The 40777-nt window shown below is 35.1% G+C and carries 26 protein-coding genes; 16 read left to right on the plus strand and 10 right to left on the minus strand.

Annotated features, from left to right (window positions below):
* The 3 genes from F6K06_RS26935 to F6K06_RS26945 form a co-directional block, all read right to left on the minus strand.
* Nucleotides 1-1988: type I polyketide synthase (locus F6K06_RS26935; RefSeq protein ID WP_287323317.1), on the minus strand; the 1988-nt coding region annotated here is incomplete at its 3' end.
* Nucleotides 1989-1998: 10 nt separating this feature from the next.
* Nucleotides 1999-10734, minus strand: a complete 8736-nt coding sequence (locus F6K06_RS26940) for a type I polyketide synthase (RefSeq protein WP_287243718.1) — start codon at nucleotides 10732-10734, stop codon at nucleotides 1999-2001.
* Between the two features lie 334 nt (nucleotides 10735-11068).
* Nucleotides 11069-11395 (minus strand): hypothetical protein, encoded by a 327-nt coding sequence (locus tag F6K06_RS26945; RefSeq protein ID WP_287309068.1) that lies wholly within the window; start codon nucleotides 11393-11395, stop codon nucleotides 11069-11071.
* A gap of 22 nt (nucleotides 11396-11417) precedes the next feature.
* Here F6K06_RS26945 and F6K06_RS26950 point away from each other — a divergent pair, with 22 nt between their 5' ends.
* The 6 genes from F6K06_RS26950 (at nucleotide 11418) to F6K06_RS26975 (ending at nucleotide 18800) form a co-directional block, all read left to right on the plus strand.
* A complete protein-coding gene (locus F6K06_RS26950; protein WP_124142768.1) occupies nucleotides 11418-11642 on the plus strand; it encodes a hypothetical protein in 225 nt (74 codons plus the stop codon).
* Nucleotides 11643-12446: 804 nt separating this feature from the next.
* Nucleotides 12447-13565 carry a hypothetical protein gene (locus F6K06_RS26955; RefSeq protein ID WP_287243723.1) on the plus strand — a complete coding sequence of 373 codons (1119 nt, stop codon included), beginning with the start codon at nucleotides 12447-12449 and terminating at the stop codon, nucleotides 13563-13565.
* On the plus strand, nucleotides 13528-14883 hold the full coding sequence (locus F6K06_RS26960; protein WP_287243724.1) for a vWA domain-containing protein: 1356 nt from the start codon (nucleotides 13528-13530) through the stop codon (nucleotides 14881-14883). The genes F6K06_RS26955 and F6K06_RS26960 overlap by 38 nt, the downstream gene beginning before the upstream one ends.
* A 226-nt stretch (nucleotides 14884-15109) precedes the next feature.
* Nucleotides 15110-17095: a tetratricopeptide repeat protein gene (locus F6K06_RS26965; protein WP_287243726.1), complete on the plus strand. Its 1986-nt coding sequence runs from the start codon at nucleotides 15110-15112 to the stop codon at nucleotides 17093-17095.
* Nucleotides 17096-17234: 139 nt separating this feature from the next.
* A complete protein-coding gene (locus F6K06_RS26970; protein WP_124154472.1) occupies nucleotides 17235-17471 on the plus strand; it encodes a hypothetical protein in 237 nt (78 codons plus the stop codon).
* Between the two features lie 195 nt (nucleotides 17472-17666).
* Nucleotides 17667-18800, plus strand: coding sequence for an agmatine/peptidylarginine deiminase (locus F6K06_RS26975; RefSeq protein WP_124142763.1), 1134 nt, complete (start codon nucleotides 17667-17669; stop codon nucleotides 18798-18800).
* Nucleotides 18801-19443: 643 nt separating this feature from the next.
* Here F6K06_RS26975 and F6K06_RS26980 read toward each other — a convergent pair.
* The 4 genes from F6K06_RS26980 to F6K06_RS26995 all read right to left on the minus strand — a co-directional run bounded on the left by F6K06_RS26980 (nucleotide 19444) and on the right by F6K06_RS26995 (nucleotide 22233).
* Nucleotides 19444-19938: a hypothetical protein gene (locus F6K06_RS26980; protein WP_124142762.1), complete on the minus strand. Its 495-nt coding sequence runs from the start codon at nucleotides 19936-19938 to the stop codon at nucleotides 19444-19446.
* A 70-nt stretch (nucleotides 19939-20008) separates the two neighbouring features.
* On the minus strand, nucleotides 20009-21379 hold the full coding sequence (locus F6K06_RS26985) for an AAA-like domain-containing protein (RefSeq protein ID WP_124142761.1): 1371 nt from the start codon (nucleotides 21377-21379) through the stop codon (nucleotides 20009-20011).
* Nucleotides 21380-21598: 219 nt separating this feature from the next.
* A complete protein-coding gene (locus F6K06_RS26990) occupies nucleotides 21599-21766 on the minus strand; it encodes a hypothetical protein (protein WP_161564291.1) in 168 nt (55 codons plus the stop codon).
* A 215-nt stretch (nucleotides 21767-21981) separates the two neighbouring features.
* Nucleotides 21982-22233 (minus strand): hypothetical protein, encoded by a 252-nt coding sequence (locus F6K06_RS26995; RefSeq protein ID WP_124154475.1) that lies wholly within the window; start codon nucleotides 22231-22233, stop codon nucleotides 21982-21984.
* 1240 nt (nucleotides 22234-23473) lie between these two features.
* Here F6K06_RS26995 and F6K06_RS27000 point away from each other — a divergent pair.
* The 7 genes from F6K06_RS27000 to F6K06_RS27030 all read left to right on the plus strand — a co-directional run bounded on the left by F6K06_RS27000 (nucleotide 23474) and on the right by F6K06_RS27030 (nucleotide 33030).
* Nucleotides 23474-24361, plus strand: a complete 888-nt coding sequence (locus tag F6K06_RS27000) for an ABC transporter permease (RefSeq protein ID WP_124142759.1) — start codon at nucleotides 23474-23476, stop codon at nucleotides 24359-24361.
* Nucleotides 24362-24369: 8 nt separating this feature from the next.
* A complete protein-coding gene (locus tag F6K06_RS27005; RefSeq protein WP_124142758.1) occupies nucleotides 24370-25233 on the plus strand; it encodes an ABC transporter permease in 864 nt (287 codons plus the stop codon).
* An 866-nt stretch (nucleotides 25234-26099) separates the two neighbouring features.
* Complete coding sequence (locus F6K06_RS27010) at nucleotides 26100-27176, plus strand: PotD/PotF family extracellular solute-binding protein (protein ID WP_287243731.1); 1077 nt, start codon at nucleotides 26100-26102, stop codon at nucleotides 27174-27176.
* A gap of 1235 nt (nucleotides 27177-28411) precedes the next feature.
* Nucleotides 28412-29506: a patatin-like phospholipase family protein gene (locus F6K06_RS27015; RefSeq protein WP_124142756.1), complete on the plus strand. Its 1095-nt coding sequence runs from the start codon at nucleotides 28412-28414 to the stop codon at nucleotides 29504-29506.
* 366 nt (nucleotides 29507-29872) lie between these two features.
* On the plus strand, nucleotides 29873-31012 hold the full coding sequence (locus tag F6K06_RS27020) for an ABC transporter ATP-binding protein (protein WP_287243734.1): 1140 nt from the start codon (nucleotides 29873-29875) through the stop codon (nucleotides 31010-31012).
* Nucleotides 31013-31315: 303 nt separating this feature from the next.
* Nucleotides 31316-31882, plus strand: coding sequence for a phycobiliprotein lyase (locus F6K06_RS27025; RefSeq protein WP_124142754.1), 567 nt, complete (start codon nucleotides 31316-31318; stop codon nucleotides 31880-31882).
* A complete protein-coding gene (locus tag F6K06_RS27030) occupies nucleotides 31879-33030 on the plus strand; it encodes an extracellular solute-binding protein (protein ID WP_287243736.1) in 1152 nt (383 codons plus the stop codon). Before F6K06_RS27025 ends, F6K06_RS27030 begins: the two co-directional genes overlap by 4 nt.
* Before the next feature lie 714 nt (nucleotides 33031-33744).
* Here F6K06_RS27030 and F6K06_RS27035 read toward each other — a convergent pair.
* A complete protein-coding gene (locus F6K06_RS27035; RefSeq protein ID WP_161564762.1) occupies nucleotides 33745-34269 on the minus strand; it encodes a hypothetical protein in 525 nt (174 codons plus the stop codon).
* Nucleotides 34270-34741: 472 nt separating this feature from the next.
* Nucleotides 34742-35887, minus strand: a complete 1146-nt coding sequence (gene dprA, locus F6K06_RS27040; protein WP_124147802.1) for a DNA-processing protein DprA — start codon at nucleotides 35885-35887, stop codon at nucleotides 34742-34744.
* A gap of 554 nt (nucleotides 35888-36441) precedes the next feature.
* On the opposite strand from dprA, the gene F6K06_RS27045 reads away from it, so the two are divergent.
* Complete coding sequence (locus tag F6K06_RS27045) at nucleotides 36442-37503, plus strand: vWA domain-containing protein (RefSeq protein WP_287243739.1); 1062 nt, start codon at nucleotides 36442-36444, stop codon at nucleotides 37501-37503.
* A gap of 141 nt (nucleotides 37504-37644) precedes the next feature.
* Here F6K06_RS27045 and F6K06_RS27050 read toward each other — a convergent pair whose 3' ends face one another.
* Nucleotides 37645-37842 (minus strand): hypothetical protein, encoded by a 198-nt coding sequence (locus F6K06_RS27050; protein WP_124147803.1) that lies wholly within the window; start codon nucleotides 37840-37842, stop codon nucleotides 37645-37647.
* Between the two features lie 115 nt (nucleotides 37843-37957).
* Between F6K06_RS27050 and F6K06_RS27055 the strand changes: the two genes are divergently transcribed.
* Both F6K06_RS27055 and F6K06_RS27060 read left to right on the plus strand, forming a co-directional pair.
* Nucleotides 37958-39829: an alpha-amylase family glycosyl hydrolase gene (locus F6K06_RS27055; RefSeq protein ID WP_287243740.1), complete on the plus strand. Its 1872-nt coding sequence runs from the start codon at nucleotides 37958-37960 to the stop codon at nucleotides 39827-39829.
* A 361-nt stretch (nucleotides 39830-40190) separates the two neighbouring features.
* On the plus strand, nucleotides 40191-40673 hold the full coding sequence (locus F6K06_RS27060; RefSeq protein ID WP_287243742.1) for a cytochrome P450: 483 nt from the start codon (nucleotides 40191-40193) through the stop codon (nucleotides 40671-40673).
* The last annotated feature ends 104 nt before the right edge of the window (nucleotides 40674-40777 follow it).

Consider the following 40777-nt stretch of genomic DNA (forward strand, 5'->3'; position numbering starts at 1 on the left):
CATAGTTGACACAGAGCGTATTCTATGGCAAATAAGGCTGGTTGAGTGTAGGCTGTTTGGTTGATTAAATCTGAGTTTTGTGTTGTTTGTGTATCTGGATAAATTACGGAAAGTAAGGAATGTTCTAGATAGGGTTGCAAGAGCTGGGAACATTGGTCAACTGTGTGGCGAAATAGTGGCTGAGTTTGGTATAACTCTTTTCCCATATTCAGATATTGGGAACCCTGTCCTGTAAATAGGAACGCTTTTTTGGGTTGACTATTGTTGTCAGAAACTTTATTAGTGTATAATCCTGCTACTTTTGCTGCTTTTTGGTGATGAGCTAGTTTTGAGACTAACTCCTCTAAGTTGGAAGCAAGAATAGCAAGTCGATGGTGAAAATGGAATCGTCCACTATTTGCTGTGTAACATATATCTTCTAGTTTTAATTCTGAATGAATTTGCAGATGATTTTGATAACAACTGACTAATTCTGCTAAAGCTTTTTCTGTTTTTGCCGAGAGGGTTAACAAATGTTTTGGTCTCTCACTCTTAATTCTTAATTGTTGTTCTAATCCTCCTTGATTAAGGATAGGGGGGTGCATCTCGTCTTGAACAGGGGCTTCTTCTAAGATTAAATGAGCATTAGTTCCACTTGCACCAAAGGAGTTAATTCCCGCAATTCTTGTACCATCTTTAACTTGCCAAGAAGTTAATTCAGTGGGTACAACTAGAGGAAAATCTTTCCAGTTAAACTTAGGAGTTGGATTTTTAAAATGTAGATGAGGAGCTATTTGTTGATGTTGCAATTGAAGTATTGCTTTGATTACTCCTGCTATTCCAGCGGCTGAACTCAAATGACCGATATTAGTTTTTACCGACCCAATCATTAATGGTTTTTTCTTAGTTCTTTCTGCTCCAAATACCTCTGCCAAAGAATTTAGTTCAATAGGATCTCCCAAAGCTGTTCCTGTGCCATGGGTCTCTATATAACTTACTTGAGAAGGTTCTATTTTTGCTGCTTTTAGAGCTTGATGTATTAACTGTTTCTGAGAATTCCCATTAGGAACTGTAAAACCACTACTTGGTCCATCTTGATTCACAACTGAACCTCGGATCAGTGCCAAGATACGATCTCCTGATTCTAAAGCATCTGATAGACGTTTGAGAACTAATACACCACAGCCTTCACCCCAGGTAGTGCCATTAGCTGCTGCATCAAAAGTTTTACAGTAACCATCTGGTGAAAGCATTTTCGCTTTGGAAGCAACTATCATACTATCTGGCAATAACATTAGATTGACACCCCCTGCTAAAGCCATCTGACATTCTTGTTGTCGTAGGCTTTGGCAAGCTTGATGAATAGTTACTAAAGAAGAGGAGCAGGCTGAATCTATAGTCATAGAAGGACCAGTAAATCCTAAAATATAAGAAATACGGCCTGCAGCAAGATTTAAGAAAGATCCCCCTAACAGATAAGGTTCTATACTACTATCATATTTTGCGCGATGGGTAATAAGCGCATAATCATAAGCGGTGATACCAACAAAAACCCCTGTAGGACTTCCCTCCGATCGTTGAGGAATTTGTCCAGCATTTTCGAGAGCTTGCCAACAAACTTCTAAAAATAAACGATGTTGGGGATCTATGGCGATCGCTTCGCGAGGTGAAATCCCAAAAAAACCTGGATCGAATTGACTTACATCGAAATCATCTAAAAAACCACCTCGATGAGTATACATTTTTCCTGGGATTTCTGGATTAGGATCGTAGTAAGCATCGACGTCCCACCTCTGAGGAGGAATTTCTGTGATTGCATCCACTCCTTTAGACAAAAGTTGCCAAAATTTTTCAGGGTCATTAGCACCACCTGGAAAACGACATGCCATCCCAACTATAGCAATCGGTTCTGTTTTGGCTCGCTCAATTGCTTCTAGTTTTGTTACTGCTTTATTAAGAGCTATAAATACTCGCTTAGAATCAGCTAGGTGATTTTCTTTTTCTTCCATGTTTTCTATTTTAATTGTCTTCCAACAAAGTTTCTAACTTGGTAAGTTTTGTTGCGATTGAGAGTTGGATACTTTCTTCAGATAACTCTTCTACCTCTGACAATTCTTGAATTTTATTTGATTCAGCCTTGGAAAATTCAGAGCGTTCAATGTTTTCTAATTCCCATCCCAGTATACTTGAGGCAATGTGATCGGCTAGACTAATAACGTTAGAAAAATTAAAAATCAAAGTCGTAGGTAAAGAGCAATTCAGGCTATCTTCTAGTCGATTTTTGAGTTCAACTGCCATTAGAGAGTCCATACCCATTTCAAAAAAACCTTGCTCTAAACTTGGCAATTGATCTATTTTTAATCCTAATATTTTTCCTATTTCTTTTTGAAGATATGTGATTAATAGATTTCTGCGTTCAGTTTTAGGAGCAGTCTCCATTTTTTTAATAATTTCGAGCTTTTGCTTGGAAGTTGAACGTTTTGTTTCAACTTGTTTGACATTAATTTCTTCTAGAAGTAATCGCTGTCTTCCTGTACTATAAAGTTGTTTGAATAAATCCCAATTAACATTAACTACAGTTGTTTGGACACTATGACTGTTCCATAGTAATTCTAAAGCAGCTATTCCTTGTTGTTGAGGGGATAAAGACTCTATACCTTTTTCTTTTAATTCTCTCAAAAATTCTTCTGATGCCATACCACCTCCAGACCATGGTCCCCAATTAACAGTAAAACTTGGTAATCCCTGAGCTTGTCGATAAGAAGATAACACATCTAAAAAATGATTGCCTGCACTATAGTGAGCTTGACCAACTGCTCCCCAAACAGAGGCAATGGAAGAAAAGCTGACAAAAAAATCTAACTCTCGATCTTTAGTAATTTGATGAAGTATCCATCCACCAATAATTTTGGGACTCATTACTGCTAATAACTGTTCTACTTGCATCCGTTCGATCCGTTCACTTCTTTGTTTTCCTGCTGCATGAATAATTCCTTTTAAGGGAAACATATAACTATCTATTTTGTCAAGTACTTTCAACATTTCTTCCGGATTGCATACATCAGCTTGAACTGTAACAACTTCAGCTCCTAGCTGTTTCAAATCACTTAGATATTTTTGTTTGTCCTCCGAGAGAGACGATCTACTTATCAAAACCAAATATTTTGCTCCTTTGGATACCATCCACTTAGCTACATGTAATCCTAAAGCACCAAGTCCTCCAGTAATAAGATAGGTAGCATTAGAAGAAAATGATATTGGAGCAGATAATTTAGGACATTGCTTGAATAAACGAGCTACATAAATCTGTTTTTCTCGTAAAGCTAGATGATCTTCTATTTGATTACTCGTCAAAATTTCTACAAGTGTTTCTATTTCATTTTGCGAACCTTGCAAATCTAAATCTATTAATCCTCCCCATAATTGTGGATGTTCGAGAGATATTACTCGACCTAAACCCCACAAAGGTGATGTTGCAACTGTTAGTTCTTCAATTTTAGATAATACAGGCTGAGATCCCCTTGTAACTATCCACAATTGAGGGGAACTGGATATGGAAATTTTAACCAAACTCTGTAACAGGTACAGTAAGCTACCACATCCCCATATTTGTACTTGCTCTAACTGAGAAATGCTTAAATTTTCCGAAGTAGGAGCATCTAAACTCCACAAATGAATGACTCTCTGGCAAGATAATTGCTTTGAGGTTATTATTTCCTGACAAAGTTTTTCAAACTCATCAAAATTACATGGATTTAGTAGATAGGTTCCACTTTCAGGATTTTGAAAACTTTTTCCACGATAAACTAAAGTACATTTATGTCCTTGTTCTTTCAGTTTTGTTGCTAGTTTTTTCCCGACTCCTGTAGAATCAGCAAAAATTAACCAATGGCTAAGTTGAATGGCAGAATTTTCTTCGTTATGTATTAAGGGCTGCCAAAGTAATTGATAAAAATAATCTTTAACTTGATTTTCGATAATTTCTTTTTGATGCGTTTTTGCTATCAAGTCTAACAACTTTGGGATAAATTTTGACTCAATTTCTGATAGTTCATTATTTTGTTTTAAATGTTGCGTTAAATACTCCAAATTTCCATCGATAAGCATTTGATTTATACCGGTTTCAATGGAAGTAATAAAACTTGAATCTTTACTGGCATTTGCTTGTTTTTCCTTCTCTAATAATTCAGTTTCTTCCGGTAAAAATATGATTGGTAATTTTACTTGATACTGTGGATAGTTTTGATAAAATTCATACCAATTTATCGGCATTCCTAGAACATATAATTGAGATAAACTTTGCAACATTATTTGCCAGTTTGAATATTGTTCTCGAAGGCTAGAAAGCCAAATTCCTGCTTCTTCTCCCAGATGAGATCTCCCCATTGACAAAGTAACTGCTTTTGGACCAATTTCAATAAAGATTTTACAACCCTGTTTATATGCAGTTTCTATAGCAGTAGAAAATTTTACAGGTTCTCCCCATACCTTCCTCCAGTATGTAGAATCTACCTCTTCATTCAGTAATTCACCTGAGATAGCTGAAACAAAAGGAATTTTTGAACTAGAGTAATTTACACCTTGGTGAATTTGATCGACAAGTCCTAGTATCGGTTTAATTCTGTCAGTATGATATCCTTCGGCAAAAGGGAGTTCTTTTACTAATACACCCTCTTTTCTAAGCTTTTCAGCTACTAATTGAATTGTTTGAGTATCGCCGACTACAGTATTGCGATAACCACCATAAGAAATAATTTTAATTTCTTGAATGTAGGGTTCAATTATTTCCTCGACATATTTTTCACTGGCTATAATGCCAATAGCTTGACAATTTCTTTCTAATTTACTATCCCAAAGCTTTCCAATAGAAACTAATAATTTTAAGCCTTCTTCTAAATTAAATATTTCTGCAATTAATGCTGCCGAGTACTCTCCAAAACTATGACCCATTACTAAGCTTGGCTCTACTCCCCAAGACTTCCACAATTCGCTTAAAGCATATTGAATTGCAAACAACATTGGTAATCTGTAAATATGTTTTATTTCTGACAAATTATCAACTTTGTTTGAGTACAATAATTCCAGTAAAGACTGACCTGTATAATCACTAATAATTTTATGGCATTGGTCAATTGATTGACGGAATTTTGGTTGAGTTTCATATAGTTCTTTGCCCATATTTGGGTAAAAAGTACTGTAGGGGCTAAAAATAAAACCTACCTTCAAAAAATCACTATTTTTAATCCTGTCATTCCAAAGATTTTCTACATCTTTTCCAGCTACAAAATCTGTGAGTTTTGCAAGTACTTCTAAAGTAGATTGTGCTATAACTGCCAAACGATATTCTGACAATGATTGCTTAGTATTCACTAAGAAACAAAGCTCTGATAATTTAACTTCTGGATGTTGTTCTATACTAAGTATAGTATTTTTAGCTAAATGTAATAATTCCTGTTGACTAGAAGCAGACAAGCAAAAAATTTGAAGAGGAAAATCTATTTTTGGTACTGAATAAACATTACACGATGACTCAAATTGATGATTTTTGGTTTGTGCTGTTTCTATCCAGTAACGTTCTCGTTGGAATGGATAAGTAGGCAATTCTACTTTCTGACAAGCATAATCTTGGTCAAACCCTAACCAATCTATTTTCGCACCCCGTACATACAACTGCCCTAAACTTAATAGTATTTGTTGCCACTCATCCACTCCCGGTCGTAATGATGGTAACCATTCTCCTTCACTCTCTGGCAAACATTGCCTTCCCATGCCGAATAAGATTGGTTTCGGTCCGATTTCTAGAAATATTTTATATCCTTGCTGATGAAGAGTTTTCATACTTTGGGCAAATCTTACTGGTTCTCGTACATGACGAGTCCAATATTCAGGAATAGTTATTTCCGCACCTACTTTTTCACCAGTCACATTTGATATTAGTGGTATTTTAGGTTGACTATAGGTTACTTCTTTAGCTACTGCTGCAAATTCTGCCAACATTGGTTCCATCAATGGTGAATGAAAAGCATGAGAAACTTGTAACTGCTTGGTTTTAACCCCCACTGCTTCTAACTTACTACAAATGGTAGCGATCGCTCCACTCTCACCTGAAATTACTATACTTTTTGGTCCATTTATCGCTGCTATTGTCACTTGGGAACTATATTCGCCTACGGCCTCTGTCACTTGAGATTCTGATGCCATAACAGATACCATCTCACCACCGGAGGGTAACTTTTGCATTAACCTGCCCCGCATAGCGATTAGTTTGAGACCATCTTCTAAACTGAAAACTCCTGCAACGCAAGCTGCTACATATTCTCCTACGCTGTGGCCCATTACCACATTTGGTTTTATTCCCCAAGATTCCCATAACTTGAACAAAGAGTATTCAATAGCAAACAGAGCTGGTTGAGTATAAGCAGTTTGATCTATTAAAGATGAACTTGAATTTTCAGCATCTTGATGATATAGAATTTCTAAGAGCGGATGTTCTAGATACGAACTTAGGATTTGGTTACATTCCTCTAAAGCTTGACGGAAAGTTGGCTGAGTTTCATATAGTTTTCTTCCCATATTCACATACTGGGAACCTTGACCTGTAAATAGGAAGGCTAATTTTGGATAACTACTATCACTTGATAGTTTTCCTGAAAATACTCCGACGACTTCCTCCCCTGCTTTGTGTTGCAAAAGTTTTTTCGTTAATTCTTGTGGGTTACTAGCAATGACTCCTAGTCGATGATTAAACTGAGCTCGCCCAGTGTTAGCTGTATAACATACATCTGCCAGTTCTAATTCTCTATTAGTTTCCAGATAATTTTGATAATGACTCACTAACTCATCCAAAGCTTTTTCTGTTTTTGCTGAGAGAGTTAACAAATGAGGTTGCTCCTCTAACTGTTGCGTTTTAACTTGAGTTGGTACTTCCTCAAGAATAACGTGAGCATTTGTTCCACTGAAACCAAAAGAACTTACCGCTCCTACACAACTTTCATCTCCATCATATTTTTCCCATAGCTTACCCTCCATCGGAATTACACCAGGAATCCCTGTCAAACTCATATAAGGATTCAGCTCTTTCAAATGTAAATGAGGTGGTATATATTTATTTTGCAGTGACAACACCACCTTGATTAACCCGGCAATACCCGCTGCCGCTTCAGTATGACCAATATTTGTCTTTACTGAACCGATCGTTAAAGGGCGTTCCGAACCACGATTGTTTCCATACACCACTTCCAGAGCCTTAATTTCTACTGGATCTCCCAAAGAAGTACCCGTACCATGGGCTTCTACATAAGATACTTGATTAGCTGATATTCCTGCTATAGACAACGCTTTCTGAATCACCGCTTCTTGAGCTGATTGATTTGGTGCAGTCATTCCATTACTAGCACCATCCTGATTAATTGCTGTGCCCCGCACCACTGCTAAAATTGGGTCTCTATCTTCTATGGCCTGTTTCAAAGACTTGAGAACTACAACTCCACAACCTTCACTTCTTACATAACCGTTTGCAGAGGCATCAAAAGTCTTACAACGTCCATCTGGCGATAACATCCCTGCTTGAGAGAAACTAATACTCAACTCTGGAGACAACAATAAATTCACCCCTGATGCCAAAGCTAATTCACATTCACCATTCCGTATACTTTGACAAGCTAAATGAACAGCACTTAGAGATGATGAACAGGCCGTATCTACTGTTATGGCTGGACCATTCAATTTCAAAAAGTAAGATAATCTTCCTGCACCGATAGCATTAGAACTACCTGTGGCAAAATATAGGTTTAAATCTTGCTCCTGATTATGTTTGTTCTGTAGCTGTTCATAATCATGAAAAGCAATACCTACAAATACTCCTGTTTCTGTTCCTGAAAGAGATTCTGGATTAATGCCAGCATTTTCTAGTGCCTTCCAGTTTTCTTCTAGTAATATACGTTGTTGTGGATCTATATATTTTGCTTCACGGGGGGAAATATGGAAAAAATCTGCATCAAATTTGTCAACTTCAGAAATAAAACCACCATAACGACTAGATATTTTTCCTGGTTGATTTTTATCGGGATTGTAATATTTTTCAATATCCCAACGATTCAGAGGTACTTCCGTAATTGCATCAATGCCATTACACAGCAGTGACCAATACTTTTGGGGGCTATCAGCATCTCCAGGAAACCGACAAGCCGTTCCTATAATTGCTATCCCATTTTCTAATTGAGCTGCCGAAAAACCTGAATCAGTTTTTTCGGCTTTTGGCTCTGGTTGTGCGATTTTTGGCAACAACTCAGAAATATTCTTGTGTTTAGCCTGTGTTTCTCCCTTAAAATAACTAGCGATCGCCTTTGGAGTTCCATATTTAAAGAAGAAGTTCGGCTCGATTTTTACTTCCAGTTTTTTCTCCAATAAATATTTCAGTTCTAACAGTTCCAAAGATTCGATTCCCATTTCCATCAGTGGGCGATCTGAATCAAAAGAGCATTTCTTATTCATTACTGTCCGAACACAACCAGCCACAACTTCATCTACATCTTCTTCTATTTCTACTTTTTCCTGCTGATTTTTTTCAACTCCTACACCATCAAAACGTTGACGATTATGGATATCGTATTCTATCAGAACACCATAACCTTGATTTTCTATATCCTTGGGCCTATAACCAGGAAGAACTTTTTGAATTTTTGCCCCATGTATTTGATGAAAGCGCAAAATCTGGTCTACCAGTAGTCCTGATTCATTTTTTTTGTGGATATATTCTGCCATTGGTATTGGGGAATAGTCTGGATAATTACGACAACGAGTTACTCCCACAACCCTTTCCACACCACCCATCACAGCACAATACTGAAGCATCCATTCCAGTAATTGATCCCCTAACCCTTGGTTTTGCAACTCTGGCAAAATATTCGTAGCTAGTAATTGTATCACTACTCCTGATTCAGTATGTAATGATGGCACTTCTACAAAGGTTCTATTCTCCAAAACTTCTGTCCGTTCGATCCTTTGGGAATAGATAGCTCCAACAATCTTATCCTCAAGCTCCAAAACAAACTGCCCTTGTGGAAAATTCAAAATCCGCCTCTGAATTTCTTCACTGTCAACCCGGAGATTTTCTGACCAACACAATTCCTCTAGTACTATTAGCTCTGGTAAATCCTTAATTGTAGGATGGCGCAACTTGTAAGGCTTTTTCTCAAAACAATTTAAGGTGATACGACTAAATGGAAAATTCTGAGGATATCGTTTCGAGAACTCCCACTTGGGGAATAAACCTACTTCAGCAGCACAACTGAGAAACACATCAGCTTCCACCAGATGTTGACTTGAGAAAGCTTGTAAAGCATCAAAATGCAGGTTATTACTACTGTCTAAAAATTTGTTTACTACTTCTGGTTCTAAACAATGAACTTCCAGAATCATCATCCCATTTTTAGTAACCACAGAAGACCATCTTTCCAGATGTTCTACCAAGCTTTGTATCATAATCTGGGCCGGAATCAAACCGCCGTCTGAATCTACATAAACCCCTGAGTAAGAAAGTTGACTCCGCTTTTTTGCTGCTTCTAAGTTTTGGGGAGGGATAAATGGGCGATCGTGGTCCAAAAAGGAGCGAATGTGGAGAATTTTTTCTGGCTCGTCAATTCCATGAGTTCTTAAGTCAGATATCATTTGTTGTGGGTTTCCAATATCCCCCTTCATTAGCAAGTTAGGAATACCTGCTAAAGTTAATGCAGATTCTTGCAACGATGCTTGGTTATAATCTACTCCTATCATCTGCACTGGATATTTGTCTAGCACTTTTCCCCTAGCAGATTTTGTACTGATTACTTGATAAACCCGTTTGAGTAGTGTACCATCACCACAACCCATGTCTACAATATAGTTTGGTTGTTCGTAATAGGGTAATTGATTAAAAATACTCAGAATTAATTCGTCTACATCAGCAAAAAACTTCTGGTGTTGAAAACCACTGCTCATTACGTTCAATTTTCGATCGATGTGACTTTCACTTCCTTGTTCGTCTCTACAAAATACTGTTTGACTTTTTCCAAATAATACGTCTGAAATCTGCAACAACATAGGAGTATAGGAAGCAGTCACTCCAGTAATTAGTATTCTCTCTACTATAAATTTACCCAGAGCGGTCAGGCATAAATTATTTTCATAATCATTCGATTTTTGGCTATGTTTTTGGACTGTTATCGAACTTTTCTCAGCCCATCCTTTAGCTATAAATAATGTTGATAATTCTTCTCGTATATGAGGACTTACACCAGAGAATAAAGGTTTTTCTTCCTGGTCTACTGCTAATAAATTATGCTTGTGAAGCGCTAGCATAATTGGTATTATTAGAACTCCATCTAAGAAATCTGCTATTGTTATATCATTAATATGCCACTGCTGTTGAGAAAGCTCTATCCAACTTTTGAGAATACTAGGCTTTTCTTTTCCTAGTAAGTAGGATTCTATAGGTAGGTTGTATAAGTCTAATATTTTTTCAGGAATGGACAAGTAAGCTTGAGAATTTTCTGTGAGGGAGTATTCACCAACTTCATTTTTTGATAGCCAACCTAGGGATTGCATCATTCTTAAGGCTACTTGCAGATGACCTGTGTTTGCTCCTAGGACTTTAGCTATTTGCTGGTGGGTTATTTTTTTTTGTTTGATTAATTCAAATAATCCCTTTTCTCTACAGGCTAAAATTACAGGAATAGAAACAAAGCCGTGTTCGTAACGATTAATTAACTCTAACATTTTATCTTAATTGATTCTCATCCTTTCTTCTTAATTTGGTAGATTTTTGATAATCTTCTTTTATTTAAGTTTATAACTATAACTTGTAATCAGGAATTTGGCAAGATAATTTTTGTTTGAAGTTTAGACTAAATAGTTAAATATATAGAACCCATTTGGTGCCTATTGGGAAATAAAAGTATTCTCAGGATTTAGACAAAGACACTACATACTCAAAACCATAGTTACTTTTTTTTATTTATTTTTCCGATAGCAAATACTATCGGAAAATGTGGTATCCAACCTTGAAACTGGAGCAATTGCTCTGTTCCATCACAGTCTTGTACTGCCTGTCTCAACAGCTTCCAAAACTTGTCCGAGCCAGCAAGGCTGACCACAAAACTGAATCTGCTTGAAATTGGAATGAAACTGCATACGCTTCAAGATCGAAAAACCACCGCCAAGCTTGATATTCATATTCCACCAGCTTCTCACCACTAGCAACCCTAGCTGTTCTATAATCTAATTCTTCAACATCATTTAAATCATAGGCATTACCTTGAAGAAACATTTCTGGTGGCTGGCCTTGAGCATTCAAAGCTGTAGGATTGGCATAAAGTTTTTTCTGAGTTGTGATCGCATTGATATATGTGGGTAAATCGGAATCTTCAAGTAATTGCAAGGTTATCAAGGGTTCAGGAACATTGATTAGCAATTCTGAACTTTCTGATGGTTCTTGTGGTGGTAGTGGTTCACTACTACGGCCACTTAAACTAAGTGAATTTTGGCTTGGTATATATGGTTATCTTTGGGGAATTGCCTGGGACTATTTAGTTGATATTGTTCAACAGATAATTAACCTTAATCCTCACAAAAAGTCTCATTATCAAAGGGGATTAAAAGCTCTGTCAATGTTAGATAATATTTAATTATTTGCCCGAAACGTTTTACCATTCATCTGATTATTAACAAATTTTAACAGGACTTACATAAATTTTCTAGGATTCATCTAATTGAACAATGAATCAACGTAATTGGTAATGTGGGTTCGCGTTGGCGGAGCAAGTGCGGCAGCTATATCGCGAACCCACATCACTACTAAGAATAATTATTATTCTCATAAAAACCGTCAAATTTAGGCAGAGTGGATATCCTTTAAATCCTGATCATACAATAGTTTTGAAGGGCTTGTCACCCCGTGAGCGATGCGATACTTATTTCTGAAATTTGTTGGTAGTTAAATTTTCTTGGCTGAGGGTAAAGCTGATTTTTCTGGATTTTTTTCTACTATATATGAGCGCACCTTTTCCATTATGTTTATCATATCTTGTCAAGTATTGTATGTCAAGGTAGAGCTTCCGTTTTTTAAGATTTTTTTGATAAGGCTTTTAAGCAATGTGCCCATTAAAAAATAAACTTAGTTGCTGAGAAGTGGTAATTATTTTCGACTAGCTAATAGAAGGCAATAAAATTGGTTGGCCTCCTCATATTTATTAGTTAAAACTAGGGCAAAAAGATTCAAGATAACCAGAGGATAAAAAAACAGTCTTATTCTTTTTTTCTTCATTCCGTCTAATATGTATTCAAAATCCCTGCCGTGGCTTCCTTCTTTCTGCCAATATACTATTGACATTCTGGAAGATAATATTTAAAATGCAAAAGATTCAAAACTTGTATATTTGCTAATTATCTGCTAATTCTGACTCTATCTAAATTAAAATTAATTATAAATTATGAGAATATATCTATATATTCTATCAGGAATTACATCAGCATTAATCGGCTGGAGTATAGGGCAATTTCTCCTCAGCGATTTAGGCTGGTTACAAAAGTTTCCTGAATTAACATTATTTCCTTGCGTGGCAATTTCTCTAGCAGTTGGCATAGTTGCAACAGATATATTTTTAAGTAATCCAACTCGATTTAAACGCAACTTCAACAGAGGTATAATACCACTGAGTATTGCTGCAGGATTAGGATTATTAATCGGTCTTACTTCTGGAGGATTAGTACAAATATTACTCAATCCACAACTACGAGATAAAGTTATAACTGTACCCGATAAATTTGTCAGAATAGTCGGGTGGATTTTAATTGGTGGAGCAGTGGGTTTAGCTGAAGGATTGACTTGGCGCTGGCGTAGTATAGAAGCAGGAGATAAACGGCGTTTTTTGCAGCGACTTACCATTAGTTTAACTACCAGTATTTTGACTGCTTTAGTTGCAGCAATTATCTTTGAATGGATACGACAAAAAATGGATGGAATGCCCACAGCATTACAAGCTTGGGAAGACACAATAGGTTTTTCTTTATTAGGGAGTTTATTAGGTTTCGTCTTGAGTTTTTCTACCTCTCCTAGTCATCTAGTTGCCCTCAGAGCTGGAGCTGGTTTTGAATATATTGAAAATGTCAATTTTCATCAGTCTGAAACACCAGGGAATTATCCCCATATTCAGAAAGAATTATCACCCAGAATTAAATTTGTGAGTAATGATTTGACCGATAAAATTGAGGAAGGATTATCAATTCAATTACCTGCAAGAGGTAAAATTAAAATTGGTTCAGCTCAGTTGAAAATTATGGGCAGTCAACAATTTGGTGTAGATATTTGTATCCCTGGTTTGCCACTGCATATTGCTGACTTAGACTTAGCATCTAGCCAAACAATTTTAGTACCTAATCTTAAGTTTTTTAATAGAATAGAATATCAAGGCGATCGCTTGAAGGAAAGTACGCCAATCAAACTAAAACATAACGATTTAATTGCATTTTATGCCGAAAATGAGGGCTATAATGGTAAAAAATTATTCAGATTTGTCTACTATAATCGCTTCTTGGACCCACAAGGTTAGTTTTTCTTTGTTAATAGTAATTTCCTGCATTAATCCTAGCTTTGCTCAAGTAAAAAATGTAGAAATTATCGAAGCTATTCCTGAACGTAATGAAAGTAAAATTACCCTGCGAATCAAAGCCTATGACCAAAACAATAAACCAGTAAGAGGTCTGGAAAAAGAGAACTTTAATTTAACAGTTTGTCCGCCTAAAACAGAGCCAAAAACTGGAGAATGTCAAACTTTAAATCCAATAGATATTAATTGGAAAATTCCCCTACCCGAAGAATTACCTCCTGCTTGGGTAATTGTTTTATTAGATTTTAGTGGCAGTATGAAGCAATTAGATAGTAGTGGGGAAAAAACCAAATTAGAAGGGGCGATCGCTGCAATTAGAAAATTTAATCAAGATTTAGCTGACAAGGGAGAAAATACCAAAATTTCTATTGTACCTTTTGGCAAAGGAGGTAAAAATTGTCCGGGAAATCAAGTGACGAAAAAAGAACTAGATAATTTTGTTTTAGCAGGCAATAAAAAGGTTGAACAATCTCTCAAAAAAATAGAAAGTCAACTGGATAATCTTTGTGCAGCTACAGATATTTATGAACCTTTGCGTCAGGCAGTACAATTTTTTGGTAATTCCGAAGATACTCGTTTTAACCCACGCCCAAATTCTAATTTATCTCAACCAAGACGTTCGATAATTTTACTTTCTGATGGCTATCATAGTATTTATGGAAATAGAGAAAATGAACCAGAGTTAGAAGCACAAGACTTTGAAAAACTTGTGTTTATGTTGAAAAGTTATCCTAATATTACTGTGCATACTTTGGGTTATGGTTTGACTCCCCAACAGTTGCAGCAAAAATATGATTTAGAGGAACTTCCTACTATTAGAGATATTAGTGTAAGAGGAGGAAAAAAAAGTAATAATTATTCAGAATTAACGGAACTTGCTGCTGAAGAATTTGTTGACCAAAAACGACTACAACAAATAGCGGGAGTAACTAATGGTATTGCTGAATTTTCTGGTAATGCTGAGGATATTTCTAGTAGTTTAACTGAATTTTTAGAGGCTTTATTTGATGAGTATCAAATCAACTATATTCAGCCAATAAATGCCGACCGTGGTTCGTTACATAATGTGCAAGTTAGTCTCAATTTACCCAATATTTCAGTAGACTCAGAACAACAACCTTATGTATTTCCTTGGGTGTCGCGCTCCCTACCTTTTTTGACCAGATTTATCATTTTCTTATTTACTTTAGCAGTATTATTAGGGGGTGGTGTAATACCATTTTTATTGTGGGCAAAATCAATTAAGCGAGAGTATCAATAAAAGGTAAGCATTTCCTGCGGAATGCTGCGCAAACAGCTATTAGCGGTCAGCTATCAGCTTTTAGAGCTAGGGTTTAATCTGGCTGACTGGTGACTCTTAACCGCTTCTTTAAGTGATAATTTGAAGCACAGCAACGACAAGTTTAAGTTTTGAACTCATAGAATTCAAGCTAATAGCTGAGAGCTGACAGCTAAATGCTTATAATAAAAGTATAAGTTGAGTAATTATGAATATACAAATTAAATTGAAAGAGAAGCTAGAAATTGGGGAACAACTTATAAATCTAGGGAAGATATCGGAAGCAATAGAGCAATATTCTTTAGCTCTAGAATTACAACCAAACTGTACCGATGCTCTTATAGCATTAGCAAATATTTACGAGAAAAATCAAGAACTAGATAAAGCTATTAACTACCAAGAGCAGGTGGTAAAATTAATGCCAAAAAATAGTGATGCCAAAGTCAAATTAGGATCATTAATGTTAGCTGTGGGAAAAGCGGAAGAAGCCATATATTATTATCAGCAAGTCATAGCCATCAACCCAGAGCAACCAGCAGAAATATATTCTCAATTAGGGTCTGCTTTAAACAAAATTGGGAAAGCAAAAGAGTCAATAGTAGCTTACCAAAAAGCTTTAAATATCTCTGAAAAAAAACTTTCATATTTCCGAAAACAGCTAAGGAAAAAAGAAGAGCAAAAAGTTGTAGGAAATGTTGAAACAACAGGAAAACTAGCTCAGAAGTTAATGCAGGAAGGAAATATTACTGAGGCGATAGAAACATATCAACAAGCTTTAATTATTCCTGGAGAAAAACCTGCATGGATTTATCGGGAACTTGCAGATGCTTACCAGAAAAATGCGCAGGGAGAAAAAATAGAAACACTATACCGGGAAGCTATTTCAGTAAATATCCAAGAACCTTATTTTTACTTAAAATTAGCACAAATATATTCTCAACAAAATCGGTTAGAGGAAGCAACTTATGAATATGAACAGGTACTTTTTTTGAATCCCAATCATCTTGCAGCACTTAATCAATTAGGGGGGATAAAAAAGAAAATGCAAAAATATCAGGAGGCAGAAACTTACTATCAACGACTAGCTAAACTTAATCCCAAAAATCCTGGAGTTAGACTAGAATTAGGAGATGTTTTAACTAAGCAAAAAAAATGGGAAGAGGCAACAAAAGCTTATCATCAGGTAATAGATTTGAAACATAAACTTTCAGAAGCTTATCTAGGTTTAGCAAATGTTCTTATGCTCAAGGGAGACTCTTTACAACAACAGGAAAAATCTTCAGAGGCGATCGCTTCATATAACCAAGCATTGGATATTCCTACCAATATTCACATAGAAAAACAAATACATTCTAAGTTGATGTCAATTTATCTCAAGCAAGGAAAACTAGAAGAAGCAGAATTAAGTTACCAGAAATCAATTATTAATAGATACTTAATTAATCACAAGTTAAAAATTATCTATTGCCCCATTCCCAAAAATGCTTGTACTATGTTCAATACTATAATGGTTGAACACAGTGATTATGCTCAACAATACAAAGAGTCTTCTCAAGATATTCATGAATATATTGGCAGACTAGAGGTAGAAATGAGACTTACTGATCCATCCTATATGCAAAATCCAGACTACTTTAAATTCGTTATTTTGAGAAACCCTTTTAAAAGATTAGTGAGTGCTTATTTAAACTTAATTGTTAAAAGAGCAAAACCAATAAGTTTTGCCTATAAGCTAGTTATGGATGTATATAGAGATTTAGGGATGGAGCCTGATATTTATAAGTCTATTACTTTTAGTCAGTTTATTAATTATCTAGCCAACACAGATAATGATCGTTTAAATGCACACTGGCGTCCACAATACACATTTTTGTGCTTAGGGCGATTTCAGTTTGACTATATTGGACAGTTTGAAAATCTCAATCGAGTAAAAAAAGACTTAAATCAAAAATCTCAACTGAAAATCCCGGAAAATATCTTTGAATATAAAAGAACTAATTATAGTAATTATAAATTTGAAAATAAGTTACATAAAAAACATCCCGATGAGTTAATAAAACTGATTAAAAAGGTAGGTGGATTTCCTAAGTATGAGGTTTTCTATACACCGGAACTAGAAGTAATGGTAAGGGAAAAATATGCGGAAGATATAAAAATATATGAGCGTGAATTTAACCAGGTAGTGGAATTTTAGTCAGGGTAAAACTAGCTCATTAATAGATATCTCCGAGGGGGAAAGTATTCATAGTCATAAAAAAAGTTCCCAGAGAATTTTTCGGAGTGATATAGGTGATAGTAGTTTTCAAAATTGTAATTTTTCAGATTATTTAAAGTTGAATTATTACCCGGAAGATATATTAAATTATTTTGGTTATCAATTAATAGATGAAAACCTAGAAAGAGGCTTTAAGCAATTGGCGGTTGAGTTAATTGCTCTCGATAAAGGAATAGGAATAGAAGCAGAAGAAGCAGAACAAAATTTATTATATGGAGCTGTTTATATCGGAAATATTTTGCAATTTGCGCTGTTGAAACCACAAGAAAAGCAAGTTAAGCAAGACCTAAGCTGATATCGAGTACCTAATGATTTAGAAGACTTAATAACAATTTCAGTAGCAATTATCACTGGAGTTAAAGAAGAGAATGAAGAGTAGATAAATAGAAAAACAATCACATTACTCTGTGTGATATAATTTATCAGGAAAGGCAAAAGAAAATTCTCATTGTTCCTTCTGCCTTCTGCCCTCTGCCTTCTGCCTTCGTTTATGAATAGACGATTTTTTCTCCAGTTAATATCGACAACATCAAGCTATATTTTTCTCAATAATTTAGCCAGCTTTGCCACAACTAATCCTCAATTATTAAATCAAACATCATCTTCTATGTCATCAAATTCCTCGTTTTATATGCCAGATGAAACCGAACCTCATTTGTGTACTTGGATGGCATTTAGCGCAAGTAAAGATATTTGGGGACGTAAATACTATTCTGGAGTACAAGATAATCTAGCAAACATCGCTAGAGCGATCGCCAAATATGAACCCGTAAAAATGTTAGTTCGTGAGGCAGACTATGATGTGGCAGCAGCTAAATGTAGCTCTAGTGTAGAGTTGATTGTTTGCCCTATAGATGACCTTTGGATTAGGGATACAGGACCAGTTTTTGTGGTGAATGAAGCAGGTCAGAAAGCAGCCATTGATTTTAATTTTAATGGTTGGGGAAACAAGCAATATCACAACCGCGATGCTGAGGTAGCTCGCTTTGTGGCACAAAAATCTGGAGTACCGTTAGTTAATACAAAACTTGTATTTGAAGGAGGTGGTATTGAAGTTGATGGTCGCGGCACAGCGATCGTGACTGAAAGTTGTATTATCAATAATAATCGCAATCCTGGTTGGAGCAAAATTGATTGCGAAACAGAATTGAAGTCTTTATTGGGGTTGCGTAAAATCATCTGGTTACCAGGTATCAGAGGTTATGATATTACCGATGGACATACAGATTTTTATGCCCGTTTTGTTCGTCCCAGTGTTGTTGTTGCTGGATACGATCCAGACCCTGAATCTTTTGACCATGCTGTTACCAAAAAACATTTAGAAATTTTGCGGTCCTCAACAGATGCGGATGGGAAAAAACTAGAAGTTGTTGTGCTGGAAGCACCGAAAAGAATACGACCGGGATACGAAAGTGATGACTTTGCAGCAGGATATATTAATTTTTATGTGATTAACGGTGCTGTTATTGCCCCAGAATTTGGCGATCGTCAGACTGACCGTCGTGCCAAAGAAACTCTAGCAGAACTTTTTCCCAGTCGAGATATTGTACAAATTAATATTGATGAAATTGCGGCAGGAGGGGGAGGAATACATTGCACAACTCAGCAAGAACCATTAGTTTAGTTAGGTATCGGTTAAATACTTAGGGTCTGCTGAAAAAATTGGTTGGTGGGGGTAGGACACGGGGACACGGGGACGCACCAGACGCGGGGACGGGTCGATTTGTGGGGGAACAGACAACGGTTTCGGCCATTTTATGTGAAGGAATTTTCTTGAATTTCAGCAGAAAATTTCAGTAAATTGATGCAAATAAGAGCCATAAACTTGGAGATCAACTGAATATAAAAAGCTCCATTACTGTAAGCTTTCCTGACTTTTAGCTTTATTCAGTAAGTCCTACTTATAGAACCCCTAAGCGTATCTTCATAAATATGCGCGTTTTTTTAGCTAGGAGACAGGAGACAGGAGACAGGAGGTAAGAGGGAAGAAGGAAGAGGGAAGATGTGGGGAGAAATAATACAAAAAATTCAACACTCCTTCAGATGATTTTTCTTCAAAATTGATGCGCGAAAAGACTTGACTAGCATAATTATATAGATATCAAATGGGTTCTATAAATAAATGACTCAGGAGTCATGACTCAGGAGTCAGGAGGAAATAAAGAAGAAGAAATGAAGGAAGAAGGAAAAAACAAGAGCAGAAAAAGGAGAAAGTTTTTTATCACTAATTATCCGGACGTAATATAAGTATTCAACCGGACATAATGTCACTCTTCTGTTACTACTTCAGGACGACCCCACAAAGTTGACTCGCAATTCAGTTCGGGGGGAAAATCTCCTGTTTCTACCTGTCCTCGCACATCCTCTACGTTTTTCCAAGCTAATAACTCAATATATCGTCGCGCCGCACCCAGGAGATTTCCATCCAAATCATAAGCTTCCAACCAACCATCATCACCGTCGGTAACGACATCAATAATCTCGATCGCCTCTTCTTCTACTTCCATCCTGTAAGCTCTTACAGATCCCCAATCTCCCATTTCCACTGTTTCTTCATAAAATTGATAGGCAGCATAAGCGTTTTCAGACAACTCTTCGGGGTCAAGTTCGCGATCGTCCCAAATTTGTTCATCAGTATCTCGATCTTCAATATATTCTGTATAGCGTTTTTGCCAATAATTTAATAATTCAGTTGCTATTGCCTGTCGAATTTTAGTCTCCCGATCTTCAAGGGGCAACCCAGAAGAATTATCAAATGTCATAATTACCCTCCTTATTCTAGTTAAAAAATTAACTAATATTTTCTACTACCTAAACCCCTAAACTTCCCAACTATACACCAACAAATACATCATAAAAGTATCGCCTGTATAAGTCACAACTAGGCATAACTAAATTATCTTCTAATTGTACAACCAAGCCCATACTTTTTAACTTAAATGCCAGTACCTGTTTTAACTCTACAGGAGTTATAGCTCGCAATACCTGTTCAAAAGCTGTTTTAAGTTCTGGATATTGTTGCAGATTTTGTAAATGTTGATGCAAATGGTTACTATAAATACCTGTGTCTGTAGCTGCTGTTTTGATTAAGCTTTCTAAACTGGCATGATGACATTTAATATGATAAAAAGTAGTATTAATTAGATAGGGATGACCACCCACTAATCGCATTAATTGATTTTGTTCTTGTGGTAATAGCTCTATTTGATAACGATGTGCTAATTCCTGGATTTGTTCGAGAGTAAATGGGGATAAATCTATAGCTATTCCCATATTAAAAGGTGATTTATTAATATTCATTGCAATATAAACTTCTGTGGATTTTACTAAAACTATCCGCAGTTTTTGCCAGAGTTTAACTTCCTTTGTTTCTCCATACCAAGAATGCAGCATTGACAGAAAATCATTAGCTATTTCTGGAGACTGAAAAATATAATCTACTTCATCTATTGCTAAAACTATAGGATCATCTATGATAGAAAGCAAATAATCTTGAAAATATAAAGTGCAGCTTTCTATACTACCAATATCTTCGTCCCAATATTCATTCAATTTAGATTCTAGCTGTAATTTTCTTGTTACACTAGCACAAAACCATCTTAAAAACTTATTGATATCTTTGATAACTGTACTATCAACTCTTCGTAAACTTAATCGTACTGTCTGATATTGTTGTTTGATAGCATAACCAATAGTTCTCATTAATAGAGAAGTTTTTCCCATTTGTCTGGGTGCTTTTATACGCAGAAATGATCCTGGTTTATTAATTTCTGAATAACAGATTAATTGTTCAGCACGTTCTATATAATATGGAGAACCTATAGGGACTCTACCATCTAGTAATTTACAATCATTAATTTCGGAAATTTCTGAATATTGGATTATATTTGTATTAATTAAGCTGGTTTGTGCAGCTTGCTTTCTATTTGCTTGATAAATCAATAGTTGTCTTTCTAATACAGAAAGGCAGTTAGTTTTGCTAATTCTTTCTTTGAGAATATTACTTAGTAACTTCCATAATTTAGGAGCCACATTTTGGCTAATATAATCTCGAGAGTAATCTGATTTGGAGGCTATTTGACTATAGGTTTTTCCAGACAAAGATAGTCGTAGAACTTCTCTTTCAATGTCTGACAGAGATTTACCTGTTTTAGCTGTTACTAACTGTTCAGTAAATAATGATATTGATTCGATGGCTGTCATGCTGACTCTGACCCTCCACTTGATGAGGGTATAGAGTGATTTTCCTAAAAATAATCAGAATTCATTTATGATCATAATTATAACATACTATTTCTTCTCTCACGCTTTTTAATTTACACTTTTACACACAAAAATATAATTATAGCAGTCATAAATAAGTTATGATACCATTTCTCTGTAATAATGCGCTTAATAATTCTTACCCAAACCTGAATTTTACTAATAGCTTTTACCTTTTATTAAGGGCAACTTCATGGAGAAATGGTATGAGATAGATATTGTCTCCTCTACTCGGTTATCATCTTCATCAGTGTCATCAATTATTCGGTGATTGGTATGGATATTTTGAAAATAGTTTTGATTTTTTGTATATACAGCAATTGCCATTACTACTCTTGACTTATGGAATATCTCATACCAAATTCACGCATTTGATGATATTTTGTTAATACTAATCAAGTTCTAGTTCCTTAAAAAACTAATTGAATAAAAAAAGTTTCCAAATTTTTAATTTTTGGAAACCCTTATACTTATTAATATTTGATTAATATTTGTACCATTGCCAGTTTTTTCAAACAAGCGGATCGATACAGATATTATGTTTACAAAGAGCTAGAAACTACCCAAACCTTTGATGTAAATGATTTTGATCTTGATGGTTCAAGACCCATGTTTGCTACTTTAGCTACAACTTTTACTTCCTGTATATTTCGGAAATATCCTTTTCTCTTGGTTTTAACTATATGTTTTTTCCAAATACTTTCTTGATTAATTTGAGCTAAATTTTTCATATTTTTTATTGAAGATAGAGTATCTTTTATTTCTAGAGAAAGCATTGATTTTTTCTTATTCAATTATGCCAATTACTGCTCAAGATGAAAATATATAAAAGTTGATATCTTCGATTTTTTAAGATACTTTATACCTTCATTAAATCTTTAAAAAAATCTCTATAATTTTACAGACTCTTTACATAGCATGGTTGCTTTGATTCGTAAAATTACTGATTATTTTTATTTCACAAAAATGTTAATTTGTCAATATATAAAAGTTGATAATATTTAATACTTTTAGCTCTACAATATTTAGATTGCAGTATAAAATCATAAAAATGTTAATTTGTCAATATATAAAAGTTGATTTATATTGATAATCGTCACTATCCGATAGTATTGTTCAGGTATAACAAAGAAAGAGTTGGTCAGGAAATAGACTGTAATGAAATTTACAGCGGTTTTCATTTGGGTAGACCACAGTAGGAACTTTCCATGGAAGGTCCCTACAAAGTTTTGTTTGTGAAGATGTGGTTCATCAATTTGAAAAGCGCTGTAAAAAGGGAGATTTTTTCCCACTGTTGCCTTCTGGAGATGTTTTCTGCTATGGAAGATATTTTGACGATCGCGTAGAATACTGATAGTGGTATCTCAGTTCTACCTATCAATTAAGAATTATAGTAGTTTTTACTTAAGTAGACTACGGTAGGAAGGTTCCATGGAAGGTCTATACAAAGGTTTTTATTCTTTAGGAGTGCGTTCCATCTTTCTGAAAACTGCTGTAAATGCAAAGCAAAAAAACTCTAACATTTACATTTGAGCTGTAAATATACTTTTAAGGGAAAGGAAATAGCTAATCTGGCAACAGTGGTAATAGTTTCAGGTTTTTGATCTATAGAAATTTTTTGTACTCGAAAATACTAATTTTTACAGGAATTACGGATATCCACCATATATAGTAGGGGTTAACGGCAGTTAACCCCTACAAGTGGCGTATATTTTCATATTTTGCGTAAGTCCTGTTTTATATAAAGGCTATATACAGCAGATTCCATCAGGGGTGAGATACATCCAATAGCGGGCAAGATACCCGCACTGGGAACATTTAATCGTTAATATCTGTACTTCATATACTTGGAATATGCTGTATTTAACTGATACTAATTTGTCCTGGTTAAGTGGAAAGATTATTAGTATACATATTAACCTTCTTGTTCAACCTAGAATTAACTTAGTAATAACCGCCATAATTTTAATTTTACTAATTGACAAGCAAGCATAAATCTGATAGCTATAATCTCCTGGTCATCAACTAATTAATATGTGGCAACCTCATAAAAAACAATCAAAATCAACCATTGAAACTCGGAAATTAACCAATTTACTCATTCTGTTATCTCCAGCAACTATATGGATCTTAATTTTCTTCATCATCCCTTTAATAATTGTACTTATTTATAGCTTTTTAGAAAGAGGTACTTACGGTGGCGTTGTTTGGCAATTCACCCTAGATAATTATCAACAACTAGCTCAAGGAATATACTGGGGAATATTTGGGCGGTCTTTCTTTTTAGCTTTAATTACAACTATTATTTGCTTACTAATTGGCTATCCTTTAGCATATTTTATTGCTACCCGTAGACCACCTTGGCGTAATGTCTTACTAATGCTAATAATCATCCCTTTTTGGACGAATTTTTTAGTTCGTACTTATGCTTGGATTGTATTACTTCGTACCGAAGGAGTATTTAATATTGCTCTACAAAGTTTACAGCTAATAAATGAACCTTTGACTCTTCTTTTCACCCCATTTGCTGTAATTATTGGCTTAGTTTATGGTTATTTACCATTTATGATTTTACCCTTGTATGTCACAATTGAACGTTTTAATTTTTCTTTGTTAGAAGCTGCTCAAGATTTGGGAGCAAATGATTTACGAACTTTTTTTCGTGTAGTTTTACCATTGACAATCAAAGGAATAGTTGCTGGTTCGTTACTCGTTTTTATTCCAGCATTTGGTGCTTTTATTACTCCTGATATTTTAGGCGGTGCCAAAACTATGATGGTGGGAAATCTCATTCAAAATCAGTTTATAAAAGCGAGAAATTGGCCGTTTGGTTCAGCCTTATCAATTTTATTAATGGTAATTGTATTAATCCCAGTTATTATATATTTCCGGATTTCAGAAGACAAAAAAAATTCACTTTAAAAGCTAGAATGAAACAATTAGATTTACTCATTCGTTCTCTTGGTAAGTTTGGGTTATGGCTAAATGCTGCTCTGGGTTTTGCCTTTCTATATTTACCGATTTTTATATTAGTAATTTATTCTTTCAATAATTCTCGTTTTAATGCTATTTGGCGAGGCTTCACTTTAGATTGGTATCAGAATTTATTACAAGGAGCAACTAATGACACTATTACAGATGTGATGATTTGGGAAGCTTTAAAAAACAGTCTTTTCGTAGCAGTAATTTCGACAATCATCGCCACAATTTTTGGTACTATGATTGCCTTAGCATTAGAACGTTTTCGTTTTCCCGGACGGACTGTATTGGAGGCAATACTTTTTCTACCAATCATTATTCCAGAAATTACTATAGGACTTTCTTTATTAGTTTTCTTTTCTCTAAGTTTTCAACTAATAGAAAATTTTTTAGGCATTCGTCTAGTGCTAGGTTTACCGACAGTAATTATTGGTCATATAGCATTTTGTATCTCTTTTGTTGTGGTAACTGTGAGAGCGCGGGTAGCTGAACTTGACCCAGCTTTAGAGGAAGCAGCTTTAGACTTAGGTGCTAATGAATGGCGAACTTTTTTTCGTATTACTTTACCTTTGATTTGGCCGGGAATTTTTAGTGCTGCTTTATTAGCTTTTACTTTGTCACTAGATGATTTTGTGATAACTTTTTTTACTGCGGGAGTAGGTTCGACGACATTACCATTATTCGTTTATGGTATGATTAAATTTTCCGTAACACCAGCAATTAATGCTATATCTACTTTGATGTTAATAGCTTCTTTGATGTTGGTAATATCTGCCCTTTTTCTTGAGGAATTAGGGAATCAAAAAAACACCTAATATTCAATCCAGTTAAATACTTATTATATGAGATGGGGAGGTAGAGAGATGGGGAGATGAGGGGATGGGGAAATTTAATAATGGGATATCTACTTTGATGTTAATAGCTTCTTTGATGTTGGTAATATCTGCCCTTTTTCTTGAGGAATTAGGGAATCAAAAAAACACCTAATATTCAATCCAGTTAAATACTTATTATATGAGATGGGGAGGTAGAGAGATGGGGAGATTTAATAATGCTATATCTACTTTGATGTTAATAGCTTCTTTGATGTTGGTAATATCTGTCCTTTTTCTTGAGGAATTAGGGAATCAAAAAAACACCTAATATTCAATCCAGTTAAATACTTATTATATGAGATGGGGAGGTAGGAAGATGGGGAGATTAGGGGATGGAGAAATTTAATAATGAAGTGTGGATAGAATTATAAACATATACTGTATAATACCAATTTAGAAAAAGAATGTTACAAATAATTTGGGGGATTAAAAGACAAGTGCAGGAAAAGCCCTTTTGACTAAAAAGATAAATTCAGACCTAATAAATGATATAAAAGCTATTCGTTATGACTCCTGACACCTGACTCCTGACTCCTAAGAAATAACCTAACTATTTGTGGCAAAAATTTATCAAATTGGTATAATACCAATTCCCAAAAATAATGCTATACTTCCGATGCAACTTCAGTTATTAAGTAATAATAGTGGTTCAATAATTTTTGTAAGGATTATTGGCATTAAGCCAAAATATATTATGTTTTTGAACCCTACTCCCTACTCCCTACTCTCAAGGAGATGTAGCAAGAATGCCTGAGATTTGGTCTAACCGGATTCTATATAAAATGATTAAATAAATATCTGTAAATATGAAAAAACTGATGACTTTTCTGCTGCTATTTACTATGGCTGTAATTTTACCAATTGGTTGTAGCAATAATAGCCCTAATACTTCAGAAATTAGCAATAATAACATCCTGAGTATTTATAATTGGTCAACATATATTGCTCCTGAAGTAATTACTGAATTTGAAAATAAATTTAATGTCAAAATTCAATACGATACCTACGAAAGTAATGAAGACCTCTATGCCAAAATCAAGCCAGGAAATCCTGGTTATGATGTAGCTTTTCCGGCTGATTATATGGTAAAAATTCTGGTAGCTGAAGGATTGCTAGAAGAACTGAATCAGGAAAATATTCCTAATATTAAAAATCTCAATGAAAAATTTATTAATCCTCCTTACGACCCTGGAAATAAATATAGTATGGCTTACCAATGGGGCACAATGGGAATAGGCTATAACATCAAAGCTACTGAAGGTGAAATTAATAGTTGGTCAACTATGTTTGACCCTAAATTTAAAGGCAGAGTTGCTCTATTAGATGATATGCGAAGTAGCTTTTCAATTGCCTTAATTTCCCTTGGTTATGACCCCAATACAACTAACCCTAAAGAAATTAATGAAGCTAGAGATTTTCTGATTAAAAATAAAGAAGCGATCGCTGCTTTTGCACCCGATACAGGTCAAAACTTATTAGACCAAGGAGAAGTAGATTTAACCTGTGAATGGAGTGGGGATATTTTCCAGATTATGAAAGAAAATCCCAACCTTCGTTACGCTATTCCCAAAGAAGGAAGTATTCTCTTAACTGATAATATGGTTATTCTTAAAGGAAGTAATAATAAAGAGCTTGCAGAAAAATTTATTAACTTCATTCTCGAACCAGAAATAGGGGCAAAAATTTCAAATTTCATTAAGTACGCGACCCCAAACCAAACTGCAAAAGATTTAGGTTTAATCGAAGCTGCCGATTTGAATAATCCTGCAATTTATCCCCCACCAGAATTATTTGCAAAACTTGATTATATTCAAGATGTTGGTCAAGCCACAATTCTATATGATGAAGCTTGGACAGAAGTTAAATTAGGAGTTGGTACTTAGTAATTTTTAGCTCAACTTTAGAGAGATATTTATATTAAAAATAGTAGGGAATAGGGAACAGGGAACAGGGAACAGGGAACAGTAGGAAAAACATTTCCCTGTCTAAAAATTATGTAAGCATTTCCTCCGGAATGCTGCGCAAACAGCAGTCAGCTATCAGCTATCAGCTTTATTACCTTTAAAGAAGAAAAAAGCAATTTTATCAAAGCTTCAGAGTACGAATCTCTAGGTTAAGAATGTAGTAGAAATTAAACGAATACTTGCTTTATTCATTAAAAGTCTGTTTGTGCAACATGGCCTAAGAATAGCTGACCGCTAATAGCTGAATGCTTACAAAATTATTATCAAAATAATTGGATCTAAAACCCCGCTTTTTAAGGCGAAATATTTTTGGAGGGAGGCTTAAATCCCCGTTACAAAAATAACTTCAGTAGGAGCGAATGGCCATTCGCTCCTACTGACTTCTGACTTCTGACTTCGTTAACAATCTATGTCCTAACCTATCTATTTATTGCTATAAATTTGTGTTCCCGTAGCGTTGCGCCAGCAAAACAAAAATCCCCCGTTATAATCTTTGATTTGACCAAAAAATTTGGGTAGTTACGCCTCCTCTTTTAAGAGGATAAAAAAAAGAAGATTCCGTATTTCCTTGCCTCCTTATTGCAGAGGTACTGATAACTGATAACTGATAATTGAAATGACGGTGGGAGTGTCAAATAACTTTCTCTCTGTTCCAGTCCTGTTATTAACAAAAATCAGGTACTAAACCCTACTTTAATTATAGATATATAGCGTTTCTCAAATTAGTGCGATACAGTTGTTTTTCTTTGTTTCTATCCCCTGTTTCCCGAATTACTACTCCCTAAGCTGTTGTGTATTTAAACCACTTATATCATCTCCGGTTGAATAGTTATAAATAAACGACAGAGGAGTCAGTCCTCAGGAGTCAGGAGAACAGAAAGAAGGAAGAAGCAAGAAAAAAGAGAAAGTTTTTTTTATCACTAATTATCCGGACATAATATTATTTGTTGTGTACCTAATTAAAAGTACAACCCCCTATTACTTCTGACTTCTGACTTCTAACTTCTGACTTGCTAAGGCGCATTTTAAATGCGTCTTAGCCTACTCCCTACTCCCTAAAAAAAAGGAATTTTGTACCTCACGCTTCTTGGGAATTATATAGCAATGATATAATTGAGTAGTTCAATAACTATATTTATGAAGGCAAAACTATAATGACTTTCAAAATCCTTAGTTTAGACGGTGGTGGAATTCGTGGAGTAATTGCAGCACGAATTCTGATAGAAATTGAAAAACAAATTAAAGAACAAAAAGGTCAATCTTTACATGAATATTTTGACTTAGTAGCTGGTACTTCCACTGGCTCAATTATCGCAGCGCTAGTTGCTACAGGAACAGACAGCGCTAATATTCTCAAACTATATCAGGAAGAAGGAATCAATATTTTTCCATATCAAAGTCGCTTGTCGCCCAAAAGATTACCCTTAATTTTGAAATATGGAATTTCTGCTCCTAAGTTTTCCAATGAAGGCTTAATTAAAGTCTTGAAAAAATACCTTTTACGACAAGATGGAACGGCAATTAGACTTGAGGAAATTAGTGAAATAAACTTATTAATTGTAGCTTACAATATGTTTTTGGAATCTCCGACTATTTTTGTAAATTATCATCCGGAAATACCTAAACAGACGATTTGGTATGACAATCTCCCTCTGTGGGAAATTTGTGCTAGTTCTTCATCAGCTCCTACTTATTTTCCAGCTTATGAATTGAAAAATGGAGATTTGAGTCTACCACATATAGATGGAGGAATAGCAGCGAATAATCCCACATTAGCAGCAATAAGCTATGCAATTAAACTAGGTCATAAACTAGAAGATATTTCGATAATTTCTATTGGCACAGGTGAAACTAGCCAGCCATATAGTTATAAGCAAATAGTAGAATGGGGGCTAGCTGAATGGGCAATCAAACTAATTAATATATTGATGAATTCTCAGTCTTCAGCTAATAGCCTTGTAGCAGAACAAATCATGTCTACAAAGAATCCTGAAGGTTACTTACGTTTACAGTTTGAATTAAATAATATTTTTCAGCAAGGAACAACTGAGAAAAAGGTAATTAACTCTTATATAAATGAAAAAGTAAGTGAAGCAATAGATGATGCTAGAGAACCTCAAATTAATCAATTAATCAGAGTCACAGAAGCATTTATTGAGCAAAGTAAAGTTCCTTATGTAGACTTAGAAAATCAAGTAAATTATCCCTTAGTTAAAGAAGCGATCGCTCGTTTTATTAATCTTAATTAGTAAATGATAAATCTGTAGATATTTGGTCTAGATAAAACTAACTTCTGTAGGTAGAGCGAACAAAAAAAAGTCATACAGTAGCATTTGAAATGCTTGAAAAATACCGGACTTTATGAAAATATTAATTTGCATTTATTTGCTGAAAAAAATAGGGGTGCTTCCTTCTATATTTCAAGGGTTAATCATAAAAATATGGGCGTTGGTGAAAAGAGGTATGATATTATGTCCGGATAAGAGCGCGAACAAAAAACTTTCTCCTTATATTCCTCTTTATTCTTCTTTCTTCCCTCCTGACTCCTGACTCCTGACTCCTGACTCCTCAATAATTAAGATTAATATCATACACTAATTCACCAACGCCAAAATATGCTATCTCAGACCGTCAAACTCATCAACATTTCCAAAGTATTCAAAAGTCAAAATCAAAAAAAATTTATCGCTGTAAATAACATCAATCTCCAAATAAAAAAATCAGAATTTTTTTCTATACTAGGTCCTTCTGGATGTGGTAAAACTACGACATTAAGAATGATAGCTGGTTTTGAAGTGCCTACATCGGGAGAAATTTATATTCAAGGCAAACTAATGGGAAATAGTCCGCCATTTCATCGCCCAGTCAATACAGTTTTTCAAAATTATGCTTTATTTCCCCATCTCACAGTGGCAGAAAACATTGCCTTTGGATTAGAAATGGAAAATATTTCGCGCCCAGAAATAAATCGTCGGGTAACTGATACTTTAACTCAAGTAAAATTAACAGATATGGAAAAGCGTTATCCCCGACAATTATCTGGTGGGCAACAACAAAGAGTCGCCTTAGCAAGAGCATTAATTAAACAACCAGCAGTGCTATTATTTGATGAACCTTTGGGTGCTTTAGACTTGAAATTACGCAAAGAAATGCAGTTAGAATTAAAACAAATGCAGCAAAGGTTGGGTATTACTTTTATATATGTTACTCACGACCAAGAAGAAGCTTTAACTATGTCTGACCGAATAGCAGTTATGTACCAAGGAGAAGTTTTACAAGTGGGAACTCCGGTGGAAATTTATGAACAACCAAAAACTCGTTTTGTGGCTGAGTTTATCGGGGAAAGTAACTTTTTAACTGGGCGAATAACTGCACATCAAGAGGATAAAAGTTTGGTGTTAGTAGATGAAGATTTGCCTTTATTAATACCCTCTGCTAATCATCTGCCAATAGATACAATTATTACCTTAGTTGTCAGACCGGAAAAAATAGAAATTTATCCATCAACTTATACAGAAGAAGCAGATTTTTCAGCGATAGTAGAAAATATTGTTTATATTGGTACGGATACTCGTTATGTTGTGCGTTTAACTTACAAAACTAAGATAGTTATCCGCAGGCAAAATATTAATCGTTTTCATCTCAATCAATATGCTATTGGTGAGGCAGTTAAAGTTAATATTCCTGTGGAAAATATTAGTATGCTGGAAGAAAATTTATCAGAAAAAGAAAGGTTGAAGTTGGGAAAAAATTAGCATTTTGGTTGAAGTTTCAATCTCTAATAGGGATTTACTAAATTGCGACGATCACCTATACTCCTCCACAAAGCTCTAAACCTTGCCCAAACTTAACTTCAGCAATTTTTTTTCACCCTTGATCTTGTACAGCTACCCATCCGCGCAAATCAACCCCTCCTGTCAAACTAAGCATCAACCAGATGGCCAGTCCGGAAACTATTAAAAAAAACAGGATATATTAATAGGAGTAACAAATTAAACAAAACTCTTGACAAATCACAGTTAGTTTGATAAAAAAGAAAACCCAGAGGATAAAATTAAATGGAATTAGGCGTAAAGAATACCACACAAGTATTAGAAGTTGCAGATTCAAGAATTACTGAATATTTTCAACGCTCCGAAGGTCAATGGCATTCAGAAAGACGTTACTATACTTTACCCGAAGGAAATACCCAAGAAATAGTCAGTCATTTAACAATTAAATTTCTCGAGCTAGGAAGTCCAGAACTTATAGAATTAGCCAAACTCCATAAACTACATAATCCTGAAACAGCTATGATTTGTGGTTCATTAGTCAGTTGGCTTAGTCAAGATTCCGTATCAGGTAAGAAACAATCTGAAGGTTCAACAATATTCGGAGTTCGAGGCTTAATTTTGTATCGCGATCGCGGTTTTGCTACAAGTAACCCCATCATAGCTGGATATCATCTATCTGACCCTAACACATTATGTCTCAGAACAGAGTACAATGGGTCTGTATTTGAGGAAGAAATTAAACAAATCGGCCATAAATACCGGACACGGCAAACTATTATTTCCCGTGCGGGCGAACAAAAAATGATTGGTCAATATCTAGAAAAGCGTATATTAAATAATCAGAAAAAGTGAAGCGACGGAATTTTTTAATCGGAGCTACAGCAATAACTTTAGCTGAATTTTTAGCAGGATGTGAAGGTCAGGGAGATTTAAATATTCAACTGTTAAAAAACACTATTCCTGCTCAAATGGTGTCAAAGTTTAAGAGGGAATTAACATCTCAGCCTAAATTAAACTTTAATCCTCAAGAAAATTTAACAGAATTATTTTCTCTGTTGCAAAGTTGGCAGAGAAAACTTTTATTAGAAGAGCAAAAATCATCTACAGAACAAACAAATATAAATATTGCTAATCTCGTTACTTTAGGAGATTATTGGTTAGCAAATGCTATTAAACAAGAATTAATTCAACCTCTTAATTCTGAAGCTTTACAAAATTGGAATAAATTGCCGGAAAAATGGCAAAAGTTAGTGAAGCGTAATAATCAAGGTTATGCAGACCCCCAAGGAAAAATTTGGGCAGCACCTTATCAGTGGGGTACAACATTAATTGCTTATCGAGTTGATAAATTTAAAACTTTGGGATGGCAACCTAAAGACTGGAACGATCTATGGAGAGAGGAGTTACGCCATAGATTTTCTTTGTTAAATCAACCTAGAGAAGTTATTGGTTTAACTCTGAAAAAATTGGGTAAATCTTATAATGCTAAAAATCTTAGTAAAGTTGAAAATTTAAAATCGGAACTGGTTAAACTAAATCAACAAGTTAAATATTACGCTTCCAATAATTATTTACAATCTCTAATTACTGGAGATACTTGGTTAGCTGTTGGTTGGTCTAACGATATTTTACCATTGGTTAAAACACGGAAAGATATTGCTGCGGTAATACCTACATCTGGTACAGCTTTATGGTCTAATTTATGGGTAAAACCTGCTGCTACTGTGGAGACTTCCTTAACAGAAAAATGGATTGATTTTTGTTGGGAACCTCAGATAGCAGAACAAATGTCTCTGATAACTCAGACTACCTCTCCAATTATACCAGGGATAAATCCAACTGAATTAACTTCAGAAATTAAAGATAATTCTTTGCTATTACCTCCAGAAGATATTCTAGAAAAAAGTGATTTTCTCTACCCACTGGCAGATAGTACTATTCAACAATATAGGCAATTATGGCAAGAAATTCGTCTATCTGTTGAGATGAAATCTGGTTAAATATTTTAATGACTTCTTGTAATATTAAATATAATTTTATGTTTTTGATTTTTTGTACCTATATCATTTCTGTTTGAATACTGAATAAACGAAATTTGGAGAAGATGAAAAAAGGAATAAAGGGAAAAAATGCCAAAAATGAGAGAGAGGAAAAAGTTTTTTCTGACTAATTAAGCGGACATAATATTACCGAGTAATATAATTTCTAGTATCAGTAGAGGTAAACGGCCGTTTGCCCCTAAAATTTTCACCTTATTGCTATAGCAGTCGAAGGAAAGGTTAAGACAGATAAAAAGCTTAAAACCCAGATAACGTAAGATTTTTCCTTCTTCCTTCTTCCTTGTGCTATGTATCCTAAATAATGCCAATACTATCGAATTTAATATTATTACTTAGGGAGCGATCGCTTGTTTACATCTGATAATTTTCACGACAAAAATAAACAAAGATATTCGTTATTACCACAACATCTATTTATCGGATTTATCTGTAGATCATAGCGTACTTTTACTGTATGAATAATTGATAGTATAGCGTTTCTCAAGCTCGTGAGGTACAGTGATCTTTTCGTATTTTTATTCCCTGTTCCCCGTTCCCAGATCCGGTGTTCCCTCAAACCTAAAATTTTGTACCTCGCCAGTATGGAAATTGCTATAATTCTTCTAAAAATTGTTTGAAAAATTGGGAATAAAGAAATCTAGTCATGATAAATATTCACTCTACTGTGGGAGGAAATGTAAAGCCTTTAGGTGAACGAAATAAACTTCTACCAAATCTATAATCAATTTCTACATTACAATTTAATGGAGCAGTTTCAAAGTCACAAAAATAGGCAGCAATTGGTTTTTTATTACGAGGTTCGCATACTTGTAAGTTATAGCCATATTCTCTAGCTACATTACCAAAATGGTTAATAAATTTATAACGTTCTAGGTAGCCTTTTTTATCCCAAATTAATTTTCTGACTACCAACATTACCCAAATATCATCTGAGTCAACAAACCAAGTATAAATAAGTTCTTCACCAAAGAAATCTTGGGTTAACCACAGACTAGGAATACTTGGTTGAGTTTGAGATAAAGGAGGTTGAGGTAGCTTAGAAATTTCATTTCTAGGGCAGGTGGGAAAAATAATTTTCGGTGTGGCAGTAGCACTCAGAAGGAAGAGGGAAGAAGGAAGAAGGAAGAAGGAAGAAATAATCAAGAACAGGGAAGAAGGTAGAAGGAAAAATTTAGTCATTATTCAGAAGTAAGAAGTAAGAAGGAAGAGGGAAGAAGGAAGAAGGAAGAAATAAGAAAGAGGAGGGAAGAAGGAAGAGGGAAGAAGTAAATATTTAGTCATTATTCAGAAGGAAGAGGGAAGAAGGAAGAAATAAGAAGGAAAAATTTAATCATTATTTGATATTCAACATCAAGATTAATTAAAAAAAGCAGAAGTTTTACAGATACGGGTACATCTCAATGCAAGAATAAAGCCAAAAAATTATCGCTTTTAGGCAACAGGCAACAGGCAACAGAAAATATATAGGAAAAAAGTATTTTTGCAAATATGAGATGCACCCACAGATACCTGCCATATTAATTTTTTTGAAAATATCATGTCCGGATAATTCGTGATAAAAAACTTTCTCTTTTTCCTCCTCTTTATTCTTTCTTCTTCTTTCTTTCCTCCTGACTCCTGACTCCTGACTCCTGACTCCTCCGTCAAGTATTCAACCGGAGATGATATAACGCATTCCTGGTAACTGAGTAACTAACCCTAATAACTCCAACTGTAATAAAGAACTAGAAACATCTGCTGGTGATAAACCTGTTGCTTGTACAACTAAATCTAAATGAATAGCTTCATTAGAAATATGTTGAAAAACCTTCGCTAAAAGAGGTTGTAAATCTGGAATAGAATCCCGACTTTTCTCCTCAAATAAAGATAATTGTTCGGAAGGTTCTACCACATCAATATCTAACGGTGGTATTGCTCCTAACATTTCTAATAACTTATCCATAGTAATCGGAATTACCTCTGCACCATGATTAATTAACTGCAAACAACCATGAGATTTTTCGTCATCTAAACGAGCAGGTAAAACATACACATCTCGACAAAATTCATTTGCCATATCTGCAGTAATTAAAGCACCCGATCTTTGGGGAGCTTCCATCACTAAAACTGCCCTACTTAATCCTGCAATAATTCTGTTACGTTGGGGAAAATGTTTAGAGTTTGGTTTCGTACCTGCCGGATATTCACTCACCACCAACCCCTGTTTTATCACTTTTTCAGCAAGAGTTTTATTTTCCTTGGGATAAACTGTATCAACCCCATTACCAAAAACAGCAATTGTTCGCCCCCCTGCTTCTAAACAAGCACTATGTGCCTCAGCATCAATTCCCATAGCTAGTCCAGAAACAATAGTAAATCCACTTTTTGCCAAGGTCGAACTTATTTTCCTTGTCCAACGACGACCATATTCAGTGGGGTAACGAGTACCGACTATTCCTACCGTCGGAGTAATACCTAGAACTTCTTGGGGGTCAACTATGCCTCGATAATATAGCAGAGCAGGCGGTGTCGGAATTTCTTGCAAAAGACGTGGATAGTCTGGGTCTGCTGGAGTCCAGAAATTAGGATTTTTCGCCGTGTGTTCTTCTATTAGTTGTTTTGGGTCCAGACGCGATCGCTCTTCCACTACTTTCTCTATCTTCTGACGGCCAAATCCTGGTACTTGGCCTAATTCTTTGGGGCTGGCCGTCCAAGCTATTGCCAAAGTCTCGAATTGTTGTTTGAGTCGTTGTAGAGCTATTGGACCTATACCACTGATTTTTGCCCATGCCAACCAGTAGGCACGTTCTTCTATCAATTATTTCTCCTATTAAGCAATGGTTGTTTCTACAGCACTTTTCAAGTTGATGAACCACATCTTCACAAACAAAAACCTTGTAGGGATGTTCCATGGAACGTCCCTACTGTGGTCTACCCAAATGAAAGTCGCTGTAAACTTATTTTAGGGTTTCCCGCTCTCCCAGCATTTATAGCAGAAAGCAGAAGGAAAAATATTGTTTTGTCTATAATCTAAAAAATATTTGATTGATTTTTTATTCAATTTATTATTGACGTTTTGTTCAACATTGATTAAAATATAAATAGGACTTACGCAGATACGCTATATATAGTACTTTTAATTATTGGACAATAGTTACTGGACTCTATACATAGTGTCTGTGCGTAAGTCCTGAGAACATAAACTGATGGTGAACCTCAGACAGGGAAATGTTTTTCCACCTATTCCCTGTTCCCTGTTCCCTGCTATAAAGCTTTCAAACCTAACTAATTTATCTAATTGGTAGCAGCTAATTTATAGGCTGAAACCGAGGGATTTTCTGTGGAAATTTTGTCAAAAATTGGAGAAAAAATATGACTAATAATATAGAAGTAGTATTCAGCTTTGACACAACTGGCAGTATGTATCCTTGCCTAACTCAAGTACGCCGAAAAATCCAAAATACAGTAACTCGATTAATGTTAGAAATTCCTGGTATTAGAATTGGAATTATTGCTCATGGAGATTATTGCGATCGCCACTCTACTTATGTGACAAAACGATTAGAATTATCCCAAAATATTGATGCTATTTGTAACTTTGTAGAAAGGGTAGGAAAGACAGGTGGTGGAGACGCGCCAGAATGTTATGAATTAGTATTGCATCAAGCTCAATCTTTTGCTTGGACTCGGAAAGCAACCAAATCTTTAGTATTAATTGGAGATGATATTCCTCATCCACCTAGTCAAAATCCTCAGAAGTTAAATTGGCGAGAAGAAGTTAATAAATTATCAGATATGGGAATTATAATTTATGGCGTACAAGCATTAAATCGTCGTCATGCCACAATGTTTTATCAAGAATTGGCAGAAAAATCTGGTGGTTTTCATATCAAGTTAGACCAATTTGCTTATATTAATGATTTATTTTTAGCAGTTTGTTATCAACAATCTTCAGATGAAGAGCTGCAAAATTATGAACAAGAAATTGTAGATATGGGGCGAATGAATCGTGTTTTAAATCAAATTTTTAATACCATGTTAAATCGAGAAGAAACGAGTGTTTATGAGTCAGCATATTTGCGAGTTGTTACGCCGGGAAGGTTCCAAGTTTTAGAAGTGGATGAGAATAAACCAATTAAAAACTTTGTCTTAGAAAATGGTTTAACTTTTAACAAAGGGCGTGGTTTTTATGAATTTACGAAGACCGAAACTATTCAAAGGAAAAAAGAAATTATTTTAATGGTTCGAGCAACAGGAGATTTATTTCAGGGAGAAGCTGCGCGGGAAATTTTAGATTTGCCTCATGGTACAACGGTGCGAATTAAACCTAATAACTTGGAGAAATATGTGGTGTTTGTTCAGAGTACGTCGGTGAATCGTAAATTAATTGGTGGAACTCGTTTTTTGTATGAAGTTGAAGATTGGAGTCGGTAAGAAGGAAGAAGGAAGAAGTAATATCATGTCCGGTAGCATCAGTATTGTATAGCGAAGGTAAGGAAGAAGGAAGAGGGAAGAAGGAAGAAGGCTTAAAAGCTTGAAAAAACCTAAATTTCCTGTAGATATTCACCCTTGGATTTACACAAACGATACCAGCGGACATGATATAAGAAGGAAGAAGCTATTGGTAGTGGACTGTTTCATCTTAAATGTTGCAATAGATTTTTCTCCCTTGTCTTCCTTGTCTTCCTTGTCCTCCTTGTCCTCCTTGTCATCCTTGTCCTCCTTGTCATCCTTGTCCTCCTTGTCATCCTTGTCATCCTTGTCTTGCCACAACCAAAAATTAACGCACTATTTTAGATGAAACAGTCCAGTAGTAGCGCGTCAAGCTTGAAATACTGTTTTAGGAAAATTCTCCAAACCTTAGTCATAGCAAGAATTATACTCAAAAATGCCAAAAGATTCTACAAATAAAACATTTAACAGTAAACATAATACTAACAACGACTTTGAATTTCTTTTCACTCGTTCTATAGAATTTCGCCAAGAAACAATATATTTCATTATTGTAGACCGCTTTTTTGATGGAGACCCCAGGAATAATGAAGGTCCAAATCCTAAATTATATGACCCAAATAAAGAAAAATGGGGTTTATATTGGGGTGGAGATTTACAGGGAATAATTGATCAACTTGGCTATCTCAAAAATATGGGAATTACAGCTATTTGGATGACTCCTTTATTTGAACAAATAGAAGAAGAATTATTTGAAATGGCTCCTATTCATGGCTATTGGGCGAAAGATTTTAAACGACTCAATCCTCGTTTAGTAGACAAAGATGATGAGATTTCTTTAGTAAAAAATCAGGAAACAGTTTTCGACAAATTAGTAGCAGCAGCTCATGATTTAGGAATAAAAATAATCTTGGATATTGTGTGTAATCATAGTAGCCCAGATGCAGGTGGTAAAAAAGGTCAGTTATTTGATGATGGAGTTTTAATTGCTGATTTTCATAACGATGTTAACGACTGGTATCACCATTATGGTGAAGTAGAAGATTGGGATGACAAATGGCAAGTCGAAAATAGAGAATTGGGAGGATTAGCAGATTTTAATGAGAATAATTCTGACTATAGAGATTATATTAAATCAGCAATTAAATTATGGTTAGACCGTGGAGTAGATGCGCTACGAATAGATACAATTAAACATATGCCATTATGGTTTTGGCAAGAATTTTATGCTGATATTAAAAGTCATAAACCTTCAGTATTTGTCTTTGGAGAATGGATTTTTAGCGGACCTTATGATGGTGCATCTCTGGAATTTGCTAATAAGTCTGGAATGTCAATGTTAGACTTTGGTTTTTGTGTGGCAATTCGACGCGCGCTAGGAAAATGTGAACCGGGAGGATTTCATATTATTCAAGAAGTATTAGACCAAGATAATGTTTATAATAGTGCTAGTGAGCTAGTGACATTTATTGATAACCATGATATCCCCAGGTTTCAAAATTTGAATCCAGACCCAGGAATTTTGAGATTAGCTATTAATTTAATTATGACTTCTCGTGGTATTCCCTGCATTTATTATGGTACTGAGCAATATCTTTATAATGATACAGATGGTGGGGAAGAACCTTATAATCGCCCGATGATGGAAAAATGGGATATAGATACACCAATTTATCGGGATGTTCAATTATTATCAAAAGTACGTCGAATTAATCCTGCTGTTTCTCTGGGAAGTCAATGGCAAAAATATATTACTGAGGATGTTTATTGTTATGTGCGATGTTACCGAGATTATCGTTGTTTTGTAGCAATTAATCGAGGTGATTCAGTAACAATAGAACGGGTAGAAACTGATTTAGAAGATGGAGAATATATTTGTATTTTAACAAAGCGCTTTTTTGAGGTAAAAGATGGCGCATTACATAATTTAGAACTGGGTGTACAAGAGATGATAGTGATTAATTATTTAGGCGATCGCGTCAAGGGAAAATTAATCGTCCGAGCGCAATTAAATGGAGTTTCAACTAATCCTGGAGAAGCAATAGTAGTAACAGGAGATTGTCCTGAATTGGGAAATTGGGATATTAGTAAAGCTTACCAGTTAGAATATATTAATTCTAATACTTGGTTTAATGAAATTCCCTTTAATGAAAGTGCAGGAAAAGTAATTGCTTATAAATATGCAATTGTTTACCGGGATGAAAATGGAAATGAAACTGAAATTCCACAGCGAGAAAATTTAGTTTCTCGACAATGGTTATTAGCTGAAGAGGGTACGGTTAAGTGGCAAGATAATTGGGCTTATTGAAGGAAGAAGGAAGAGGGAAGAGGGAAGAAGGAAGAAGTTTAATTTTTAGGTGGTGATTATTGAAGAAGGAAAAGGGAAGAAGTTTTTTTTAATGAAAAATATAAATTTAAAATATGAGTGTTTTTGAATCTTAATTAAGAGGATATCTGAAAAGTTGTTTAATACTGAATTTTGCCCCCCTAGCCCCCCAATTCTGGGGGTAACAAGAATCCATTAGTTGGTAAAAGTCCCCCAAAATTGGGGGATTTAGGGGGCTTTGATGTAACAAATGAGACTTCTCAGACAACCTCTAATTCAATTTTGTGGAAGTATGTTAGACAAAGTACAAGTGAGAATTAAATTTATATGATTGATAACTGAAATGACTATCACAAATACCAAATCATTATTACCCCTACCACCAGGAAATTTTGGCCTACCTTTTGTTGGTGAAACTATCAGTTTCTTAACTGATAATACATTCGCCCAAACAAGAGAAAAAAAGTACGGAAAAATCTATAAAAGTCATATTTTTGGCAGTCCCACAGTATTTTTAGCCGGAGCAGAAGCAAATAAATTTTTGTTTTCCAATGAAAATAAATACTTTACTGCTACTTGGCCAAAAAGTACCAGGATTTTATTAGGCCCTAACTCTTTAGCAGTACAACAAGGCAGCCTCCATCAACAACGGCGTAGACTATTGGCACAAGCTTTTCAACCTAGAGCTTTAGCAAATTATGCTCCCACAATGGAGACTATAACTGCTAGCTATTTGGAGAAGTGGGCAAAAATGGGTACGTTAACTTGGTATCCTGAAATTCGTGATTATACCTTTGATATTGCTAGTGCAGGATGGCAGAAATAAGTGACCAGTAGGAGCAATGCCCTCTTCCTGAGATAGAATACTCAGAGGTGCGATCGCATCGGAGAGGCCAGCCCCAAAAAGTGACCACTAAAAAAAAGTGATTT

The sequence above is a fragment of the Okeania sp. SIO1H4 genome (assembly GCF_010672695.1).
GTDB lineage: Bacteria > Cyanobacteriota > Cyanobacteriia > Cyanobacteriales > Microcoleaceae > Okeania > Okeania hirsuta.

Coding starts and splice junctions, on each gene's coding strand:
- F6K06_RS26940 (WP_287243718.1), bottom strand. CDS start 10,734: ATGTTAGAGTTAATTAATCGTTACGAACACGGCTTTGTTTCTATTCCT.
- F6K06_RS26955 (WP_287243723.1), top strand. CDS start 12,447: ATGAGAATATATCTATATATTCTATCAGGAATTACATCAGCATTAATC.
- F6K06_RS26965 (WP_287243726.1), top strand. CDS start 15,110: ATGAATATACAAATTAAATTGAAAGAGAAGCTAGAAATTGGGGAACAA.
- F6K06_RS26975 (WP_124142763.1), top strand. CDS start 17,667: ATGAATAGACGATTTTTTCTCCAGTTAATATCGACAACATCAAGCTAT.
- F6K06_RS26980 (WP_124142762.1), bottom strand. CDS start 19,938: ATGACATTTGATAATTCTTCTGGGTTGCCCCTTGAAGATCGGGAGACT.
- F6K06_RS26985 (WP_124142761.1), bottom strand. CDS start 21,379: ATGACAGCCATCGAATCAATATCATTATTTACTGAACAGTTAGTAACA.
- F6K06_RS26990 (WP_161564291.1), bottom strand. CDS start 21,766: ATGGCAATTGCTGTATATACAAAAAATCAAAACTATTTTCAAAATATC.
- F6K06_RS27000 (WP_124142759.1), top strand. CDS start 23,474: ATGTGGCAACCTCATAAAAAACAATCAAAATCAACCATTGAAACTCGG.
- F6K06_RS27005 (WP_124142758.1), top strand. CDS start 24,370: ATGAAACAATTAGATTTACTCATTCGTTCTCTTGGTAAGTTTGGGTTA.
- F6K06_RS27010 (WP_287243731.1), top strand. CDS start 26,100: ATGAAAAAACTGATGACTTTTCTGCTGCTATTTACTATGGCTGTAATT.
- F6K06_RS27015 (WP_124142756.1), top strand. CDS start 28,412: ATGACTTTCAAAATCCTTAGTTTAGACGGTGGTGGAATTCGTGGAGTA.
- F6K06_RS27020 (WP_287243734.1), top strand. CDS start 29,873: ATGCTATCTCAGACCGTCAAACTCATCAACATTTCCAAAGTATTCAAA.
- F6K06_RS27025 (WP_124142754.1), top strand. CDS start 31,316: ATGGAATTAGGCGTAAAGAATACCACACAAGTATTAGAAGTTGCAGAT.
- F6K06_RS27035 (WP_161564762.1), bottom strand. CDS start 34,269: ATGACTAAATTTTTCCTTCTACCTTCTTCCCTGTTCTTGATTATTTCT.
- F6K06_RS27045 (WP_287243739.1), top strand. CDS start 36,442: ATGACTAATAATATAGAAGTAGTATTCAGCTTTGACACAACTGGCAGT.
- F6K06_RS27055 (WP_287243740.1), top strand. CDS start 37,958: ATGCCAAAAGATTCTACAAATAAAACATTTAACAGTAAACATAATACT.
- F6K06_RS27060 (WP_287243742.1), top strand. CDS start 40,191: ATGACTATCACAAATACCAAATCATTATTACCCCTACCACCAGGAAAT.